Source organism: Agromyces mediolanus (assembly GCF_014648575.1).
Lineage (GTDB): Bacteria > Actinomycetota > Actinomycetes > Actinomycetales > Microbacteriaceae > Agromyces > Agromyces mediolanus.
On the sequence record NZ_BMRJ01000001.1, the window covers coordinates 1074316 to 1128944 of the forward strand.

Annotated in this window: 58 protein-coding genes (1 of these 58 running past the window's edge); 21 read left to right on the plus strand and 37 right to left on the minus strand. The window is 73.6% G+C overall.

Features of this window, described 5'->3' with window-relative positions:
- On the plus strand, window positions 1–2494 hold a 2494-nt coding region (locus IEY71_RS05110), incomplete at its 5' end, for a choice-of-anchor G family protein (RefSeq protein WP_194483593.1).
- 53 nt (window positions 2495–2547) lie between these two features.
- Here IEY71_RS05110 and IEY71_RS05115 read toward each other — a convergent pair.
- The 12 genes from IEY71_RS05115 to IEY71_RS05170 form a co-directional block, all read right to left on the minus strand.
- Window positions 2548–3522, minus strand: coding sequence for a hypothetical protein (locus tag IEY71_RS05115; RefSeq protein ID WP_189084182.1), 975 nt, complete (start codon window positions 3520–3522; stop codon window positions 2548–2550).
- Between the two features lie 25 nt (window positions 3523–3547).
- On the minus strand, window positions 3548–5596 hold the full coding sequence (flhA, locus tag IEY71_RS05120) for a flagellar biosynthesis protein FlhA (RefSeq protein WP_189084183.1): 2049 nt from the start codon (window positions 5594–5596) through the stop codon (window positions 3548–3550).
- Window positions 5593–6690 carry an EscU/YscU/HrcU family type III secretion system export apparatus switch protein gene (locus IEY71_RS05125; protein ID WP_189084184.1) on the minus strand — a complete coding sequence of 366 codons (1098 nt, stop codon included), beginning with the start codon at window positions 6688–6690 and terminating at the stop codon, window positions 5593–5595. The genes flhA and IEY71_RS05125 overlap by 4 nt, the downstream gene beginning before the upstream one ends.
- A 3-nt stretch (window positions 6691–6693) precedes the next feature.
- Window positions 6694–7452, minus strand: a complete 759-nt coding sequence (locus IEY71_RS05130; RefSeq protein WP_189084185.1) for a flagellar biosynthetic protein FliR — start codon at window positions 7450–7452, stop codon at window positions 6694–6696.
- Window positions 7452–7727, minus strand: a complete 276-nt coding sequence (locus IEY71_RS05135) for a flagellar biosynthetic protein FliQ (protein WP_189084186.1) — start codon at window positions 7725–7727, stop codon at window positions 7452–7454. The genes IEY71_RS05130 and IEY71_RS05135 overlap by 1 nt, the downstream gene beginning before the upstream one ends.
- On the minus strand, window positions 7728–8585 hold the full coding sequence (fliP, locus tag IEY71_RS05140; RefSeq protein WP_189084187.1) for a flagellar type III secretion system pore protein FliP: 858 nt from the start codon (window positions 8583–8585) through the stop codon (window positions 7728–7730). It abuts the gene before it with no gap.
- Window positions 8582–9133, minus strand: coding sequence for a FliO/MopB family protein (locus tag IEY71_RS05145; protein WP_189084188.1), 552 nt, complete (start codon window positions 9131–9133; stop codon window positions 8582–8584). Before IEY71_RS05145 ends, fliP begins: the two co-directional genes overlap by 4 nt.
- A complete protein-coding gene (fliN, locus tag IEY71_RS05150; RefSeq protein ID WP_189084189.1) occupies window positions 9133–9801 on the minus strand; it encodes a flagellar motor switch protein FliN in 669 nt (222 codons plus the stop codon). The genes IEY71_RS05145 and fliN overlap by 1 nt, the downstream gene beginning before the upstream one ends.
- Window positions 9801–10697 carry a flagellar motor switch protein FliM gene (locus IEY71_RS05155; RefSeq protein WP_229781532.1) on the minus strand — a complete coding sequence of 299 codons (897 nt, stop codon included), beginning with the start codon at window positions 10695–10697 and terminating at the stop codon, window positions 9801–9803. Before IEY71_RS05155 ends, fliN begins: the two co-directional genes overlap by 1 nt.
- Window positions 10698–11046: 349 nt before the next feature.
- Complete coding sequence (locus IEY71_RS05160; protein ID WP_189084190.1) at window positions 11047–11865, minus strand: OmpA/MotB family protein; 819 nt, start codon at window positions 11863–11865, stop codon at window positions 11047–11049.
- Entirely contained in the window at window positions 11862–12629 is a 768-nt protein-coding gene (locus IEY71_RS05165) for a motility protein A (protein ID WP_189084191.1), read from the minus strand. Before IEY71_RS05165 ends, IEY71_RS05160 begins: the two co-directional genes overlap by 4 nt.
- 2 nt (window positions 12630–12631) lie before the next feature.
- Window positions 12632–12883 carry a flagellar FlbD family protein gene (locus IEY71_RS05170; RefSeq protein WP_189084192.1) on the minus strand — a complete coding sequence of 84 codons (252 nt, stop codon included), beginning with the start codon at window positions 12881–12883 and terminating at the stop codon, window positions 12632–12634.
- A gap of 169 nt (window positions 12884–13052) precedes the next feature.
- Here IEY71_RS05170 and IEY71_RS05175 point away from each other — a divergent pair, with 169 nt between their 5' ends.
- Both IEY71_RS05175 and IEY71_RS05180 read left to right on the plus strand, forming a co-directional pair.
- Window positions 13053–13643, plus strand: coding sequence for a helix-turn-helix domain-containing protein (locus IEY71_RS05175; RefSeq protein ID WP_189084193.1), 591 nt, complete (start codon window positions 13053–13055; stop codon window positions 13641–13643).
- Window positions 13643–14221 carry a hypothetical protein gene (locus tag IEY71_RS05180; protein WP_189084194.1) on the plus strand — a complete coding sequence of 193 codons (579 nt, stop codon included), beginning with the start codon at window positions 13643–13645 and terminating at the stop codon, window positions 14219–14221. Before IEY71_RS05175 ends, IEY71_RS05180 begins: the two co-directional genes overlap by 1 nt.
- Before the next feature lie 48 nt (window positions 14222–14269).
- Here the strand turns inward: IEY71_RS05180 and IEY71_RS05185 are convergent, their stop codons facing one another.
- Entirely contained in the window at window positions 14270–14866 is a 597-nt protein-coding gene (locus tag IEY71_RS05185) for a TetR/AcrR family transcriptional regulator (protein ID WP_189084195.1), read from the minus strand.
- A gap of 211 nt (window positions 14867–15077) precedes the next feature.
- Between IEY71_RS05185 and IEY71_RS05190 the strand changes: the two genes are divergently transcribed.
- The 9 genes from IEY71_RS05190 to IEY71_RS05230 all read left to right on the plus strand — a co-directional run bounded on the left by IEY71_RS05190 (window position 15078) and on the right by IEY71_RS05230 (window position 25313).
- Window positions 15078–16196: a histone deacetylase-like amidohydrolase gene (locus IEY71_RS05190; RefSeq protein ID WP_189084196.1), complete on the plus strand. Its 1119-nt coding sequence runs from the start codon at window positions 15078–15080 to the stop codon at window positions 16194–16196.
- A gap of 74 nt (window positions 16197–16270) precedes the next feature.
- Complete coding sequence (locus IEY71_RS05195; protein ID WP_189084197.1) at window positions 16271–17335, plus strand: polyamine ABC transporter substrate-binding protein; 1065 nt, start codon at window positions 16271–16273, stop codon at window positions 17333–17335.
- Between the two features lie 94 nt (window positions 17336–17429).
- Window positions 17430–18992, plus strand: coding sequence for an amidohydrolase (locus tag IEY71_RS05200; protein WP_189084198.1), 1563 nt, complete (start codon window positions 17430–17432; stop codon window positions 18990–18992).
- On the plus strand, window positions 18989–19843 hold the full coding sequence (locus IEY71_RS05205) for an ABC transporter permease (protein ID WP_189084199.1): 855 nt from the start codon (window positions 18989–18991) through the stop codon (window positions 19841–19843). Before IEY71_RS05200 ends, IEY71_RS05205 begins: the two co-directional genes overlap by 4 nt.
- Window positions 19836–20639, plus strand: coding sequence for an ABC transporter permease (locus IEY71_RS05210; RefSeq protein WP_189084200.1), 804 nt, complete (start codon window positions 19836–19838; stop codon window positions 20637–20639). The genes IEY71_RS05205 and IEY71_RS05210 overlap by 8 nt, the downstream gene beginning before the upstream one ends.
- Complete coding sequence (locus tag IEY71_RS05215) at window positions 20636–21832, plus strand: ABC transporter ATP-binding protein (protein WP_189084201.1); 1197 nt, start codon at window positions 20636–20638, stop codon at window positions 21830–21832. The genes IEY71_RS05210 and IEY71_RS05215 overlap by 4 nt, the downstream gene beginning before the upstream one ends.
- Window positions 21829–23385, plus strand: coding sequence for an amidohydrolase (locus tag IEY71_RS05220; RefSeq protein ID WP_189084202.1), 1557 nt, complete (start codon window positions 21829–21831; stop codon window positions 23383–23385). The genes IEY71_RS05215 and IEY71_RS05220 overlap by 4 nt, the downstream gene beginning before the upstream one ends.
- Before the next feature lie 127 nt (window positions 23386–23512).
- On the plus strand, window positions 23513–24898 hold the full coding sequence (locus tag IEY71_RS05225) for an NAD(P)/FAD-dependent oxidoreductase (protein ID WP_229781533.1): 1386 nt from the start codon (window positions 23513–23515) through the stop codon (window positions 24896–24898).
- Between the two features lie 64 nt (window positions 24899–24962).
- Window positions 24963–25313 carry a cupin domain-containing protein gene (locus IEY71_RS05230; RefSeq protein WP_189084203.1) on the plus strand — a complete coding sequence of 117 codons (351 nt, stop codon included), beginning with the start codon at window positions 24963–24965 and terminating at the stop codon, window positions 25311–25313.
- On the opposite strand, the gene IEY71_RS05235 is transcribed toward IEY71_RS05230, so the two are convergent.
- The 17 genes from IEY71_RS05235 to IEY71_RS05315 form a co-directional block, all read right to left on the minus strand.
- Window positions 25297–26286 (minus strand): bile acid:sodium symporter, encoded by a 990-nt coding sequence (locus IEY71_RS05235; protein WP_189084204.1) that lies wholly within the window; start codon window positions 26284–26286, stop codon window positions 25297–25299. The two genes, IEY71_RS05230 and IEY71_RS05235, sit on opposite strands and share 17 nt — an antisense overlap.
- A gap of 31 nt (window positions 26287–26317) precedes the next feature.
- Entirely contained in the window at window positions 26318–27478 is a 1161-nt protein-coding gene (locus IEY71_RS05240; protein ID WP_189084205.1) for a flagellar hook protein FlgE, read from the minus strand.
- Between the two features lie 82 nt (window positions 27479–27560).
- Window positions 27561–27986 (minus strand): flagellar hook assembly protein FlgD, encoded by a 426-nt coding sequence (locus IEY71_RS05245; RefSeq protein ID WP_189084206.1) that lies wholly within the window; start codon window positions 27984–27986, stop codon window positions 27561–27563.
- A 10-nt stretch (window positions 27987–27996) separates the two neighbouring features.
- A complete protein-coding gene (locus tag IEY71_RS05250) occupies window positions 27997–29358 on the minus strand; it encodes a flagellar hook-length control protein FliK (RefSeq protein WP_189084207.1) in 1362 nt (453 codons plus the stop codon).
- A complete protein-coding gene (locus IEY71_RS18520; RefSeq protein WP_189084208.1) occupies window positions 29355–30236 on the minus strand; it encodes a C40 family peptidase in 882 nt (293 codons plus the stop codon). Before IEY71_RS18520 ends, IEY71_RS05250 begins: the two co-directional genes overlap by 4 nt.
- Window positions 30236–30658 (minus strand): flagellar FliJ family protein, encoded by a 423-nt coding sequence (locus IEY71_RS05260; RefSeq protein ID WP_189084209.1) that lies wholly within the window; start codon window positions 30656–30658, stop codon window positions 30236–30238. The genes IEY71_RS18520 and IEY71_RS05260 overlap by 1 nt, the downstream gene beginning before the upstream one ends.
- A complete protein-coding gene (locus IEY71_RS05265; protein WP_189084210.1) occupies window positions 30655–31971 on the minus strand; it encodes a FliI/YscN family ATPase in 1317 nt (438 codons plus the stop codon). Before IEY71_RS05265 ends, IEY71_RS05260 begins: the two co-directional genes overlap by 4 nt.
- Complete coding sequence (locus IEY71_RS05270) at window positions 31968–32570, minus strand: FliH/SctL family protein (protein ID WP_189084211.1); 603 nt, start codon at window positions 32568–32570, stop codon at window positions 31968–31970. The genes IEY71_RS05265 and IEY71_RS05270 overlap by 4 nt, the downstream gene beginning before the upstream one ends.
- A complete protein-coding gene (gene fliG / locus IEY71_RS05275; protein WP_308426124.1) occupies window positions 32554–33570 on the minus strand; it encodes a flagellar motor switch protein FliG in 1017 nt (338 codons plus the stop codon). The genes IEY71_RS05270 and fliG overlap by 17 nt, the downstream gene beginning before the upstream one ends.
- Complete coding sequence (gene fliF / locus IEY71_RS05280; RefSeq protein WP_189084212.1) at window positions 33567–35135, minus strand: flagellar basal-body MS-ring/collar protein FliF; 1569 nt, start codon at window positions 35133–35135, stop codon at window positions 33567–33569. Before fliF ends, fliG begins: the two co-directional genes overlap by 4 nt.
- The gene (gene fliE / locus IEY71_RS05285) at window positions 35135–35461 is read right to left on the minus strand and encodes a flagellar hook-basal body complex protein FliE (RefSeq protein ID WP_189084213.1); all 327 of its coding nucleotides are present in this window, start codon (window positions 35459–35461) and stop codon (window positions 35135–35137) included. The genes fliF and fliE overlap by 1 nt, the downstream gene beginning before the upstream one ends.
- Window positions 35461–35853, minus strand: coding sequence for a flagellar basal body rod protein FlgC (locus tag IEY71_RS05290; protein WP_189084214.1), 393 nt, complete (start codon window positions 35851–35853; stop codon window positions 35461–35463). The genes fliE and IEY71_RS05290 overlap by 1 nt, the downstream gene beginning before the upstream one ends.
- Before the next feature lie 13 nt (window positions 35854–35866).
- Entirely contained in the window at window positions 35867–36211 is a 345-nt protein-coding gene (locus IEY71_RS05295) for a flagellar basal body rod protein FlgB (RefSeq protein ID WP_189084215.1), read from the minus strand.
- A gap of 248 nt (window positions 36212–36459) precedes the next feature.
- Window positions 36460–36873 carry a hypothetical protein gene (locus tag IEY71_RS05300; RefSeq protein WP_189084216.1) on the minus strand — a complete coding sequence of 138 codons (414 nt, stop codon included), beginning with the start codon at window positions 36871–36873 and terminating at the stop codon, window positions 36460–36462.
- A complete protein-coding gene (gene fliS, locus IEY71_RS05305; RefSeq protein WP_189084217.1) occupies window positions 36863–37264 on the minus strand; it encodes a flagellar export chaperone FliS in 402 nt (133 codons plus the stop codon). The genes IEY71_RS05300 and fliS overlap by 11 nt, the downstream gene beginning before the upstream one ends.
- Window positions 37265–37286: 22 nt before the next feature.
- On the minus strand, window positions 37287–38678 hold the full coding sequence (gene fliD, locus IEY71_RS05310; protein WP_189084218.1) for a flagellar filament capping protein FliD: 1392 nt from the start codon (window positions 38676–38678) through the stop codon (window positions 37287–37289).
- Between the two features lie 113 nt (window positions 38679–38791).
- Entirely contained in the window at window positions 38792–39637 is an 846-nt protein-coding gene (locus IEY71_RS05315; protein ID WP_194483594.1) for a flagellin N-terminal helical domain-containing protein, read from the minus strand.
- 259 nt (window positions 39638–39896) lie between these two features.
- On the opposite strand from IEY71_RS05315, the gene IEY71_RS05320 reads away from it, so the two are divergent.
- Window positions 39897–40214: a DUF4190 domain-containing protein gene (locus IEY71_RS05320; RefSeq protein WP_189084219.1), complete on the plus strand. Its 318-nt coding sequence runs from the start codon at window positions 39897–39899 to the stop codon at window positions 40212–40214.
- 42 nt (window positions 40215–40256) lie between these two features.
- On the opposite strand, the gene IEY71_RS05325 is transcribed toward IEY71_RS05320, so the two are convergent.
- Both IEY71_RS05325 and IEY71_RS05330 read right to left on the minus strand, forming a co-directional pair.
- A complete protein-coding gene (locus tag IEY71_RS05325) occupies window positions 40257–40490 on the minus strand; it encodes a histidine ammonia-lyase (RefSeq protein ID WP_189084220.1) in 234 nt (77 codons plus the stop codon).
- A 113-nt stretch (window positions 40491–40603) separates the two neighbouring features.
- The gene (locus IEY71_RS05330) at window positions 40604–41389 is read right to left on the minus strand and encodes a sigma-70 family RNA polymerase sigma factor (protein WP_189084221.1); all 786 of its coding nucleotides are present in this window, start codon (window positions 41387–41389) and stop codon (window positions 40604–40606) included.
- 291 nt (window positions 41390–41680) lie between these two features.
- On the opposite strand from IEY71_RS05330, the gene IEY71_RS05335 reads away from it, so the two are divergent.
- From IEY71_RS05335 to IEY71_RS05350, 4 genes are all read left to right on the plus strand, one after another.
- Window positions 41681–42751 (plus strand): hypothetical protein, encoded by a 1071-nt coding sequence (locus tag IEY71_RS05335; protein WP_189084222.1) that lies wholly within the window; start codon window positions 41681–41683, stop codon window positions 42749–42751.
- Between the two features lie 9 nt (window positions 42752–42760).
- Window positions 42761–43330 (plus strand): carboxymuconolactone decarboxylase family protein, encoded by a 570-nt coding sequence (locus tag IEY71_RS05340; RefSeq protein WP_189084223.1) that lies wholly within the window; start codon window positions 42761–42763, stop codon window positions 43328–43330.
- Between the two features lie 102 nt (window positions 43331–43432).
- Entirely contained in the window at window positions 43433–43639 is a 207-nt protein-coding gene (locus tag IEY71_RS05345; protein WP_189084224.1) for a hypothetical protein, read from the plus strand.
- Window positions 43640–44226: 587 nt separating this feature from the next.
- On the plus strand, window positions 44227–44694 hold the full coding sequence (locus IEY71_RS05350; protein ID WP_189084225.1) for a hypothetical protein: 468 nt from the start codon (window positions 44227–44229) through the stop codon (window positions 44692–44694).
- Window positions 44695–44721: 27 nt separating this feature from the next.
- On the opposite strand, the gene IEY71_RS05355 is transcribed toward IEY71_RS05350, so the two are convergent.
- Complete coding sequence (locus tag IEY71_RS05355; RefSeq protein WP_189084226.1) at window positions 44722–45228, minus strand: MarR family winged helix-turn-helix transcriptional regulator; 507 nt, start codon at window positions 45226–45228, stop codon at window positions 44722–44724.
- A 191-nt stretch (window positions 45229–45419) separates the two neighbouring features.
- Between IEY71_RS05355 and IEY71_RS05360 the strand changes: the two genes are divergently transcribed.
- Window positions 45420–46751: an MFS transporter gene (locus IEY71_RS05360; protein ID WP_189084227.1), complete on the plus strand. Its 1332-nt coding sequence runs from the start codon at window positions 45420–45422 to the stop codon at window positions 46749–46751.
- 34 nt (window positions 46752–46785) lie between these two features.
- Here IEY71_RS05360 and IEY71_RS05365 read toward each other — a convergent pair whose 3' ends face one another.
- Entirely contained in the window at window positions 46786–47379 is a 594-nt protein-coding gene (locus IEY71_RS05365; protein WP_189084228.1) for a nitroreductase family protein, read from the minus strand.
- A 125-nt stretch (window positions 47380–47504) separates the two neighbouring features.
- Between IEY71_RS05365 and IEY71_RS05370 the strand changes: the two genes are divergently transcribed.
- Window positions 47505–48452 carry a BadF/BadG/BcrA/BcrD ATPase family protein gene (locus tag IEY71_RS05370; RefSeq protein ID WP_189084229.1) on the plus strand — a complete coding sequence of 316 codons (948 nt, stop codon included), beginning with the start codon at window positions 47505–47507 and terminating at the stop codon, window positions 48450–48452.
- Between the two features lie 31 nt (window positions 48453–48483).
- Here IEY71_RS05370 and IEY71_RS05375 read toward each other — a convergent pair whose 3' ends face one another.
- The 3 genes from IEY71_RS05375 to IEY71_RS05385 form a co-directional block, all read right to left on the minus strand.
- Window positions 48484–49560 (minus strand): threonine aldolase family protein, encoded by a 1077-nt coding sequence (locus IEY71_RS05375; protein ID WP_189084230.1) that lies wholly within the window; start codon window positions 49558–49560, stop codon window positions 48484–48486.
- 197 nt (window positions 49561–49757) lie between these two features.
- Window positions 49758–50210 (minus strand): hypothetical protein, encoded by a 453-nt coding sequence (locus tag IEY71_RS05380; protein ID WP_189084231.1) that lies wholly within the window; start codon window positions 50208–50210, stop codon window positions 49758–49760.
- Window positions 50207–51232 (minus strand): D-alanine--D-alanine ligase family protein, encoded by a 1026-nt coding sequence (locus IEY71_RS05385; protein ID WP_189084232.1) that lies wholly within the window; start codon window positions 51230–51232, stop codon window positions 50207–50209. The genes IEY71_RS05380 and IEY71_RS05385 overlap by 4 nt, the downstream gene beginning before the upstream one ends.
- Window positions 51233–51331: 99 nt before the next feature.
- On the opposite strand from IEY71_RS05385, the gene alr reads away from it, so the two are divergent.
- Together alr and IEY71_RS05395 are read left to right on the plus strand one after the other, a co-directional pair.
- Entirely contained in the window at window positions 51332–52477 is a 1146-nt protein-coding gene (alr, locus tag IEY71_RS05390; RefSeq protein WP_189084233.1) for an alanine racemase, read from the plus strand.
- Window positions 52474–54629, plus strand: the 5' portion of a protein-coding gene (locus IEY71_RS05395; protein WP_189084234.1) for a CapA family protein. Its footprint extends 73 nt past the window's final position; 2156 of the gene's 2229 nt are visible here — the first part of the coding sequence; it begins with the start codon at window positions 52474–52476; its stop codon lies off the right edge, out of view. The genes alr and IEY71_RS05395 overlap by 4 nt, the downstream gene beginning before the upstream one ends.

Here is a 54629-nt window from a genome sequence, read left to right on the forward strand (position 1 = left end):
CGCACTCGGTGCGCAGGCCGCACCCGATGATCCGTCTCAGGCGTTGGGGCAGTTCCTGGGGGCGGATCTGCTGCAACTGCAGGCCGCGGACCTGGCCTACGCCTACGCCTCGGATCCGGGCGGTCCGCCCAGTGAGGCCGACCCGTTCGATCTCGCGGTGCTGCAGGCCCTGGGCCTGCAGGTCGATCTCATCGGGAACGGGCTGGTGCAGGTGCCGTTGCTGACCGACGGGACCGGGCCCGGCCTGTTGAACCTCGGCGAGATCGGGGTGATCAACAGCTACGCCGGCACCGCGTCCACGACGGACTCGGTCGCCGCGTCCGGCGCGGTCGCCGATGACGGCACGATCTCGGTGTCCGAGGACGCCGACCCCGCCGACTTCGGCAACGCGACGGTGAATCTCACCGATCTGCTCGACCAGCTCGGCGTCGCCGCCGTGACCGACCAGCTCATCGACGAGGCGTCCCTGGAAGTCGGCGCCCTCGCCACCCGCGCCGCGAAGAACGGCGGCACCGGCATCACGAGCGACTACCGCGTCACCGACCTCGGGCTCGAGCTCTCCAGCCCCGCCGTCGCAGCCCTGGCCACGCAACTGCGCGGCACCCTGGGCACCGCGTCCACCGAACTCACCAGCGACCTCGAAGCCCTCGCCGGGCCCGGCGGGGCCGTGCAGAGCGTCGTCGACGCGATCGCCGACATCCAACTCCTCGGCGTCGCATCCGTGAGCCTCGGCGACGCGACCATCGCCGTGACCCCGCCGAACCTGAGCCAGCTCGTGGACCAGCTCCTCGGCGGACCCAACGCGATCCTCTACAGCGACGACGGCGCCATCAGCGTGAACCTCACCGACGGCACCATCTCGGTCGACCTCGCCGAACTCGTCAACCCCGGCGGGCCGAACCTGAACGGACTCCCCGCCAACACCAGCGTGCTCACCCCTGAAGTCATCGGGATGATCACCGACGGCGTCAACCAAGCCCTCGGCAAACTCGTCGGACACCTCACGGGGGGCCTCGACGCCCTCCTCGAATCGACCCAAATCAGCCTCAACGTCGGGCTCAGCGTCGTCGCCCTGCCCGCTCTCGGCGGCCTGCAACTCGTCAACGCACCCATCATCATCAACGGCACCCTCACCCAGTTCCTCAACGGCACCGCCACCATCGACGCGTCGGGTATCCGGCTCCTCCCCTCCGCCCCGAGCTGCCTCGGTGCATCCGTGGGAGGCATCTGCATGGGCGTCGACATCAACCGCCTGCTCGGCACGGTCCTCTCGACCGTCACCGAGACGCTCGCGCCCGCGATCCTCGCCGGCGTCGCTGCCCCGCTTCAGGCCGTGCTCACGGCGTCGAGCGCCGCAACCACCGCTGCGTTGAACGGCGTCGTTCAGGGCCTGCTGGAGCTGCTGCGCCCGGCGCTCGACGGCCTGCTCGCCAACCTCGCGGTCATCAGAATCAACGAGCAACCCACTGAAGCGCCGCTGAACGAGGCCGGCGGCGACCTCGGGCCGGGCTCGTTCACCGTCCGCGCGCTCAGCGTCACGCTCCTGCCGAATGTCGCGAACACCGATCTCGCGAAGGTGACGCTCGCGTCCTCGACGGTGCTCGCCGCGGACGACGTCGTCGTGCCGGTGGTGGTGCCGGTGCTGGTGGCGTTGTCGCCGTCGGAGGGGCCGGTGGCTGGTGGGACGTCGGTGACGGTGTCCGGGTCGGATCTTGCGGGTGCGACGTCGGTGACGGTCGGTGGGGTGTCGGTGCCGTTCGAGCAGGTGAGCGGGTCGGAGATTCGTTTCGTGACGCCGCCGGGGGCGGCGGGGCCGGTGGATGTGGTGGTGTCGACGCCGGGTGGGTCGAGCAATCCGCTGCCGTTCACGTACGTCAGCGAGACGGATGCTGGCAACGGCAACGGCAACGGCAACGGCAACGGCAACGGCAACGGCAACGGCAACGGCAACGGCAACGGCACCGGGAACGGGAACGGCAACGGCAACGGCAACGGCAACGGCAACGGCACCGGGAACGGGAACGGCACCGGGAACGGGAACGGGAACGGCACCGGGAACGGGAATGGCACCGGGAACGGGAACGGGAACGGGACCGGCACCGGGAACGGGAACGGCACCGGGAACGGGAACGGGACCGGCAACGGGAACGGCAACGGCAACGGCACCGGCACCGGCACCGGGAACGGCAACGGCAACGGGAACGGCACCGGGAACGGCGTCGGCACCGGGAACGGCGTCGGCACCGGGAACGGCGTCGGCACCGAGAGCACCAACGCGACCGGCTCGGGCTCCGGCGGCGCCTCGACGGAGCGCGACGCGCTTACGGGCGGCTCCCGCGGGGCGGGCGCGTCCGATGGTCTCGCCTCGACGGGCATCGATCTGGCCGTGGCCGTCGGTGCGATCGCCGCCGTCCTGGCCGGGCTCGGCGCGATCGTGACGTCTTGGCTCGGCGGTCGTCGGAAGGCCGGCGTCCGACGCGGCCAGCGCGCCTGAGGGAGCAGCGCAGCGGGGGCCGGTGCACTGCACCGGCCCCCGCTCCATCACCATCAGGCGCGCGGCTGCCGCCAGCCGACGCGCGGACCGAAGCGCGAGACGTCGAGCGGATGCCTCGTCCGCTCCGCCCCGACGGCCGCGAGCGCCGAGATCGGCAGCGCGGCATCCACCCGAGCGAGCCAGTACGCCGTGTCGTCGGTGCGCCGGCTGACGTCGACGGCGGCCCACACCTCGTCCGGCCGGAGCTCGGCGATCGCAGTGAGGTCGTCGTCGAGGCCGACCGACACCGCGAGCACGACCGCGGCGTGCTGCTCGACGGCACGCATCCGCGCGGCCAGCGCCGCCCGCCGGTCGGGCACGTCGGCCTCGGAATCCGCCGCCCGGCCGTGCAGCAGCAGGGGTGCGCCGGCCGCCTGGCCGATGAGTCCGCGCGCCGCCGTCTCGGCGTCGTCGCCGAGGCCGAGGACGAGCACGAAGTCGCCCGCGGACGCGCGGTCGGCGACGAGCGGGATGCCGGGCGCCTCGAGCTCCACGAGCGAGGAGCGCACGGCCTCGAGCACGATCGGGCGGTCCTCGGCGTCGGCGAGCTCCGGCTCCGGCGAAGCGCTCGCGACGCCGTCGCCGCCCGGGCCATCCGCCGCCGGCGCTGCCACCGGGGGCGCCGCCGGTGCCGCGAGCGGCGGCACCGCGATCGCCCGCTCGACGTCGGCGAGCAGGGTCGCGAAGGCTCGGCTCGACGTCGAGGCCTGCGGGCCCGCGGCCGGCTCGATCGCTGCGGCCGCGCGGGTGGTGGAGGGGCCGGTGGGGCCTGCGCCGCCATCCGCCCGGTCCGCGTCGGCGAGGAGCGCCGCGATGCCCGCGCGGTCCACGCGCTCCGGGTCGATCCCGCCCGCGGGGGCCGCGTCGTCCGGCACGATCACCGTCGCCTCGATCTCCTCGTGCGCGAGGAAGCGGCCGAGCCCCTTGCGGGTCACCCGGGTCGCCTCGGTGATGCGGGCCTCCGGCCCGTAGGCGAGGAGCACCTGCATGCGCAGCTCCTCGAGACTGGCCGCCTTACGCCGGAAGCTCGGCATCGCTCCGGATCACCCCCACGGTCTCGATGGTGGCGGCGCCCGCGGACGCCTGCTGGTAGGAGAGCACCGGGGTCCCCGGCGACTGCGCCGCGACCAGCCGGTGCACGGCGGGCCGGAGCGCGGGAGCGCACACGAGGACCGCCCGGCCGCCCTCGGCCTCCGCCGAGCGGATCCGGTCGCGCACGCCCGTGAGCACGCGCTCGATCGTCTCGGGCGGCAGCAGGATCTGGCTGCCGTGCTCGCTCGGCCGCAGCCCCTCGAGCATGCGCTGCTCGAGCATCGGGTCGATCATCACCACGCGGAGCACGCCGTCGTCGGCGAACGCGGCCGGCAGCACCGCGCCGAGGGCGTCGCGGGCGGCCTCGACGAGCAGCTCCGGGTCGGTCGTCGTCTTCGCCCGCAGCGAGACGGCCTCGTAGATGCGCGGCAGGTCGGTGATCGGCACCCGCTCGGCGAGGAGGCCCTGCAGCACCCGCTGCACCTCCGCGAGCGACAGCGGGGTCGGCGTGAGCTCCTCGACGGCCGCCGGGTTCTCGGCCCGCACGCCCTCGGTGAGCACGCGCACGTCCTCTCGGCTGAGCAGGCGCGCGGCGTGGTCGCCGACGATGCTCGACAGGTGCGTCACGATGACCGACACGCGGTCGATCACGGTCGCGCCGAGGAGCTCGGCGTTTCGGCGCGACTCCGTCGGCACCCACTTGCCGGCGAGGCCCCACACGGGTTCGATCGTCGGTTCGCCGGGCAGCGACTCCAGGTGGTCGCCGAGCGCCAGGGCGCGGCCGGGCGGCGCCTGCCCGCGGCCCACCTCGACGCCCGCGACGCGGATCGAGTAGGTCGACGGCGGCAGCTCGACGCTGTCGCGCGTGCGCACCGGCGGGATGACGAAGCCCATCTCCATCGCGAGCTTGCGCCGCAGCGCCTTCACCCGGGCCAGGAGGTCGTCGGCCGAGCCGTTGACGAGGTCGACGAGGTCGGTGGCGAGGCCGATCTCGAGGGCGTGCACCCGCGCCTGCGCGAGCAGGTCCTCGGTGGTCTCGGCGCGGGGCGCCGCCGCCTCGATCTCGTCGGCCCGAGCCTGCTGCTCGGCGGTGCGCTCCCTCGTGCGCACCCGCTGGGCGAGCATGGCGAGCACGATGCCGGCGCCGAGGAACGGCAGGATCGGCATCCCGGGGATGAAGCCCATCAGCACCGCGGCGCCCGCCGCGATGCCGAGCGCCGTGCGCGACTGCATGAGCTGCGCCGCCGCGCTGTCGCCCATGTCGGTCTCGCTGTTCGAGCGGGTGACGACCATGCCCGTCGACACCGCCATCAGCAGCGCGGGGATCTGGGTGACGAGGCCGTCGCCGATGGTGAGCAGCGTGTAGGTGTTCAGCGCGTCGCCGATCTCCATGCCGCGCTGCACCATGCCGATCGTGATGCCGCCGATGATGTTGATCAGGATGATCACGATGCCGGCGATCGCGTCGCCCTTGACGAACTTCGAGGCGCCGTCCATCGCGCCGTAGAAGTCGGCCTCCGCCGAGACCTCCTCGCGGCGGCGGCGCGCCTCGGTCTCGGTGATGAGCCCCGCGTTCAGGTCGGCGTCGATCGCCATCTGCTTGCCGGGCATCGCGTCGAGGGTGAAGCGCGCGCCGACCTCGGCGACGCGCTCGGCGCCCTTCGTCACGACGACGAACTGGATGACGACGAGGATGAGGAACACGACCGCGCCGATGATGATCGAGCCGCCGACCGCCACGTGCCCGAAGGCCGCGATGACCTGCCCCGCGTAGCCCTCGCCGAGCACGAGGCGGGTCGAGGCGACGTTGAGGCCCAGCCGGAACAGGGTCGCCACGAGCAGCAGCGAGGGGAACACCGAGAAGTCCAGCGGCTTCTTCACGAACATGGTCGTCAGCAGGATGACGAGCGCGAAGAGGATGTTCACGACGATGAGGGCGTCGAGCATCCAGGCGGGCACGGGCACGATCAGCAGCAGCAGGATGCCGACGACGCCGAGCGGCACCGCGATCATGGAGAGCCTGCGGTTCATCCGACACCTCCGGCGGGGGTCATGGTGGTCATGGCGTGCACGCCGGCGACGCTGCCGCGGCGGCGGAGGGCCTGCACGAAGGTGAGCACGACGGCGACGGCCTGGTAGAGCTCGACGGGGATCTCCTCGCCGAGCCGGCACGCGGCGTGCAGGGCGCGGGCCAGCGGCACGTCGCGCACCATCGGCACGCCGGCGCGCTCGGCCTCCTCGCGGATGCGGGCGGCGATGTGCCCCTTGCCCTTCGCGACGAGGCGGGGCGCGCTGCGCCCGGGCTCGTAGCGCAGGGCGACGGCGACGTGCGTGGGGTTCACGACGACGACGCTCGCGTCGGCCACCGCGGAGATCATCCGGTTGCGGCTCATCGCGAGCTGACGGGAGCGGCGCTGCGACTTCACGAGCGGGTCGCCGTCGGTGTGCTTCGCCTCGTCGCGCACCTCCTTCTTCGTCATCATCGTGTGCTTGCGGTTGCGGCGGCGCACGACGAGCACGTCGAGGGCGGCGAGCACGAGGCCCACCGCGACGGCGGTGACGACGAGCGCGGCGACGCCGTCCGACGCGGCCTGCAGCACGGTGGTGAGCGGCAACCCGCCCGCGCCGGCGAGGATCGGCATCAGCGACTGCACGACCGACCACAGCACGACGCCGAGCACCGCGGTCTTCGCGAGCGCCTTCGCGCCCTGCCAGAGCGCCTGGAATCCGAAGACCCGGCCGATGCCCTTCACCGGGTCGAACTGCTCGAAGCGCCAGAACTTGCGCCGGAAGTGCACGCCGCCCTGCAGCACCGCCGCGGCGAGCACCACGATCGAGACGACGACGAACGCGAGGCCGAGGGTCGGCAGCATCGAGGCGAAGCCGGCCTCGAGGGCCTGCGTCGCCGCGGCGCCCGAGGGGGCGGCCGCGACCTCCGCCACGAGGTGGAACTGCGCCACCGCGGCATCCGTCCCGACCGCGATCGTCGCGGGCAGCACGACGGCGATCGCACCGATGCCGATCCAGGCCGTGAGGTCCTGCGAACGCTGCAGCTTGCCCTCGCGGCGCACCTCGCGCATCCGCTTGTCCGTCGCCTGTTCGCTGCGCTCACCGACGTCGCTCATCGCTCACCACCCCTTCCGCATCGCGCCGATCGCGGTCTCCGTGAGCGCGTCGACGACGCCCGGGAGGGCGACGAAGACGGTGCCGGCGAGGGCGAGGGTCAGCAGGATCTTCAGCGGGAAGCCCATCGCGAAGGCGTTCAGGGCGGGCGCGACGCGGGTCAGCAGGCCGAGGCCCGCGTCGGCGAGGAACAGCACGACGAGCAGCGGCCCCGCGATCTGCGCCGCGGAGACGAGGATGCCGCTCGCCGCGTCGACCGCGGACTCCGCCGAGCGGGCCACGTCGATGCCGACGCCGAGCGGGATCGCGTCGAACGACTGGAACATCCCCATCAGCACGACGAGGTACGCGCCCGAGGCGGCCATCAGCGCGATCGCCGCGAGGTTGAAGAAGCGGGCGAACTGGGCGCCCTGCACCATCGACTGCGGGTCGAAGCCCTGCGCGAGCTGGAAGCCGCCGAAGAGGTCGAGCAGCCCGCCGGCCGACTGGATCGCGCTGAACACGGCGTAGACGAGGAAGCCGAGCAGCGCCCCCGTGCCGACCTCGGCGATGAGGGCGCCGAGGAATCCGGCGCCGTCGGGCGGCGTGTAGCCCGGCACCACGGCGGGCGACACGGCGAGTCCGAGCGCGAGCGCGAGCCCCGCCTTCACCCGCATCGGCACCGCCCGGTTCGAGAACGGCGGGGCGATCACGAGGAAGGCGGCCATCCGCACGCTCGCGAGCATCACGGCCTCGAGCCAGGCGGGGTCGAAGGCGAAGTCCATCAGCCGGCCCCCACGAGGCTCGGGATGCGCTCGAACAGCCCGAGCGTGAAGGCGACGATCTCGCTGATCATCCAGTGCCCGCAGACGACGAGCGCGATGCCGACGGCCACCGCTTTCGGCACGAACGAGAGCGTCACCTCCTGGATCTGCGTGATCGACTGCAGCAGCGAGATCGCGAAGCCCACGACGAGCGCAGTGAGCAGCGCCGGCGCACCGAGCTTCGCGGCGACGAGGAGGCCCTGGAGGCCGATGTCGAGGACGGCGGCGGTGTCCACTCAGCCTCCCCGGTAACTGGAGACGAGGGTCGTGGCGAGCAGGCCCCAGCCGTCCACGAGGATGAACAGCAGGATCTTGAACGGCAGCGAGATCATCACCGGCGGCAGCATCATCATGCCCATCGACATCAGCACCGCGGAGACGACGAGGTCGATGACGAGGAACGGCACGAACACGACGAAGCCGATGATGAACGCCGAGCGCAGCTCCGAGATGACGAACGCGGGGATCAGCGTCCACAGGTCGACCGCCGAGGGGTCGGCGGGGTTCGGGAGCCCTGCGGCCCTGGTCATCAGGGCGAGATCCTCCTCGCGGGTGAACGACAGCATCCAGTCGCGCAGCGGCGCGACGCCCGCCTCGAACGCCTGGCTCGCGTCGAGCTGGCCGGCGAGATAGGGCTGGATGCCGAGCTCGTTCACCTGCGCGAGCACGGGCTGCATCACGAAGAAGGAGAGGAACAGGGCGAGGCCCGCGAGCACCTGGTTCGGCGGGATCGCGGGCAGCGACAGCGCGTTCCTGGCCATCGCGAGCACCACGAAGATCTTCGTGAACGAGGTCGTCATGATCAGCAGCGCCGGGGCGACGGCGAGCAGTGTGATGCCGATGAGGGTGACGATCGCCGAGGAGGGCGTGCCGTCCGGGCCGTTGATGGACACGCCGAAGCCGCCCTGCCCGGGATCCACGGGGGCGACGGGGTCGCTCGGCGGAGTGGGGGCGTTGGGGTCGATCTCCACGGCGAAGCCGGCTGCGGAGGAGAGCACGACCCAGAGGAGCGCGATCAGGATGGAAGCGGCCGCGATGGCGGCGATCCGCAGAGGCTTCCCCGACCGGCTGCTGCCGGCCGAGGGGCGCGTCATATGCCGAGGCCCTCCTTCACCCCGGCGAGCGAGCGCTTCCATGTCTCGGCCGAGAGGATCGACCCGCGGCGCGATCCGTGCGATGCGGGTGCGGTGGAGGCCGCTGCGAGGGCGGCACGGCGGGTGACGGGCGCGTCGGCGTCGGCCGACGGCTCGTCGAAGATGGCGAGGGCGTCGAGCCCGTCGAGGACGTCGTCCTCACGGCGTGCCGCCGACGGCTGCGCGGATGCCTCGACGGGCACCGGCTCGGCGGGGGCGACGGCGGCGGCGAGCACCGCGTCGAACTCGGCGTCGGGCACCGGCGCCGGCCGGTCGCTCAGCACGGACACCCCGTGCTCGGTGACGCCCAGCACCAGACGGCGGCCGTCGGCATCTACGATCGCGACCGAGGCCTTCGGCGACAGCGACTGGCGCGCGACGACCTGGACGAGCCCCGCCTTCTTCGACCCCGAACGCCGCCGGCTGAGCTGGCGGTGCGCCACCCAGATGACGGCGAGGACGACGCCGAGGGCGACGACCACGCGGAGGACGAGGAAAACGGCATCCACTAGCGGGCGCCCTCCTGGGCGTCGAGGATGCGGGTGACGCGCACGCCGTAGTCCTGATCCACGACGACGACCTCGCCGTGGGCGATGATGCGGCCGTTCAGCAGGATGTCGGCGGGGGCTCCGGCGGAGCGGTCGAGCTCCACCACGGCGCCGGGCTCGAGGCCCAGCACGTCGCGCACCGTCATCCGCGTCCGGCCGATCTCGACCGTGAGCGCCATCTCGACGCCGTTGATGCGGTTCAGCCGCTCCTCGGGGTCGCCCCCGAGCGGGCCGCCCTGGCGGGCCGAGCGGCGCGGCCGCACGGCGAACCAGCCGACGATCGACTCGCCGTCGAGCAGCTCGAAGACCTCCGCGTCCGGGTCGTCGAAGAGCCCGGCGCCCTCGCGGACCTCGCCGAGCACGCCCGTGCCGTAGACGCGGGCCGCGGCGGCGAGCGCCGGGTGCACGAGGTTCTGCACGGCGAGCCCGTCGTGGGCGATCGTACCGACGCCAAGGAAGCCGACCGCGACATCGACCGAGACCTGCCCGACCGAGCTCGCCTCGAAGGATTCCGCCGGCGCCACCCGGCCGGCCGGGCCGCCGACCGTGTAGCCGTTCTCGCTCGGCAGGGCGCGGGCGAGCTCGGCGGCGGCGTCGGCGGCGAGCGCGGCGGAGGCGGTCGTGGTCATCAGGGGATCTCCAGGGTCTCGGTGATGGTGCAGGCGAGCCGGTTGCCGGTGCGGCCGATCGCGGCACGGCCGACGGCGCGACCGTCGACGGTGACGAGGAACGGCTCGCTCGCGGCGTGCGCGAGCGGGATCACGTCGCCGACGGCGAGCTCGAGGATGTCGTGCGGGGTGACCGGAACGGGGGCGAGGCCGACGCCGAGCGGCACCGGGGTCAGTTCGATCTGCGCCGCGACGAGGCTGCGGGCGCGGTCGGTCGCGACCACGGGGTTCGATTCGCCGAGGCCGCGCAGCACCGCGTCGGCCGGCAGCGCGAGGGTCGCCGTCGTCTCGCGCTCGGCGCACTCCACGATGAAGCTCGCGACGATCATGAGCGCGGACGTCGGCGCGGCCTGCGCGAACTGCGCCGTGTGGTGCAGCGAGTCGAACTCCGGACGGGCGGGGAGGATACGGCCGAGCGAGTACTGCAGGTCGTCGAGGAGGTCGTCGAGGAGCGCGCGCAGCAGCTGCTGCTCGATCTCGGTGAAGGTGCGCTCGGGCTCGATGCGCTCGCCGGAGCCGCCGAGCATGTGCGTCATCCAGCCGAGGGCGGCCGAGGCGGGGAACTGGATGACGGCCTTCGCCTCGTCGCCCGCGAGGCGGCAGAGCACCATCGTGGTCGCGGGCGGCAGCGAGGCGGCGTAGTCGTCGTAGGTGTGCATGCCGACCTGCAGGAACGTCGCCTGCGAGCGGGCGCGCACGTTCGCGGTGAGCTGCGTGCCCCACTGCCGGGCGAAGCTCTCGAAGGCGAGCTCGAGCACGCGGGAGTGCTCGCGGGCGAGCGTCGTCGGGCGACGGAAGTCGTAGGGCTCGGCGGCGCGCGTCGGCGTCTCGGCCTGCTCCTCGGTTCTCGTCAGCACGAATCCGACTATCGGTCGCGGTGCCCGGCGCGGTTAGCATCGCCCGCCGAGCTGGTTCGCTGAGCCCGTCGAACCGTTGGTTCGCTGAGCCTGTCGAAGCGCTGGTTCGCTGAGCTTGTCGAAGCGCTGGTTCGCTGAGCTCGTCGAAGCGCCCCTCGACAAGCTCGGGGAACCACCTGGCCCGCTGAGCTTGTCGAAGCGTGCCGGCCCCCTCGACAAGCTCGGGGAACCAGGCTGGTTCGCTGAGCCTGTCGAAGCGCCCCTCGACAAGCTCGGGGAGCCAGGGCGCCCCCTCGACAAGCTCGGGGAGCCAGGGCGCCCCCTCGACGAGCTCGGGGAGCCAGCCGAGCTACTGCCCCGCCGTCGTCGCGGCTTCGAGCTGGTCGTAGAGGGCGGGGAGCAGCGCCCGCACGTCTTCGGGCTGGTCGGAGACGACGACGAGGTCGACGCGGCGGTTCAGCGCCATCCCCTCCTCGTCGGAGCGCGCCGTGATGGGGCGGGCCGAGCCGTAGCCGATCGCGACCGCGCGCTCGGGCGAGAGCGAGCCCTGCTCGACGAAGTAGCGCACGACGCGGGCCGCGCGTCCACTGGCGAGTTCCCAGTCGGTCGGGAACGGCCCCGGCGAGCCGTGCGGGTCGGCGTGCCCCTCGACGCGGATCTCGTTCGGGATGGACGACAGCACGCCGCCCACGATCGTCAGCACCCGCTGCGCGAGCTCGCTGAGGTCCACGCTGTTGCCGGTGAAGTACGTCTCCGCTCCGACGAGCCGGATGATGAGGCCGTGCTCGTCGATGTCGAAGGCCACGGCCTCGCGCAGACCGGCCTGCTTCAGCGCGGCATCGATGCGGTCGCGGATCTCGACGAGGTTCTGCAGCTCCTGCTTCGCGAGGTCGAGCGGGGTCGGCTCCTGCTCCGTCTCCTCGCTGCGCAGCTCGGCGGGCACGACGTAGCCGTCCGAGATGTCCACCTTGTCGCTGGCCTCCTGGCCGAATCCGGTGGCGAGCGAATTGCTGAGCGCCTGGAACTTCTCGGCGTCGACGGTCGACATCGCGAAGAGCACGATGAACATGCACATCAGCACGGTGACCATGTCCATGTACGAGGCCATCCAGCGCTCGTCGTTGTGGACCTCGCCGTTCGCCGCGCGGCGCTTCCGCCGGGCGCTCATGCCGCCTCTTGCTGCTGCCCCAGGCCCGGGGCGATGGCCCGCAGGCGCTCGCCGAGGAGTCGCGGTTGACTGCCGGACTGGATGGCGAGCGCGCCCTCCATGACGAGGGTCATGTGCTCGGCCTCGAGCGTGGTGAGGCGGGCGATCCGGTCGCCGATCGGCAGCCAGATGAAGTTCGCCGACAGCAGGCCCCAGAGGGTGGCGACGAAGGCGGTCGCGATGGAGGGGCCGAGGGTGTCGGGGGAGTCGAGCTTCTCGAGCACGTGCGTCAGCGAGACGACCGTGCCGATGATGCCGATGGTCGGCGCGTAGCCGCCGAGCGCCTTGTAGAACTTCGCGGACTGCATGCCGTCGCGCTCCTTGGAGGCGATCTCCTCCTCGAGCAGCGAGCGCAGCTCGTCGCCGTCGGTGCCGTCGGCGATGTTCTGCAGGGCGTTGCGGAGGAACGGGTCGTCGGTCTCCGAGGCATCCTGCTCCAGCGAGAGGAGGCCCTCGCGCCGCGCCTTCTCGGCGATCTCGACGAGGCGGTCGATCGTGCCCTGCGGCTTCGCGGTCTTGCCGCGGAAGGCGCGGGGGAGCGCCTTGACCGCGCGGAACGCGTCGCCGAGCGTCGCGCCGGCGATGCCGACGGCGATGGTCGCGCCGAAGACGAGGGCCATCGGGGCGGGGAGGAGGAGCGCCTCGACGTGCGCGCCCTCGAGCGTGATCATCGCGTAGAGCGAGCCGAACGCGAGGACGAGGCCGATGAGCAGGGAGGGGTCCACGGTCAGTCCGCCTTCGGTGCCAGGGTCAGGCGGGTCACGGGGGCCGGGGTGCCGCGGTCGAGCTCCTGCGCGCGGGCGAGCACGCGGGCGCGGAACTCGACGATCCGCTCGATGACCTCTTCGACGGACTCCGTCACGACGTAGTTCGTGCCGTCGACCATCAGGAGCGTCGTGTCGGGGGTCGCGTGGATGCGCTCGACGAGGTCGGCGTTCAGCGCGAAGCTGCTGCCGTTCAGTCGTGTCACGACGATCATGGGGTCCCCCGAAGCTGCAGGGGCGACCGGGGCGGCCGCCGCTCTCCACTCTCGGCCGCGCGGTGTCCCGCCGTTAGGGGGCGCGGCGCGCACACGGTGGAGAACTCCGGCGCGAATATATCGAAAGCGATATTCTGGGTTCAGAAGGGCAGAGGGAACGGAGGGCCGCATGGAGATTTCAGCGAAGCGCGCAGCGCAGCTGCTGCGGGCCGCGAGGCTCAGTCAGAGCATTCCCCAGGCAGAACTCGCCCGACGTGCCGGCACCGCGCAGCCCGACCTGTCGCTCATCGAGCGGGGCCGGCGCACTCCGACGGTCGACACGCTCGAGCGGATCCTCCGAAGCGCCGGCCATCAGCTCATCGCGGCTCCCGTGCTGGGGCTCAGCGGAGTCGAAGCGGCGGCTGAGATTGCGTCGTCGATCGAGGGTGCTGACGGCGAGCGGGCGTTCCGGGTCTTCCTGAGCTACTCCGACGCGCTCAAAGCCGCCGATGCAACCGGCAGGGTCGTGCTCACCGCGGCAGAACCGGCCGCGATCGGCGACCCCAAGTGGGACGCCGCGGTCGCGGGGCTCAGTGCGTATTGGCTGGAACGGGGGCGACTCCCGATCCCTGGATGGCTCGCACGGGGAGATCGGAGGCTGCCGGAGGCGACCCCGCTCGACCTCGGACCGTACGTCGGTGCACCTGACCCTGATCGCGTACCGACGGCATTCCTCGAACGAAACGTGCTGCTCGACGAGTCGACCCTGGCGAGCGTCTGATGGCCGCACTGCTGGGGCTCGCCGAACTCGAAAGCGGACTTCGCGAGCTCGCCGCTCGGGTGCGAGCCGCGGGCATCGGCGGGGTGCGCATGTTCATCGTCGGTGGTGCGGCGCTCCGTCTCGGTTACTTCGATCGGCCCGCGACCTTCGACATCGATGCGCGGATCGAGCCGAAGGCCGTGCTTGCGCCGTTCATCGCCGATATCGCCGTGGAACGAGGCTGGCCGCTGGATTGGCTGAATGACGACGCGGCGAAGTTCATCCCCGGCTACGGCAAGACGGTCGAGTGGGTGCGATTGCATGACGACGCCACCATCTCCATCTGGCTCGCGCCCGCCGACGCATTGCTCGCGATGAAGCTCAAAGCGATGGAGGGGCGGCGGGGTCGTGATGAGCGCGATGTCGCCTACCTGCTCGCGATCAACGGCATCCGCCGCTCGGAGGACGCCGAGGAGTTGCTCGAGGAGTTCTTCCCAGGCGACGCGCTGAACGAGGCGGCCGCAGGGCGACTTGAGCGCATCTTCGCCGCAGGGCTCCCAGAAATCGAACCGGTGCGCGGGTCGGCGCTCGACTTGTAGGCGACCCCGCCGCCTCCGCTCGCGCTCTGAGGCACGCAGCGACCGCGGTCAGCCGGCGAGTGCGTCGAGCCGCGGACCGAGCAGGGCCCGCAGCAGCACCTCGAGGGAGGCGTTGACGCGCTCGTCGGTCCAGGCCTCAGGGTCCTCGACCGTCTTCACGTGGAAGCCGCGGCAGTAGAGGTAGAGGATGTCGGCGATGTACTCGGGGTGCTCGAGGTCGGTCGCCTCGGCGCTCGCCACGAACTCCTGGTAGGTGGCGTCGGTGACCTCGCGCACGACGTCGTACGCGCGCCGGGTGTCGCCGCGCACATCGCCGATGACCTCCACCCAGAGGCTGCGGAGCACGTTGTCCTCGGGTGTGGTCGAGCACATCCAGCGGGCGACCGCGACGAGGCGCTCGATGCCGGTGGCGTCGCGCAGCAGGGAGGCGCGCTCGGTGCGCCAGTGCGACTGGGCGTGCTCGAGGGCGTTCACCATCAGGTGCGCCCTGGAGGGGACGAAGTTCGTGATGAACGCCGTCGACCGGCCCAGGCGCTCCGCGACGGCCCGCAGGGTCACTGCGCGCGTGCCCCGCTCGTTCGCGACGGCCACTGTGGCGTCGGCGATCTCGGCGAGGCGCTCGCTCTCGTCCACCTCGATCGGCATCTCGGCATCCCCCTCCGCGCGCCCGCATGGCGGGCTGATTGGACCCTAGTGCACCACCGTCCGGATGCGACCTTGACGGGTCTGTGCTCCAAGGCTACCCTTCATAAAACGTTGTTGTAAAACACGACGATATCTCGCCGTGTCGATCGACCATCGCCGCACCGCCGCGGCCCACGCGCCGCGCGGTGCCGCCCAGACCGAGAGGGAACGGATGCCCCGATCCAGCCATCGCCGCGTGGGCCTCGTCGCCGACGAAGCGGGCTTCTGGCACGAGTCGAGAGCCGACTTCGGCCCCTCCGTCGAGCCCGGCGTGCAGCTCGAGACGCCCGAGGCCCGCCGCCGCCTGCTGCACCTCATCGAGCGGCTCGGCCTGCGCCGCCGGATGACCCCGCTCGAGCCGCTCGCGCTCGCCGAGGCCGATCTCGCCCGGGTGCACACGGCCGACTACCTCGCCGCGTTCCGGGCGCAGTCCGCCGGAACGGGCGGCGAGCTCGGCGACTTCGCGGGCTTCGGGCACGGTTCCTACGAGGTCGCCGTGCGCAGCGCCGGCGGGGTGGCCGCCGCCGTGCGCGCGGTGCTCGACGGCGAACTCGACCGCGCCTACGCGCTCGTGCGCCCGCCCGGGCACCACGCCGAGCCCGACCGGGCCCGCGGCTACTGTCTGCTCGCGAACATCCCGATCGCACTCGAGCTCGCCCGGGCCCGGCAGGGCCTCGGCCGCGTCGCGATCGTCGACTGGGACGTGCACCACGGCAACGGCGCGCAGCGGATCTACTGGGACGACCCGGACGTGCTCGCGATCAGCCTGCACCAGGACCGGCTCTACCCCGTCGAGTCCGGCGCCGTCGAGGAGCGCGGCGGCGACGCCGCCCTCGGCGCGACCCTGAACATTCCGCTCCCGGCCGGCAGCGGCGAGGGCGCGTACCTCGCCGCCTTCGACCGGGTCGTCGCCCCGGCGCTGCGCGCCTTCCAGCCCGAGCTCCTCGTCGTCGCCTGCGGCTACGACGCCGCCTTCCTCGACCCGAGCAGCCAGATGGCGCTCACGAGCGCGACGTTCGGCGACCTCACCCGCCGCATGATCGAGCTCGCCGAAGCGCTCTGCGGCGGGCGGCTCGTCATCGCCCAGGAGGGCGGCTACTCGCCGCTCTACACCCCGATCTGCGGCGCGGCGGTGGTCGCCGCCCTGCTCGAGGCCGAGGCGGAGACCGAGCTGCACGACCCATACGGGCGGCACCTGCACACGCCCGAGCAGAACCTCCTCCCGCACCAGCTGGAGGCCATCGAACGTGCCGGCGCAGCCGCCGGCACCGCACCACCGACGCACCACTAGCACCACCAGCACCACGCGCACCACCAGCACGACCCACACCACCGCAGCACTCATCACCACGAGGAGTCAGCACCATGAGAAGCACCATCCCCCGGACGGCCCTGCTCGCGGGCGCCGTCGGCGTCGCCCTGCTCGCCGGGTGCAGTTCCACCCCCGCCGACGGCGGCAGCAGCGACGGAGGCGGCGATCAGCGCCTCACCTTCGTGACCTACGGCAGCGCCTTCCAAGAGGCGCAGGAGAAGTCGATGGTCGACCCGTTCATCGCGGAGACCGGCATCGACGTCACCGTCGAGAGCCCCGTCGACCCCGCCAAGCTCAAGGTCATGGTCGAGGCCGGCAACCCCACCTGGGACGTCTACCTCGCCGGCCAGCAAGACGTGCCCGCGTACTGCGGCACCCTCTTCGAGGAGCTCGACCTCTCGAACATCGACGAGGCGGACTTCGCGCCCGGCACCGTCGAGAAGTGCGGCGTGCCCGTCGACACCTACTCGTACATGGTCGCGTACAACGAGGAGAAGTACGGCGACAACCCGCCCACCTCGATCGCCGACTTCTTCGACCTCGAGAAGTTCCCCGGCACCCGCTCGATGGGCAGCGACCCGGCCGAGGGCAACCTCGAGCTCGCGCTGCTGGCCGACGGCGTCGCGCCCGACGAGCTGTACCCGCTCGACTACGACCGGGCGTTCACGGTGCTCGACAAGGTCAAGGCGGACACCGTGTTCTGGAGCTCCGGCGCCGAGCAGGTCGCGATCATGGAGGAGCAGCGCGCCGACATGATCCTCGTCTGGTCGGGCCGCGGCTACGAGGCCGTGCAGAACGGCGCGCCCTACGCGCCCATGTGGGAGGACAACTCCTACCACTGGGCCTCGCTCGCGATCGTGAAGGGCTCGCCCAACCGCGAGGCCGCCCAGCAGTTCATCGACTTCGCCGTCTCGCAGGGCCCGCAGACGGTCTGGGCGGAGTCGATCGCGTACGGCCCGGCGAACCTCACCGCCACGCCGAAGCTCGACGCCGCGGCATCCGCCTGGGACTCGTCCCTGCAGGAGCACCGCGACCTCTCCTGGCAGATCGACAACGCCTGGTGGGGGGAGAACCAGGACGAGGTCGTCCAGCGCTGGACCGACTGGTCGGCCGGATGATCCGGGGTGCCGCCGGCCGAGCGCCGGCGGCACCGCCCATCCGCCCGCGCCGAGCCGCGCCCCCACCCCGCATCCGAGCCATCGACGGAGCCACATGAACGACCTCGCCCTCGTGGGCGGCACCATCGCCACCCTGCACCCCGGCACGCCGGACGCCGAAGCGCTGCTCATCGAGCACGGCGCCGTGCGTCTCGTCGGCACCACCGAGGAGGTGCTCGCCGCCGCCCGGCCCGGCACCCCCGTCGTCGAACTCGCCGGCCGGACCGTGCTGCCCGGCCTCATCGACTCGCACACCCACGTCGAGTTCTGCGCGCTGAGCCGCGACTGGATCGACGTGCGGCAGGCGCCCCGCGCCGAGACGCTCGCGCGGCTGGCCGCGGCCGTCGCCGCGGGCGTCGACGGCTGGCTCGTCGCCCAGGGCACCTACGGGCAGGACCTGCCGAGCCGCGACGAGCTCGACGAGGTCTCCCGCGAGGTGCCGATCCTCGTGCGCGAGAGCATGCACCGGCTGACCGCGAACACGGCGGCCCTGGAACGGGCCGGCCTCGTCCGCGGCTACACCTCGCCCGTCGGCACGCTCGTCGTGATCGGCGAGGACGGCGCCCCGAGCGGCGTCGTCGAGGAGGGCTACCACCTCTTCCCCGTGCCGGCCCCGCCGCCCGAGCGGCTGCGGGCGATGCTCCGCGACGAGCTGCGCGAGTCCTTCGCCAGGCACGGCGTGACCACCATCTACGAGCTGCCCGCGACGGCCGACGGCATCCGCGCCTACCAGGGCCTCCGCGCCGCCGGCGAGCTGCCCGCACGGCTCAGCCTCACGCTGACCGTCGCGCCCGGGCTGCACGCGATCCTCCGCTCGCCGGAGCAGCTCGCCGAAACCGGGCTCGCCGCCGGCTTCGGCGACGAGCGGCTCTGGCTCGGCGGCCTCAAGGTCTTCCTCGACGGCGACGACACCTCCGCCTTCGACTCCGCGCACCTCGGCAAGAGCCCGGGGCACTGGAGCACCAACACCCGCCAGTACGCCGAGATCGTGCACGTGCTGACGGTGGCGCACCGCGCCGGGCTGCAGGTGTGGATCCACGCGATCGGCGACCTCGCCCAGTACCTCGCCCTCGACGCGATCGAGGAGGCCGCGCGCGTCGCCGGCCCCGGCGACCGCCGCACGCGGCTCGAACACGCCGCGAACCTCTGGATCGACGACGCGATCGTGCGCCGGATGCGCGAGCTCGACGTGATCGCGGTGCCGACGGCGGGCTTCATCCACGCCGACGCCGGCACGGGCGTCTACGCCTACCGAACGCTCGTCGAGGCGGGGATGCGCCCACCCGGCAACTCCGACACGGGCGGCACCCAGCCCTTCGCGACGAACCCCTGGTTCGGCGTCGCGCGCATGCTCGACCGGCGCACCGGCTCGGGCGTGATCGTCGCCCCCGAGGAGGCGGTCGACGTGCACACCGCGGTGCGCAGCTACACCGAGTTCGCTGCGGAGGCCGGGTTCAACGAGCGCAGGATCGGCGCCCTGGGAATCGGCATGCACGGCGACTGCGCCGTCTACGCCGAGGACCCGCGCACCCTGTCGCCCGAGCGGCTCGCCGGCCTCGAGGCCGAGCTGACTGTCGTCGGCGGCGAGATCGTGTGGCGGCGGGAGGACTCGGCATGAGCTCCGCGCGCTCGCGCGGCTGGGCCGTGCTGCTGCTGCTCCCGGCGCTCGTCGTGGTGCTCGTCTTCTTCGTGTACCCCGTGTTCGCGCTCTCGGCCCGGAGCTTCCTGGAGCCCACGCCGGGCTTCAGTCAGTACGTCGATCTCGTCACGAACGAGACGACCGTGACGATCCTCGTGCGCACCCTCGTCGTGGCCCTGCTCGTGACCGTCGTCACGCTCCTGCTCGCGTACCCGTACGCCTACTTGATGAGCCTCTTCGGTCCCGGGATGCGCACCTTCCTGCTCTTCCTCGTGCTGCTGCCGTTCTGGTCGAGCCTCATGGCGCGCACCTTCGCCTGGATCGTGCTGCTGCAGCCGAGCGGGCCCGTCGCGGGTTTCCTCGGCTTCCTCGGCCTCGACGGGGTGAAGCTGCTCGGCTCGCAGCTGGGCGTCACGATCGCCATGACGCAGGTGCTGCTGCCGTTCATGGTGCTGCCGCTGTTCAACACCATGACCGGCATCGACCGGCGGCTGCTGAGCGCGGCGCACTCGATGGGCGCCTCGCGCTTCCGCGCCTTCCGCACCGTGTACCTGCCGCTGTCCGTGCCGGGCGTCGCCGCGGGCTCGGTGCTCGTCTTCATCCTGAGCCTCGGCTTCTGGGTGACGCCGCGGCTGATCGGCTCGCCGCAGCAGTCCCTCGTCGGCCAGCTGATCGAGACGAAGGTCGGCAAGCTGCTCGACTTCCCGGGCGCCGGGGCCATCTCGGTCGTGCTGCTCGTCATCACGGTCGTGCTGCTGCTCGCCGTCGGCGGCGGGGTGCGCGCGCTCGTGCCGGGCGCGAAGACGGACGGAGGCCGCGACGATGGATGAGACCACCCGCGCCGGCTGGGGACTCCGCCTCTGGGCGATCCTCGTCGCCGTGCTGCTCGTCGCACCGCTGCTCGTCGTCGTGCCGATCTCCTTCGCGGAGAAGCGGAGCTTCAAGTTCCCGCCCGACGGGCTCTCCGTCGACTGGTACGTGAACCTGTTCACCGACCAGCGCTGGACCTCCGCGATCGGCACCTCGATCCTCGTCGGCGTGCTCGTCACCCTGATCTGCACCGTGCTCGGCACGGCGGCGGCCCTCGGCATCCACCGCCTCGGCGGCCGCGTCGCCGCCCTCGTGACGGGTGTGCTCGTCGCGCCGATGATCGTGCCGGGCATCGTCTCGGCGGTCGCGATCTACTCGGTGTACCTGCGCTGGCAGCTCACGGGCAATCTGCTCGGCTTCCTGCTGGCGCACACGGTGCTCGCGATCCCCTTCGTCATCGTGACGGTGACGTCGAGCCTCAGCACCACCGATCCGATGCTCGAGCGCGCCGCGGCGAGCCTCGGCGCGGGCCCGTGGCGCACCTTCGTCAGGGTCACGCTGCCGGCGATCGCGCCGGGCGTGGGCGCAGGCGCGCTGTTCGCCTTCGTGACCTCCTTCGACGAGGTCGTCGCGGCGAGCTTCCTGCAGTCGCCCGCCATCCGCACCCTGCCGATCGAGATGTTCGTCAGCGTCACGAACGAGGTCGACCCCACGATCGCGGCCGTCTCCACCGTCATCCTCGCCCTCACCACGGCGATCGTCCTCCTGCCGGCCTTCACCCGCCGGCGCCCCAGCCAGAAAGCGAGCAGCTCATGACCGACCGCAGCGCCACGGCCGCGCAGCCGGCCCCCACCACGCGCACCGGCGGGGTGCGCCTCGACCGGGTCACGAAGCGGTTCCGCTCGGGCACGATCGGCGTCGACGACGTCTCGCTCACCGTCGAGCCCGGCGAGTTCGTCACCTTCCTCGGCCCGAGCGGCTCAGGCAAGACGACGACGCTGAACACGATCGCGGGCTTCGCGAAGCCCAGCTCGGGCCGGATCGAGATCGCCGGCGCCGACGTCACCGCGCTGCCGCCGAGCAAGCGCAACCTCGGCGTCGTGTTCCAGAACTACGCGCTGTTCCCGCACATGACGGTGCGCGAGAACATCGCCTTCGGCCTGCACGGCCGGGGGCTCTCGAAGGCCGAGATCGGCGCGCGCATCGAGGAATCGCTCGCGATGGTGCGCCTCGACGGCCTGGGCGACCGCACGCCGAAGCAGATCTCGGGAGGCCAGCAGCAGCGCGTCGCCCTCGCCCGGGCGCTCGTCTACCGGCCGCCGGTGCTGCTCATGGACGAGCCGCTCGGCGCGCTCGACAAGGCCCTCCGCGACCGGATGCAGGTCGAGATCAGCCGCATCCACCGGGAGGTGGGTACGACGTTCCTCTTCGTCACCCACGACCAGGGCGAGGCGCTCGGACTCTCCGACCGGATCGTGCTGTTCGACCGGGGCCGCGTGGTGCAGGTCGGCACGCCGGCGGAGCTCTACGAGCGGCCCGCCTCCCTCTTCGCCGCCGAGTTCCTGGGCGAGTCGAACGTGTTCCGCGGCGAGCTCGCGGGCCCCGGCGCGCTGCGCTTCGGCGAGCAGACGCTGCGCTGCATGGGCGACGGCCCGGCGAGCGGCTCGGCCGCGGTCGTCGTGCGCCCCGAGCGTCTGCGCCTCGTCGGGACGGCGGATGCCTCGGGCCGCGCGGATGCCTCCGGCGGCGCCGCACGCGGCGCCATCGATCCCGCTGCACGCGGCGCGGCGGGCGCGGAGAACCGCGTCGAGGCCCGGGTCGTGAACATCGCGTACTTCGGTGCGTTCCGCCGGGTGACCCTGCGCTACGCGGACGGCTCGAGCGGCCTGCTGCACGACGGCGTCGACGCGCCGGCCCCGATCGCGCTCGGCGATCCGGTCGTGGTCGGCTGGGACGCCGAGCACGCCGTCGTCGTGCCGGTCCCCGCCCCCGCGGAGCACGCGGCGTGAGCGGCGACGCGCTCGACGAGGCATCCGTCGTCCCAGGCCCCGCCGTCGCGTACCGCGGCGCCCGCGTGCTCGTCGACGAGGAGGACGCGCCCCGTCCCGCCGAGCTGCTCGTGCGCGACGGCCGCATCGTGCGCGTCGCCGAGCCCGGCGGGATCCGCGACGCCGACGAGACGGTCGAGCTCGACGGCCTCGTCGTGCTGCCCGGCTTCGTCGACGGGCACTGCCACCTCGAGCTCACCGTGCAGGCCCTCGAGCACCACGTCCCGCTGCACGGGCACCGCAGCCTCGCCGAGATGTTCGACACGCTCGCCGCCGCGCGCCGGGCGCAGCCCGAGGGCTGGATCGTCGGCCGCGGCCCCTTCGGGCTGCAGCGCGACGTCACCGAGGGGCGGCTGCCGCACCGGGTCGAGCTCGACCGGGTGAGCCCGGCGCAGCCCATCGTCGTGCTCGCCGGCCTGCACGTCGCCTGCCTGAACACGGCGGCGATGCGCGAGCTCGGCCTCGCCGACCCGGACGCGCTGCCCGACTGGATCACCGTGCACCGCGACGCCGACGGCCCCACAGGCGTCTTCACCGAGGTGTGGGACCGGCTGCCCACGTGCACCGTCGAGGAGGCGGTGGCGGCGCTCCGCGCCCACGCCGTGCCGGTGTTCGCCCGCCAGGGCACCACGAGCCTCAGCACGATCTCGACCTCGGCCGACGACGTGCGCGCGCTGCACCGGCTGGCGCAGTCCGGCGAGCTGCCGTTCCGGGTGCGCTGGTTCACGCACGTGCCGCGCACCGCGAGCCTCGACGAGGTGCTCGCCTGGGGCCCCGAGTCCGGCTTCGGCGACGAGCGGCTGCGCTTCGGCGGCGTGAAGATCTTCGTCGACGGCGAGGGCGGCGACGGGCTCGGCCACGCGCGCGACGACGTCAAGTGGTCGCCGGAGGAGCTCGCGCGCTTCGTCGACCGGGCGGATGCCGCGGGGGTGCAGCTCATGATGCACGCCGTCACGCCCCGGGCCATCCGCCTCGCCTGCGACGCCGTGATCGCGGCCCGCCGCGAGCGGCCCGCGCGGGTGCGGCACCGGATCGAGCACGGCGGCGACTACGTCGACCTCGCCGAGCTGCCGCGGATCGCGGCCGCCGGGGTCGGGCTCGTCGCGACGCCGCACTTCGCGACCTCGTCCGACGCGGACCGGGACGGCTTCCAGCCGCTCGCGAGCCTCGTCGCCGCCGGCCACCGCGTGATCGGGGCGACGGACTCGACGGGCACCGTGCCCGACGCGGTCGGACCGCTCGCGAACATCGCCGGCGCGGCCGGACGCACCGGTGCCGACGGCGGGCCCTCGCCCGAGCGGATCCCGGTGCGCGACGCGGTGCGGATGTTCACGAGCTGGGCGGCCGAGGGCGTCGGCGAGGAGCGCGAGAAGGGGCGGATCGCGCCCGGCCTGCGCGCCGACCTCGTCGTGCTCGACGCCGACCCCTGCACGGTCGCGCCCGGCGGCATCGGCGGCATCGGCGTCGAGCGCACGATCGTCGGCGGCCGCACGGTCGCGGAGCGCGCCAGGTGAGCGCCCGAGCGGCCGCGCACGACACATCGTCCGGACGGCGTCCGGAAAGCCAGCAGTTGGAGGGTGGCGCCCCGACCGGGGCGTCCCGCATGATCGAACGGACGGCCGTCGTCGGACGGAACGTCGCATGGAGGGAACGATGACGGGCAACGGCGGAGTGTCGTGGTGGTGGCAGCAGCTGGGGCTCCCGGCGCCGCGCAAGGGACTCGACGGCGACCTCGACGTCGACGTCGCGATCGTCGGCGGCGGGTACACCGGACTCTGGACGGCGTACTACCTGAAGACCCTCCAGCCCGACCTCCGGGTCGTCGTGCTCGAAGCGCGCTTCGCGGGCTTCGGCGCCTCCGGCCGGAACGGCGGATGGCTCACCAACTCCGTGACCGGCGGTCGCGAGCGCTACGCGAAGTCACACGGCCGCCAGGCCGCCATCGCCCAGCAGCGCGCCCTGAACGAGACGGTCGACGAGGTCGCCCGCGTCACCGAGGCTGAAGGCATCGACGCCGACCTCGTGAAGGGCGGCGAGCTCAACGTGGCGTACGCGCCCGCACAGCTGGCTCGCCTGCGGGCGTTCGCCGCGGCGGAGGCCGAGTGGCCCGGCGCCGACGTCGAGCTGCTCTCGGCCGAGGCATCCGCCGCTCGCGTGAACGTCGCCGGCACGCTCGGCGGCGTGTGGCACCCGCACTGCGCCCGCGTGCACCCGGCGAAGCTCGCCCGCGGCCTCGCCGCCGCGGTCGAGGCGCTCGGCGTGCCGATCCTCGAGCAGACGCTCGTCACCGAGATCCGGCCGGGCGAGGCCGTCACCGAGCGCGGCGTCGTGCGCGCGGGGCACGTGCTGCGCGCCACCGAGGGCTTCACGGCGAACCTGAAGGGCGAGCACCGGCGCTGGCTGCCGATGAACTCCTCGATGATCGTGACGGACCCCATCCCCGCCGCGGTGTGGGACGAGCTCGGCTGGGCCGGCCGCGACACCCTCGGCGACTTCGCGCACGTCTACATGTACGCGCAGCGCACCGCCGACGACCGCATCGCGTTCGGCGGCCGCGGCGTGCCGTACCGCTACGGCTCGCGCGTCGACACCGACGGGGCGACGCAGGCGCAGACGATCGAGTCGCTCACGGCGCTGCTGCGCCGCTTCTTCCCCGCCGCGGCCGAGGTGCCGATCGCGCACGGCTGGGCCGGCGTGCTCGGCGTGCCGCGCGACTGGGCCGCCACGGTGGGACTGGATGCCTCGACCGGGCTCGGCTGGGCCGGCGGCTACGTCGGCACGGGCGTCACCGCGACGAACCTCGCCGGGCGCACCCTCGCCGACCTCGTGCTGCAGCGCGACACCGAGCTCGTGCGGCTGCCCTGGGTGGGGCACCGCGCGCGCAACTGGGAGTTCGAGCCGCTCCGCTGGCTCGCGGTGCAGGGCATCTACGGGCTCTACCGCAACGCCGACCGGGCCGAGTTCGCCGGGCGCCGCACGACGGCACCGACCGCCCGGCTCGCCGACCTCATCGCCGGCCGGCACTGAGGCGTCCGTCCATTGCCCCGGGCGCGCTCGATCGCCCGGTGGCGCGTCCCTGAGAGGAACCAGCATGACCGTCGAGTTCGTCATCCAGTCCCAGCCGCTCGCCGCCGAGCTCGGCGAGCCGGCCCCGAAGCCGACCGCCACGACGCCCGGCGTCGTCGAGGCGACGAGCCCGCTCTGGAGCGCGGGCGGCACCGAGGTCGGCTTCTGGGAGTGCTCGCCCGGCAGCTTCACCGCGCGCCGCGACGGCTACACCGAGATCTGCCAGATCCTCTCGGGCTCCGTCACCGTCGAGACGACGGGCGGGCAGCGGGCCACCATCGGCGCGGGCGACACGCTCGTGATGCCGAGCGGCTGGGAGGGCGTCTGGCACGTGCACGAGACCCTGCGGAAGACCTACATCACGATCGACGACTGAGCGGGGCGCCGCTACGCGCGGGCACGAGCCTCGGCACGAGCCGCACCAGCACGAGCAGGCACACGAGTTCGACGAGCGTCTGCGTGACGACCGCGAGCGGCGCGATCGCGAGGCTCGTCGGCAGGGCGAGGGCGAGCGGGAGCACGACGAGCGAGTTCCTGGTGACCCCGCTGAAGACGACGGCGCGGGTGCGCGGGACGTCGAGGCGGGCCATCCGCCCCGCCAGGATGCCGACGCCCACCATGACCGCGGCGAAGCCGAGGAAGAGCGGCACGAGCCGCGCGAGCGCGACGGCCTCGGCGCCGACGGCCGCGATCTGCGAGCCGACGACGACGGCGAGCGTCAGCATCAGCAGCGGGGTCATCGCCCCCGCTGCGCCTCGCTCGAGCGCGCGGGCGACGCGGTGCCGCCGGGCGAGCGCCTGCACGAGGGCGGCGGCGAGCAGCGGCGCGACGATGATCACGAGGAACGCCTCGAGGAACGGCCGGGGGTCGAGGAGGGCGAGGGCGTCCGCGCCGGCGAACAGCCAGAGGTATGCGGGCAGCAGCACGAGCTGCAGCACCAGCAGCAGCGGGGTCGCGGCGAGGAGCCGGTCGCGCGCCCCGCCGGCCAGGCCGGTGAACACGATCACGTAGTCGACGCACGGCGTGAGCAGCACGAGCAGCACCCCGAGGAGCAGCCCCCGGTCGTCGGCGACGAGGCGCGAGAGGCCGAAGACGAGGAGCGGCACCGCGACGAAGTTCACGAGCAGCACCGTGCCGAGGAAGCGGGCGTCGCGGAGCGCGCGCCCGACCCCGTCGACCGGCACGCCCAGGAACGTCGCGAACAGCAGCAGCGCCAGCACTGGATTCGTCGCCGCGGAGAGCGCCGGCGCGACGGCCGGCGCCGCGAGCCCGGTCGCCGCGCCCAGGACGATGGCGGCGATGGCGAGCGCGAGCTGGTGCCGGTCCCACCACTCGATCGCCCGCTGCACCGCTCCAGCCTAGGGAAGGAGCGCCCTCCGGCTAGCGCTTCAGGTTCGTCAGCTCCTGCAGCACCTCGTCGCTCGTGGTGATGATCCGGGCGTTCGCCTGGAAGCCGCGCTGCGCGATGATCAGGTTCGTGAACTCCTGCGAGAGATCGACGTTCGACATCTCCAGGTAGCCGCTCGCGAGCTTGCCGTAGCCGGGGTCGCCGGCGGCGCCGAGCTCGACGGCGCCCGAGTTCGCGGTCGCCCGGTACGAGGAGTCGCCCGCCTTCTCGAGGCCGCCCGGGTTGACGAAGGTCGCGAGGGCGATGCGTCCGACGGCCTGCGTCGCACCGTTCGAGAAGGTGCCCGTGATCGTGCCGTCCGGGCCGATCGAGTAGGCGTCGAGCGTGCCGGCGGGGCGGCCGTCCTGCCCGGCGACCTTCAGCGTGCTGAGGTCGGCGAAGCCGGTGACCCCGGCGAGGTCGATCGTCGCGCCGGCGACGGTGACCGAGGTGATGCCCGTCGGCTGGCCGTCGACGAAGGTCATCGCGCCGAGGTTGGTGCCGCCCGAGGCGACGTCCCAGCCGGTCGCGCTGCGCGTGAACGAGAGGGTGACGCTCGTAGCGTTTCCGGAGGCGTCGTAGACGTCGATGTCGCGGACGATCTCGGTGCCGGCCGCGGCGTCCAGCGGCAGGTTGCCGGTGAACCGCACCGAGGTGGTCGGCACGGCCGGGGCGACGACGCCGCGGGGGAGGGTGATGTTCTGCAGCCCGGCGCCCTGGTTCACGACGCCGTTCTGCGCCATCCAGCCCTGCACGAAGCCGCCGTTCGGCGAAACCAGGCGGCCCTGCGCGTCGAAGTCGAACGAGCCGGCCCGGGTGTACAGCGTCTCGCCACCGGCGTTGACGACGAAGAAGCCGTCGCCCGAGATCATCAGGTCGCTCGCGCGGCCGGTCGCCTGCGCGGAGCCCTGCGTGAAGTTCGTGCTGATGCCGGCGATCTGCACGCCGAGGCCGATCTGGGCGGGGTTCGTGCCGCCGATTGCGGCGCCGGGCGCGCCGCCGCCCTGGATGAGCTGCGACAGCGTGTCCTGGAACTGCGTCGCCGAGCCCTTGAACCCGGTGGTGTTGACATTGGCGATGTTGTTGCCGGTGACGTCGAGCATGGTCTGGTGGGCGCGGAGTCCGGAGATCCCGGAGAACATCGAGCGGAGCACGGTTGCGTCCTTTCGGTCGTGCGCTGGAGCGCGGGGTCGGTCGTGGTGGTCGGTGCGGTCGCGAGCGGATGCCGCGACGGGGTCAGGTGCGGACGGCGGAGAGCTTGTCGAGCGCGACGGAGACCCCGCCGACGTCGACGGTCGGGATCGGGCCGGCGAAGGACACGGAGCCGGCGACGCCCTTCACGGTCTTGCCGTCGGCGTCGAGGTACTCCACCTCCTTGCCGATCAGGGCGGCCGCGGCGGTGCGCATCTGCAGCGAGAAGGACTCCTCCTGCCGCTTCGACAGCGCCGTCAGCTGCTCCATCGTGGCGAGCTGCGTGGTCTGCCCGATCATGGCGTTGGTGTCCATGGGCGAGCTCGGGTCCTGGTTTGCGAGCTGGGTGACGAGCAGCTTCAGGAACAGCTCGCCGTCCATCTCCTGCTTCGGCCGGCGGGTCGCCACCTGGCCGGTGTACATGCTCGCACCGGCGCTGCCGGCGGTCGCGTTCACGGAGTCGACGGTCATCCGGTGCCTCCTAGGCGATCACGTCGAGGCCGGTGCCGAGCGGCATCGGTCCGGTGGGGACGGGGGTCAGGGCGAGGGTGCGCGCGGGCGCGGCGGCGGCGCGCGGCTCCTCGGCGGGGGCGGCGGTGCGGGCGTCGTCGCCGGCCTGCCGTCCGCCGTCGCGGTCCTGCGGGGCGAGGTCGAGCGAGCCGGAGAGGCCGGCGGCCGCACCGTCGCGGCGGAGGTCGCCGAGCGCCTGGCGCAGCGCCTCGCGGCCCGCGTCGTTCGGGGCGTGCAGCTCGACGCGCACGTGCCCGTCGGCGCCGACGACGGCCCGCACGGTGACCGGGCCGAACTCCTCGGGGGCGACGCGCACCGAGACGAGATGCTCGCCGGGTCCGCGGCGGGCGAGGGAGACGAGGTGGCCGCCGAGCTGCTCGGCGAGCGGCGGGGCGGTCGCGGCGGATGCCCCGGTGGGGGCCGCGGCGGGTGCGGCAGGCGCCGCGGGTGCGGTGACCGCGACCGGTGCGGGCGGCGCGGATGCCGCGAGCGAGGTGATCCCCTCGCCCGTCGGCGTCGTGGCCGGCGTCGCGGGGGCGGTCGCGGATGCCGAGGGTGCGGCCGCGCCGGGCACGGTCGAGCCGGGCGGCGGAGGGGATGCCTCGGCCCCGGCGCGAGCGCGCTCCGTGCCGTCGGCGGTGGCCTGGCCCTGACGCGCCGCTGCGGCGGGGTCGGCGGGCGCCGCACCGCTCGCGTTCGCCGACGTCGGCGCGGTGCTCGACGGGGAGCCGTCCGGCGCCTCGCCGTTCGCGCCGCCGCCGAGCCCGGGGCCCGGCTGGCCGCCGAGCCCGTCGCCGGCGACGCCGTCGGCGGGCCCGGCGCCGGCGACGCCCAAGGCGCTGACCGGCGTGCCGGCCGAGGTGCTGCTCGCCGCCTCGCCGTTCGCGGCCGTCCTCGCAGCAGACGCGGGCGCCGAAGCAGCGGCCGAGGCGATCACGGCATCGGCCGCAGCGTCGCCGTCGCCCGCGCCGCTCACGACGAGCGCGCCGTCCTGGACTGCGCCGGGCTCGGCCTGCGGCAGCCCGAGCCCGGGCTCCGCGGCGGGAGCCGGAACGGGAGCCGTCGGCGCGAAGGCCGCGGGGAGTGCGGCGGCGAGGGATGCATCGAGGGTCGCCTCGCTCGCCGGTTGCTGCGCGGTGCCGGTGCCGCCGTCGGGCGCCGGGCCGGTTCCCGGGCCCGAAGCGGTGCCCGAGGCGTCCGGCTGCTGCGCGGTGCCCGCGACGCCCGCGAGCGCGGCCGCGAAGCCGCCGTCGTGGGCCCCTGCGCTGCTCGCGGGGCCGCCCGTCCGCGCGGCGGGGGCGGGCGCGGGGAGCGCGGGGGCGATCGCGGTCATGCGGCGCTCCGGAGGATGGCCTGCAGCTGGGCCGCGGCGACGAGGTCGCCGAGCCCGCCGGCGCCCTGCGCAGCCGTGCCGAGGCCGGAGCCGAGCGAGCCGAGGCCGGCGCCCGCTCCGAGGCCGGAGCCGAGCCCGGAGCCGAGCCCGCCCGTGCCCCCGAGCCCGAGCAGGGCGCTGAGCATCCCGGCCGTCCCGAGCCCGGTGAGCCCACCGCTCGACGAGGCCAGCAGCGCCTGCAGCTGCGCCGCGAGCTCCGCGCCGCCGAGCGCGCCGGCTCCCGCCGGGGCCGCCGCCGGAGCGGCCGCGGCGGGCTGCCCGGCATCCGGCACGACCCGGCGGATCGTCAGCACGTCCGACTCGTCGAGGTAGTTCTTCTGGTACGAGACCGTGCGGCCCTCGTACGGCGCGTGCACGATCATGCCGTCGCCCGCGTAGATCACGACGTGGTCGGCATTGTTCGTGATGATGAGGTCGCCCGGCTGCGCCTGCGCCATCGACGGCACCTCGACGCCGAGATCGGTCTGCAGCGAGACGCGGCGCTCCGCGTCGATGCCGAACTTCGCGAGCACCTGCTGCACGAGGCCCGAGCAGTCGACGCCGGAACGGTCGTTCCCGCCGAGTACGTACGGCACGCCGACCCAGGTCTTCGCCTCGGCGACGAGGTCCTCGCCGGTGACGCCCTGGGCGAGCGATCCGCTCCGCTCGAGCGACGCGCCGGAGGCGGCGTTCGCGGCGGCGGTCCCGTTCGCGCCGAGCGCGGCGAGCAGCGCCTGGGCGAAGGCGGTGCCGTCGCTCGCGGCGGTCTGGCGGCCCTGCAGCGCGGCGACGGTCTGGCTGATCTCCTGCATTCGGGCGACGGCGTCGACGGCGGCCATCACTCCTCCCCTCCGCGGGCACGACGCCCGTTCGCGATTTCGTCCAGTCGGTTCTGTTCGACGCGCAGCTCGGTCTCGAGCTCGGCCTCGACGTGCGCGGCCTCCATGCGTTCGAGGGTGCGCACGCGGCGGCGCGCCTCGTCGTGCGTGAGCTTCGCCTCGTCGACCTCGGCCGCGAGCAGGGTGCTCGCGGCGAGGAGCTCGGCGAGCATCGCCTCGCTCGAGGCCCGCGCCGCGGCGATCGCGCGCAGGGTCTCGAGCTGCGTGCCCGGCTCGCCGTACGCGGAGAGCTCGCGCTGCGCCCTGGCGCGCAGGGCCTCGCTGTCGCGCAGCTTCGCGGTGCGCGAGGCGAGCACGCTCGCGGTGCGCTCCTCCTGCACCCGGCGCACCCGCAGCAGGCCGTCCAAGCGGAATCCCTTCATGCCGCGGCACCTCCGATCGCAGCGACGAGCGCCGCGAGGGCGGCGGTGGTCTGCTCCAGCGGCGTCGACTCGCCCAGCCGTTGCCCGAGGAACGCGTCGATCGCGTGCTCGTTCGCGAGCGCCGCGTCGACGAGCGGGTTGGCGCCGGGCTGGTACGCGCCGACGTCGATGAGGTCCTGCGCCTGGGTGCGGGCGGCGAGGGCGCGCCGCAGGGCGGCGGCGTCGGCGAGTTCCGCGGGCGGGGTGATCCGGCCGGCGACACGGGAGACGGAACCGAGCACGTCGACCGCGGGGTAGCGCCCGGCCACCGCGATGCGGCGATCGAGCACGACGTGCCCGTCGAGCAGCGACCTGGCCTGGTCGGCGATGGGCTCGTTGTGGTCGTCGCCGTCGACGAGCACCGTGTAGAGCCCGGTGACCGAGCCGCTCGTGCCGGCGCCGGCGCGCTCGAGGAGCCGCGCGAGCAGCGCGAACGTCGAGGGCGGATAGCCGCGCGTCGCGGGCGGTTCGCCGGCCGAGAGGCCGACCTCGCGCTGCGCCATGGCGACGCGGGTGAGGGAGTCCATCATGAGCACGACGTGCGCGCCGCGCTCGCGCTCGTGCTCCGCGATCCGGGTGGCGAGCTGCGCGGCGCGCAGGCGCATCGGCGCGGGCTCGTCGGCCGTCGCCACGACGACCACCGAGCGCGCGAGGCCGGCGGGGCCGAGGTCGTCCTCGAGGAACTCGCGCACCTCGCGGCCGCGCTCGCCAATGAGCGCGATGACCGAGACCTCGGCCTCGGAGCCGCGGGCGATCATCGACAGCAGGGTCGACTTGCCGACGCCCGAACCGGCGAAGAGGCCGAGCCGCTGGCCGCGGCCGAGCGGCACGAGGGCGTCGAGCACGCGCACCCCGGTCTGCAGCCGCCGGTCGATGCGGGCGCGGTCGAGCGGCGGGGGCGAGGGATGCCGGAGCGGCACCTGCGCCTCGGCGCGGATCGGGCCGCGGCCGTCGATGGGCCGGCCGAGCCCGTCGATCACCCGGCCGAGGAGGCCGCGGCCGACGGGGGCGGTCGCCGTGCCCGCGACGCGGTGCACGGGCAGCCCGACGGCGGGGGCGTCGAGCGGGGTGAGCAGCATGCACGATGCCGCGCCGGGGCGCACGGCGACGACCTCCGCGGAGGCGCCGCCGAGCTCGACGACCTCGCCCACCGCGAGCGGCAGACCCTCGACCTCGAGCGCGAGACCGACGGCGCTGCGCACCCGGCCGAGGCGGGCGGGTCGGGCCGCGCCCAGGGCGGAGCGGAAGGCAGGGGCGTCGAGGAGCGTCGTCATCGCGACTCCCGGATGGCACGGCGGGCCCGGTCGAGGGCCGCGGCGATGCGGGCGTCGACGAGCCCGTCGGGCAGCTCGGCGACGGCGTCCGCCTCGCCGAGGGCGGCGTCGGCGACGAGCTCGAGGTGCTCGGGGGCCGCGGCGGCGACGCGGGCGAGGGCGGCGGGATGCATCCGCACCCGCGTGACGAGCGCCGCGTCGTCGTGGTCGAGCGCCCGGGCGAGGGCCGCCCGGGCCGCCCCGTCGGGGTCGGCGGCGAGCTCGGCGCCGAGCACCGTCTCGGCGAGGGCGAGCGCACCCTCCGCGAGCTGCCGCTCGGCCGCGGCGAGCACCGGCAGCGCCGCCGCTTCGAGCGCCGTGCGGGCGAGCACGAGCGCCTCGATCGCGGCCCGGTGCTCGGCGTCGCGGCGCGCCTCGCGCTCGGCGGCCTGCGCGGCGATCGCCGTCAGCAGCTCCTCGCGCTCGGCCTCGGTGCGTCGGCGGGCGGCCGCGAGCCCCTGCGCGTAGCCGCGCTCCTCGGCCGCGGCATCCGCCTCGCCCTGGCGCCCGATGCGCGGGAAGTCGATCGTGCCGAACGCGGCCTCACGAGACGAACTCATCGGCGTCCCCTCGCTGCACGGTGATCCGGCCCTCCTCGGCGAGCTCGCGGATGGTGCGCACGAGCTCGGAGCGCGCCTCCTCGACCTGCGAGACGCGCACCTGGCCGAGCAGCTCGACCTCGGAGTTCAGCAGCTCGCGGTTGCGCTCCGAGAGGTTGGCGCGGATCTTCTCCTCGACGGCGGCGGGCGCCCCGCGGAGGGCGAGGGCGAGCACGCCCATGTCAATGCCGCGCACGATGAGCTGCACATCGCGGTCCTCGAAGCGCACCAGGTCGGTGAAGGTCAGCAGTCGGCTGCGCACCTCGGCGGCGAGCTCGGGGTTGCGCTGCTCGAGCGCCTCCAGCACGGCCTTCTCGGTCGCGACCGGGGCGCGGTTGATGATGTCGACGAGCGGCTGCACGCCGCCGGTCACCTCGGCGGCGCTGCGCGGCGAGATCATCGAGGCGGCGCGCGACTTCAGCACCTGGGAGACGATGGCCACGGCGGCGGGCGTCGCGCTCGACAGCCCGGCGATGCACTCGGCGACGTCGGCCCGGCGCACGTCGGGCAGCGCCGCGAGGATGTTCGAGGCCTGCGGGGTGCGCAGGTGGGTGAGCACGAGGGCGACGGTCTCGGCCATCTCGGCCTCGAGCAGCGAGATGACCTGGGCGGGCTCGGCGGCGTCGAGGAACTCGAAGGAGCGCCCGGCGAGCGAGGAGGCGACGCGGTTCATCACGCCGGTGGCGCGCTCGCTGCCGAAGGAGGACTCGAGCAGCCCCTCGGCGACGTCGAGGCCGCCGCGGGCCGCGAGCCGGCCGCGCATGGCGAGCTCGTGGAACTCGGCGATCGCGTGGTCCGCGGCGTCGAGGTCGACGCGCTGCAGCCGGATGATCTCGGCGGCGATCTCCTCGGCCTCGGTCTCGCTGAACTCCTTCAGCAGCGCGGCCGCCTGGTCGCGCTCGAGGTTCATCAGCACGAGGGCGACCTTCTGGGCGCCCGTCATCGTCGCGGCGTCGTTCACCCGGCGCTCCGATCATCGAGCATGGCGCGCAGCAGCTTCGCGGTGCGCTCGGGGTCCTGCTGGGCCATCCGGGCGATATCGCTGCGGCGGCTCTCGGCCGGGTCGGGGCCGATCGGCTCGGTCGGCGCGTCGAGGGCGATGGGCTCCGGCGCGGACTCGAGCACCTGCGTGTAGTGCGGCACGGCCTCCTCGAGCTCGAGCGGCTCGCGGCGCGGGCGCAGGCGGCGGGCGATGACGATCGCACCGACGATCCCGACGACGAGGGTCACGAGGGCGATGGCGCCCCAGCGGATGAGCTCGGCCATGCGGTCCTGCTCGGCCTGCGCCTCGGCCGAGCGCAGCGCCTCGGTGGCCCGCTCGGAGTCGGCGGTGCTGAAGTCGACGAGCTCGACGTTCACGGCGTCGCCGCGCTGGCGGTCGATGCCCGCGGCGGCGGCGACGAGGTCCTGGATCGCGTTCGAGGAGAGCCCCTTCGCCGCGGTGCGGTCGATCGCGACGGACACGGTCTGCCTGGCGACGGCGCCGGCCGGGATGCTGCGGGTCTCGGTGACCTTGTCGACGGCGTTGTTCTGCACCCGCTGCTCCGAGGTGTACGTGCCGTCGCCGCCGGTGCCGCCCGGGACCGCGATGTTGTCGGGGCCGAGCACGCCCGCCTGGGCGCCGCCCGTGCCGGTGTAGGTCTCGGTGTTCACCGACTCGTTGAGCGCCGGGGTGTCCTCGGCTCCCTCGAAACGCTCGGTCGTCACCTCGGCGGACTCGTCGCTGATCGTCGCGGCGACGGCCACGCTGGAGTTGCCCGAGCCGACGATCCGGTCGAGCATCTGCTGCACGGCCGTCGTGGTGCGGGTCTCGTAGTCGGCCGCGCGGCTCTCGGCCCCGCCGGATGCGCCGACGCCGACCGCGGACAGCACGTTGCCGTTCGCGTCGACGACCGCGACGTCCTCGGCCTTCATCCCCTCGACCGCGGCGCTCGTGAGGTGCGTGATCGCGTTGACCTGCGTCGTCGAGAGCGTCGTGCCGGCGTCGGTCTCGATGAAGACGGATGCCGTCGGGTCGACCTTCTCGGAGACGAACACGGTCTCCTCGGGCAGCGCGAGCTGCACTGAGGCGGAGCGCACGTCCTTCATCGCCTTGATCGTCGACGCGAGCTCGCCCTCGATGGCGCGCTTGTACGTCACCGACTGCTGGAACGAGGAGGTCGTCATGCCGAGGTCGTCGAGCAGCGCGTAGCCGCCGCCGTCGGAGTTCGCCGGGAGGCCGGCCGAGGCCGCCTTGATGCGCTCCTCGTAGACGACCTGCTCGGGCACGAGCACCGTGGTGCCGCCGTCGGCGAGCTCGTAGGGCACGTTGCCGGAGCGCAGCTGCTCGACGACGGCGCTCGCGTCGGAGCCGGACAGCCCGCTGAACAACGGCGTGTACGACGGCTTCGTGAGCCAGGCGGCAAGCCCGACGACGCCGAGCACGAGCAGGCCGACCGCGAGCACGGCGAGCACCCGCTGCGCGGTGCTGAAGCCGCCGACGAACGCACCGATCCGCGCGAGCCCGGCCTTGACGGGGGCGGGCATCAGGCCTGCATCCGCATGATCTCGTTGAACGCCTCGACACCCTTGTTGCGCACGGCGGCGACGAGCTCGAGCGTGACGGCCGCGCGCGAGGACGCGAGCGTGGCCTGGTGGATGTCGGTGAGGTCGCCCGTGACGGCCTTCAGCGCGAGCGTCTTCGACTCGGCCTGCAGCGCCTGCGCGCCGTCGACGGCGCCGAGCACGCCCGCGAAGGCTGCGCCGCCGGTGCCGGCGACCCCGCTCGTGCGGCTCGCGTCCGCCTCGAGGTAGCCGCTCTGCGCCACCGCCTGCACACCGGCCTGCACGCCGTTCACTCCGGGGATGGGCATCAGCTGCGTCCGATCTGCAGGGCCGACATGTAGGTCTCGCGGGCGCGGTCGACGACGGCCGCGTTCGCCTGGTAGCCGCGCTGCGCCATGATCAGCGAGCCCATCTGGCTGGACAGGTCGATGTCCGGGTACCGCACGTAGCCCTCCGCGTCGGCGAGCGGGTGCGCCGGCTCGTAGACCATGCGGCCCTCGGCGTCGCCGTACGCGGCGCCCTGCACGTACACGCCGGAGGTGCCCTCGCCGGCCTGGGCGATGACGTAGCGCGCCTGGAAGGCGTCGCCGTTCGTCGGCGTGGCCGTGTTGATGTTGGCGAGGTTGTCCGAGACCGCGTCGAGCCACTTGCGGTGCACGGTCAGAGCGGAGCCGGCGATGCCGATCGCGTCGAAGGTCATGGGGTCCTCCGGGTCATCCGTTGGTGCGCATCGCGGTGCGCAGTGAGGTGAACTGGCCGTTCGCGGCCTGCGCCGCGAACTGGTACCGCAGCACGGTGTCGATGTTCGACAGCGTCTCGGTGTCGAGGTTGACGTTGTTGCCGTTGAGCTTGGTCGGCTCGAGCGAGTTCTGGGTGGTCGCGCGCACGCGGCCGTCGCCGGCCTCGATGGAGGCGGCGAGGGCGTCCTCGAACTGGACGCGCTTGGCCGTGTAGAACGGCGTGTTCACGTTCGCGATGTTGTTTGCGATGGCCCGCTGGCGCTCGGCGAGGCCGTCGAGCGCGCTCGCGAGGGCGAGCGAGGAGACGGATTCGAGCACGATCCTCCCAGGGTGCGTGGTGGGGGCCGATCCCTGGCCTCGTCTCGAGCGATCCGTGCTCGAAGGTCACTCTCGGTCGCGGGTGCCGCCGCCGTTAGCTGCGGTGCCGCTCGGGTGCGCGGGGTGTGCACCGGGTGGGAGGAGATTCGCACCGCGGGAGGATGATTCGGCCGCTGGCATCCTCCCGACGGGACGATCTCCTCCCGGAGGGCAGGGAGGCCGGACCGGAGGAGAGAGGACGGGGCCGCTCAGGCGGTGGCGTCGAGGTAGGCGGGGCGCGGGGCGGAGGATGCCGCGGCCCCCGCCGCACCGAGCCGGGCGAGCTCGGCGGCGGTGTCGTCGCGGTCTCGGCGCAGCTCGGCGGCGCGCGCGTCGATCCGCTCGCGCAGGGCGGCGGCCCGGGCGGCGAGCTCGGCGGGCAGACGGTCGAGTCCCGCGGGCTCGGGGAGCGTGGCGGGGCCGTCCGCCGCGAGCGCCAGCTCCAGCTCGTCGAGCCATCGGGCCCAGCCCGTGGGCGGCTCCGAGGCGGCCGCCCCCAATGCGGCCGTCTCCGAGGCATCCGCTCCCGCGCCGAGCTGCGCGGCCGGATCGAGCTGCTCGGCCGGATCGTGCTGCTCGGCCGGATCGTGCTGCTCGGCCGGGCCGGTCGGCTCAGCCGACACGGGCGACCCCGCCGACCGGCGCGGCGACCGGCATCGCGGCGGCCTCGTGCCACGCCTGGCGCAGCGGCTCGAGCCGGGCCTGGCACTCGCGGGTGAGCTCCACGTCGCGGGAGATGTTCGCCCGCACGAGCGACTGGTACACGTAGTCGTAGATCGCCATGAGCCGGCTCGCACCGTCCCAGACGCGCACGTCGAGGGTGCGCTGCAGCTCGCTCACGATGTCCTGGGCGTGCAGCAGCTGCGCGCTCGCCTCGCCCCACTGCTCCGCGAGCTGGGCCTGCTCGGCGCGGTCCAGGTCGAGCAGCAGCCGGTCGTAGAGCATGGTGAGCAGCTGCGCCGGGCTCGCCGAGAGGATGGCGGTGCGCTGGTAGTCGTTCAGCCGATCGGTCATGCCGACTCCTTCCGGGCGGGGATCACTTGTTCGAGTTCGACCACGTCGGCAGGTTCGCGAGCTGCGAGGCGAGGTAGTCGGACTGCTTGTTCATGCTGCTGAGGGCGACCTCGAGCGCCGAGTAGGTGCGCTTCAGGGTCGCCTCGCGCTGTTCGAGCCGCCGCGTCCAGGACTCGATCTGCTTGTCCATGTCGGCGATCGTCGTCTGGCGCCCCTGGATCTGCTTGGTGAGCAGGCCGTCGAAGCGGTCGGCGTACCGGTCGGTGACCTCCTCGATGCGGGTCGCGACGGTGGCGAAGGCCGAGCGCACCGCGGCCGGGTTCGTCTCGAGCGCCTTCTGGAACTTCTCGGCGTCGAACTCGAGCTCGCCGTCCTTCGAGACGCTGATGCCGAAGGGGGCGATCGAGTTGCCGGCGACCGGGCCCTGGATGGCCGAGACGAGCGCCTGGCGGAGCGTGCGGATGTTCGAGTCGCTCGTGAAGCTGCCGACGACCGTGATCGGGTTGCCCGAGGCATCCGTCGACTTCGTGCTCGCGGACTTCGCGTCGATGAAGGCGAGCACGTCCTTGATCTTGTCGAGGAACGCCTGCGCGGCCGTGGCCGACTCCTTCGTGTTCGGCGCGATGTCGATCGTGACCGGGGCGGAGGTGACCTTCGAGATCGTGACGTCGACGCCCGGGAGCAGGTCGGTGAAGGTGTTCGAGGCGCTGGTCAGCTGCTGCTCGGCCGCGGTGCCGGCGAAGAGGGTGACCTGGGCGTCGGCGCCCTGGCGCAGCAGGGCCGCGCCGGGCTGATCGGTGAGCTCGGTGGCGGTGCCGGCGTCGACGTCGGCCTCGCTGCCGATGAAGACGCGGAAGGACGCCGCGGCGCCGGTCTCGGTCGAGGCGAGCTGGAGTCGCGAGAGGGCCGCGCCGCCGGCGTCGGTGCCGGCCTGGATGCGGGTGGCGCGGATGCCGAGCTCCGCGTTGTTCACGGCGCGGGCGACGTCCTCGATCGAGCTGCTGCTCGCGACGAGCTGCGTGCGGGTGCCGTCGGGGCGCACGATCGTGAGCACGGGCGGCACGCCGGGCAGGCTCGGCATCGCGGCCGAGACCATGACGTGCGCGCTCGCGACGCGGGTCACGGTGAGGTCGATGCCGCCGGCGGAGGCGCCGGGGCGGGTCGCGACCGAGACGGAGGGGTCGGTCGCGGAGGTCGTGAACTTCGACAGCGCCTCGGGCTTCGCCGCGCCCTGAGCGAGCTCCATGAGGGAGGCGAGGCGCGCGTTCAGCGAGAGCAGGTCGGTGACGACGGAGGAGGCCTTCGCCTTGCTCTGCACGAGGAGCGCGCGCGGCGCGGCCTCGGCGGCCATGAGCTTCGCGATGAGCTCGGTCGTGTTGAGGCCGCTCACGAGGCCGTCGAGGGAGATCCCCATGCGTTGCTCCTTGCGGTCGGTCGTGGTGCGGTGGAACGGGACGAACCCGGCGGTGACGGGGCGGAGTGCAGCGCCTCGGTCACCGCCGGGTTCGGTCAGGTGATCCCTGCGGCTTAGCCGAGGAGCTTCAGCACGCCCTGGTTGGCCTGGTTGGCCTGGGCGAGCATCGCGGTACCGGCCTGCGAGAGGATGCTGGCGCGGGTGTAGCTGACCATCTCGGCCGCCATGTCCGTGTCGCGGATGCGCGACTCGGCCGCCGAGAGGTTCTCGGCCGAGACGTTCAGCGTACGGATGGTCGACTCGAAGCGGTTCTGCTGCGCACCGAGGTCGGCGCGAGCGGTCGAGATCGCCGTGATGGCGGTGTCGATCGAGGTCAGCGTGGTGTTCGCGGTCGCGTTGCTGGTGACGACGAAGCCCGCACCGGCGGCGGTGCCGTCGGCCGAGGCCAGCGTGCCGACCGAGGTGCCCACGTTCGCGAGGTTGATCGCGATCGTGTCGTTCGCGGTGTCGCCCGCGCCCACCTGGAAGTTCAGCGAGCCGCCCTTGAGCAGGTCGATGCCGTTGAAGTTCACGCCCTCCGAGACGCGGTAGAGCTCGAGGCTCAGCGCGTCGGCTTCCTTCTGGATGGCGGCGCGCGACTCGGTGTTGTTCGAGTCGGAGGCGCCCTGCACCGCGAGGTCGCGCATGCGGTGGAGGATGTTGTGAACCTCGGTCAGCGCACCTTCCGCCGTCTGGATGACGGAGATGCCGTCCTGCGCGTTGCGCGCCGCGACCTTGGTGCCGGAGATCTGCGAGCGCAGGCCCTCCGAGATCGCGAGGCCCGCGGCGTCGTCGGCAGCACGGTTGATGCGCAGACCGCTCGAGAGCTTCTCGAGCGACTTCGACAGCTCGTTCTGCGTGTTGGTCAGGTTGCGGTGCGCGTTGAACGCCGCAACGTTGGTGTTGATCTGCATACCCATGGTGTGATCTCTTCCTTGATCGGTCGCGGTCCATCCGTGGACCGTCGAGAGCCACTCTCGGTCGCGGCATCCGGGTCCGTTAGCTGCGGTTCGGGCCTCGTCGCCTCCGGGGGTCACGAGGACGGCGGGGAGTCAGCGCCGCGTGGGCGCCTCGGGATCGATCCGCTACGCTCGGGATACCATCGCGTCAAGCGTGGCGACCTGGATTCCTGGCCCGCGCACCCGCACGTCGACCGTATTCGAACCGAGCAGGATCCCAATGACGAACCAGCCGCCCTCCCCGCCTCAGCTCCCGCCGCAGTTCGTGCTGGCCGCCGCTCCGCCGCCCCCGCCCCGGGGGCTCAGCATCACCTCGATGGTGCTGGCGCTCGTGTCGATCGTCTTCGGCTTCACGTTCCTGCTCCCGCTGCTGTCGCTCATCCTGGGATTCATCGGCCTGAAGAAGGAACCGGCCGGCCGCGGCATGGCGATCACGGGCGTCGTGATCAGCGGGCTCATCCTGCTCGTCTGGGCCGCCGTCTTCGCCGTGGTCATCGTGATCGGCATCGTGGCCGCCGCGAGCGCCGGGACGTCGTAGACGTTCGAGGAGCGGCCGGCGGGCGGAGATGCCGCGGCGGCCTCAGTCCGACGAGGTGCCGGGAATCAGCGGGTTCCCTGGGCCGTGAAGCCGGCCCGTCGCGGGGTCGATCCAGTTGCCGGAGCCGGTCGCCCGGTGCCAGCGCTTGTGGAACGAGAGGTCGGTGCCCTCGGCTTCGACGACGGCTGCGCCGCACAGATCGCAGATGCGCAGGAGGACGACGTCGCCGCCCGCGGTCGTGACGGAGATCTCCCCGTCCGGGAATACGACGCCCATCGGCTCCTCCTCGCGCTGCGCCCGACCATCGCGGTCAGGGTCCGAGTCTGCCATCAGTGCACGACGGGGCGCGATCGGGAGGGTCACCTGAGCCGGGCCAGGGGGTGCCCGGCTCAGGCGAGTGTGGTGCTGCGGCGCCCGCCGAAGGCGCCGCCGAGGTCGTCGAGGTACTTCTTCGCCCGCGAGGTGCTCGGGGCCGGCACCTGCAGGGGCAGTTCGGTCTCGTCCGCGAGGTACCCCGCGGCGCCGAGGCGCAGGAGGCGCAGACCCTCGCTGCGCTGCTGCGAGACGGCCGAGTGCGTGACGCCGAGTTCCTCGGCGAGCTCGGTGACCGCACGGTCGTGGAAGTAGATCTCCTCGATCACGTAGCGCAGCCGCTCGGGCAGCGCGGCGACCGCGGCGTGCGCGAACTCGATCCGCTCGCGCACGACGAGCTCCGCCTCCGGGAGCATGACCTCGGATGCCTCGTCGCCGACGAAGGCCTCGTCGTAGGGGCCGACCCGGCGGGACGCGAGGCCCTCGTACTCGGAGGCCGTCGCGCGGTCGACGCCGAGCGCCGAGGCGAGCTCGCCCGTCGAGGGGCGGCGGCCGAGGGCGGCGGTCAGCTGCTCCTGCACGGCGACCGTCTCCTTGATGGTCTGCCTCGTGCTGCGCTTCGCCCAGTCGGTGGCGCGCATCTCGTCGCGGATGCCACCGAGGATGCGCTCGCGCGCATAGGCGCCGAACGGCACGCCCCGTTCGGCGTCGTACGCGTCGACCGCCTTGACGAGGGCGACGGCGCCCGCCTGCGCGAGATCGTCGCGGGAGAGGTGGGTGGCGCTCGCGATCACCTTCGACACCAGGAAGCCCACGAGCGGCAGGTGCTCGACGATCATCCGATCGCGTTCGTCGGTCTTCACCGGGGGTCCCTCACTCTCAGTGCCGGGCCGTCGCGCTCCCGCGACGGTCACCCGGCGCTCAGTACATGCGCGGCGGCGCTCCCGCGGCCCCCGGACGCGGGGCCGGTGAATTCCGGCGCGGGATCTCTGAATCGCTTCGGCGGATGCCGCGTCGGGATCCGGTGGGGATCGCGCCGCGCAGCGGGGGAGACGGCCGGATTCGCGGGGCCGGTGGATCGGCGGCGACCACTGCGTCGGATCCGGGGGATCCGCGGGGGCCTCCGGCGATTCGGCGCCGCGCACGATGGGCGCGTGGAACACCTCGACCGCCCAGCCGGGAACGCGCAGCCCGTCCAGGCCCCGCGCGACTGGACGGTCGATCTCGCGAGCGACGACCCGCACGAGGTGCGCCGGGCCGCTGCGGAGCTCCTCGACGAGACCGTCCGGGCGGTGCGCGGGCTGCGTTCCCGCATGGGCCTCGGCGACGCCGACGTGCAGGACGCCATCGGCGAGACCCTGCTGGAGCTCGCGAAACGGCTCGAGGCGGGCCATCCCGTCCCCGGCGCGATCGTGCAGCGCGTGGCGACCACCGTGTGCTCCCGCTTCGTGAACGGGCCGGTCCGCCACGAGACGGCGAAGGCGCTGCGCATCCTGAAGGAACGCGTCGCGGCGGAGGAGGCGGTGCTCGGCCGCTCGCTGTCGAGCCGCGCGGTCGCCGCGCTCGCCGAGGAGGTGCGCCTCGGGCCGGACTTCAATCCGCGGCACCGCCCGGTGGAGCGCTTCCACCTCGTCGAGGGCTTCTCGAAGCCGCTCTCGATCGACCGCTACGACGCCGACGTCGTCGACGTGCTGCTCTCGCGGGCGGTCGACGCGCGCGCCACGAGCGACGGAACCGCGGATGCCGCGGCCGCGGGCCTCTCGGGGGCCGCCGCGGGCGGGGCCTGCGACCGGCTGCTCGACCGGCTCGAACGCGGCCGGGTGACCCGCCGCGAGGCGAGACTCGAGCTGTGGGGCGCCGTGGCCGCGGACGAGGAGCTGCCGCGCCCGACGCAGGGCCGTCTCGACCGTCGGCTCGCCGCCGATCTGCAGGCCTACGTCGAGGCGCTGCCGGAGGGGGTCGTCACGGCCTGTCGCGAGCAGCTCGACGGGCGGGAGACGCGAGCCGTGTTCGCGCTGTTCGCTCCCTTCGCCGATCTCGACGAGCCGCAGAAGGACGCGATCGCCGAAGCCCTCGCCCGCCGGGGCGGCTTCGCCACCCGGATCTGGGCGAGCGCGGTCGCGCAGGCGCAGCTGCCGGCGCGGGAGTGGTCGGCCGGCGCCGGGCTCTCACGGGTCGCGGCCATCCGTCCGCCGATCCGCGCGGTCGCGGGTGCGCGGGCCTAGCCTGCGGCCATGATCATCACCCCACCCGCGGCCGAGTCCGCGACGGGCACGGTCGCCGAGCTCTACGACGACGACCTGCGAGCCGACGGCCTCGTCTACGCGCACACCGCGGCGATGGCGACCAACCCCGAGGCGTACCGGGCGTTCGAGGCGCTGGTCCGGGCGGTCGTGCCGTCGATCGGCATCCGCCTGTACGAGGCGGCGACGCTCGGCGCGGCGCGCGCCATCGGCTCCGAGCATTGCCTGCTCGCGCACGGGCGGAAGGCGCTCCGTGCGGAGGTCGTCGACGAGGCCGGGCTCGCCGCCTTCGCCGCGGGCGACGACTCGGGATTCCGGGACGACGAGCGGCTCGTCATCCGCTACGCCGAGCGCCTCTCGCGCGATCCCGCGGCCATGACGGATGCGGACACGCAGGAGTTGCGCGACGCGGGCTTCAGCGACCGGCAGATCGTCGACCTGACCCTCGCCGCCGCGGCCCGGAACTACTTCAGCCGGGCGCTGCTCGCCCTCGCGGTGCCGGTCGACGAGGTGCCCGGGCTCGCTCCGGAGCTCGCCGAGGCGCTGCGCGCCGCGACGTGAGCGCCCTCCCCCTCTCTCCGCCCGCGGGCCTGACCGCGGGGCACGCTGGGAACGTCGTGTGCATCTCCGCCGGAGCGTGAAGTGCGTCGGTACGCTTCGGGCATGAGCGCCGCGAAGCAAGCCCCGGTTCCGAGCTGGTCGATCGTCGTGTCGTGGTCGTTCGCGGTCGGGCTCGCGATCCTCGGGATCGTGCTGGCCGTCGTTTCGAACAGCTTCTGGCCGTTGATCGCGTTCGCCGGTCTGGCCATTCCGATGACGCCCGTCGGCTCGTGGAGGTCGTCTCGTCGGGCGCACGCCGATCCGCGTTGAGCGTCACCCCGTCCGCCAAGATCTCGACCGCGGGGGCGGGGGCGGGGCCGGGATGCGGCCCCGAAGGGAGGCGGGGCGGCATCCCGGGTCTGCTGACCCCGGAACCCGAACCGGAGCGTCAGGAGACGAACATCCGCTGACCCGATCGCCCGACCGCTACCCGAGGCTGCCGGCGGCTCGACGGATATCCCACGAGCGGAGTGTAACCCTGGGGATACCACGCGGCAAGAGGGAGCCCGCGGAGTCCGCCGAAGGGGGTCGGCGGGCTCCGCGGCCCTCGACTCCGGGGCAACCCCTTGTCCGGAGCGAGGTGGGTGACCCCGCAGGCGAGCGTAGGCTGCAGTGGTTCCCCGGCGGGAATCGTTCGTGCGGATCATCCAACTCCGGCCCGTTCGATGGCCGCAGGGATACCAAAAGCTCCAATCCGTGACCATCGCTCGGCTCCTCGGCGGCCGGATCGCCAATCGGGCGCGCAGGCTTCACCGACGACGGTGCGGTGTGATTCAGTGGTCCTATGCGTGCACTGCTCCCCCGATCGTGTCCTCTCGCCCGCGACCATTCGACGCACCCGTGCCCGGTGCGCGTCGGTGCCTGAGCGGATCGCCTGGTACGACGCGGATCGCGTGCCCGACGACGCCGTCGCGCGACTGCACGCGCACTTCCGGGAGCGGCGCCCGGTCGGCGTGGTCGGCCAGGGTGAGACGCAGCGCGCGTTCTACGCCCGGCTGACCGTCACCTCCGCCGGGGTCCTCGAGGCCGAGGGCGTCGAAGCGTGGGGCGTGCTCGAGAGCGCCGAGCACGGTGCCGTGCTCGTGCCCGCCGAGCTCGCCGCCGCCTCAGCGCTGCCGGCGCTGCCGCCCGCCCTGCAGCGGCTCGCCGCTCGCGTCGGCCCCGCGAATCGGCGCCTGCGGCAGGCGAAGGACGCGACCGATGCCCGGCCGGCCGTGCAGCGGTTCCGGGAGCGGTTCATCGCGGCCGCCGTCGCCCACGCCGAGCTGCACCGCAGGCTCGAGGAGTGGCAGCCGCGGGCCGAGCGGGAGCGCGACGCCGACTGAGCCGGGACCCCGCGGGCTCGGTTCGGGCTAGGCCTCGATGTCGTCGAGGCGGTCGATGACCACCTCCAGGAGGCGGGCGAGCTCGCCGCGCTCCTCGTCGCTGAGGTCCTGCAGCACATCGGACTCGACGACGTCGGAACTGCGGATGGCGAGGCTGAACAGCTGCCAGCCCTCTTCGGTGAGGTTCACGAAGATGCGGGTGCGGTTCGTGTCGTCGGGGGTGCGTTCGACGAGTCCGCGTTCGGCGAGCTTGTCGAGCCGGTGGGTCATCGACGACGGCGCGACGTTCGTGAGGTCGGCGAGCTGGCTCGGGGTGAGCGGTTCGCCGGCCTTCGCGAGGGAGGTGACGACCGCCCACTCCCCGGCCGTCACGTCGAGGTCCGCGAGCTGTCGGACGTACCACTGGTCGAGCTTCTTCGTGAGGCTCTGCACGGCCGTGATGACGCGCTGCACGGACTCCTCGCCGCCGGCGGCGACGTAGGTCGCGACGGCCCGGCGGTGCAGCTCCGGGGCGCTCGGGATGCGTCTGGCCATCTGGGAATTCTCGCACGGCTCGTTCGGTTGCTAATATTTCGACATCGAATAGTTCGTATTCGAAGCGCGCGGATGCCTCGGCCGGTGCGGCGCCGGGGGAGCCCGTCGCGAGCACCATCCGGACCTCGGCCCGCGACGGCACCCCGTCGCGAGCCCATCGAAGCTGAGACTCTGAAAGGGGGCGCGACCCCGTGCGCGCGAAACTGCTGATCTTCGCCTCCGCCATCGGCATGCTCGGCTGGGGGGCCGTGCTGCCCTACCAGTACGCCTACGCCGCGGACACCCGCGGCTGGGGCGCGCTCGTGGCCGCCGGGGCATCCTCCCTCTTCTCCATCGGCGCGCTCGTCGCCGCGCCCATCGCCGGGCGCCTGGCCGACCGCTTCAACCCGGTGCTCGTCGCCGTCGTCGCGCAGCTCATCGGCGCCGCCGGCGTCGGCGCGCTCGCCTTCGTCGACAGCCCCGGCCTCTTCCTCGCGGGCATGCTCGTCTTCGGGCTCGGCCTCGCCGGGGCCGTGCCCGCGAAGCAGGTGCTCGCGCTGCAGTGGTCGACGAGCGACGACCGGCGCAAGGTGTTCGCCTACAAGTTCACGGGCGAGTCGCTCGGCATGGCGGCGGGGGCGTTCCTCGCCGGCCAGATCGTCGACCTCGGCCGCCCCGACGGGCTCGACGTCGGCTTCGCGATGGCGGCCGCGGGCTTCGTGCTCTCCTCGGCGATCATCGCGCTCGCGGGCCGCGGCGCCGTCGTGCCGAGCGAGTTCGCCGTCGCGGCGGTCGCCGACGGACGCCCGGTGACGGGCAGCGTCGGGGCGATCGAGGCCGCCACGGGCGCGATCGCGGCCGTCGACGTGCGTGCGGCCAAGCGCGACCGGAGCGTGGTCCGCGCCATCCTGCGCACCCCCGCGCTGCGGTGGACCGCGATCGTCACCGTCACGCTCGCGCTCGGCTTCTACGCCCAGTTCGAGTCCGGCCTTCCCGCGTACGGGCTCACCGTGCTCGGCGTCGACGCCTCGGCGATCGGCATCGCCGCCGCCGTCAACTGCATCGTGATCGTCGCGCTGCAGGTGCTCGTCGTGAAGCTCACCGCCAAGCGCAGCGCGCCCTCGCTGCTCATGGTCGTCGGCATGATCTGGGTCGTGTCGTGGCTCGCGCTCTCGGCCGCGCAGTTCGCGCCGGGCATCGCGACCGCGCTGTTCGTCACGACCTACGGCGTCTTCGCGATCGGCGAGACGATCTACAGCCCCGTGCTGAACCCGCTCACCGCGCAGCTCGCGCCGAAGGGCATGGTCGGGCAGACGCTCGGCACGATCGGCGCCCTGCAGACCGCGTTCTCGGCGGCCGGTCCGCTCGTGGCGGGCGTGCTGCTCGGCGCCGGGCTCGCCGACGTGTTCCTCGGCATGCACCTCGCCGTGAGCGTCATCGCGGTGTTCGCGGCGTGGCGGGTGAAGCGGGCGATGGAGGCGATGCCGGTGCCGGCGGCGTCCGAACGGGTCGACCCGCCGACCGCGCCGGTGCCGTTGCACTGAGCCGGGCGCGGGCCGATTCCCGCGTCGCGGGCGGCTACTCGCCGACGGTGACGAAGTCGGCGAGCGGCTTGCGCTGGCGCGGGGCGACCTCGCGCTCGCGGAGCACGTCCGAGAGCCGGTCGACGTCGCCGAGCGCGCCGATCGTGGTGATCGAGACGACCTCGTGGCGCTCGTCGAGGCCGAACGCCTCGTGGATGGCCTGCGCGTCGAAGCCGCCCATCTGGTGCGTGTGCAGCCCCTCGTGCTGCGCCTGCACGGTGAGGTGCGCGACGGCCTGGCCGAGGTCGTAGCGGGCCCACGGGCGCGGGCGGCCCTCGGCATCCACCGTCTCGGCGATGTTCACGATGAGCACGGCGGCCGAGTCGGCCCACTCCTTGTTGAAGCCGGCCATCGCGCCGTGCAGCGATGCGAAGGCGGCGGTGCCGCGGCGGGCGACGATGAAGCGCCACGGCTGCGAGTTGTTCGCCGAGGGGGCCCAGCGCGCCGCCTCGAGGATCGTGCGGAGCTGCTCGGACTCGACGACGGCCTCGGGGTCGAAGGCGCGCGGGCTCCAGCGCTCGGCGAGCGGGTCGATGAGGGGGGCCTCGGTGGCGGCCTTGCGGCTGGTGAGATCGGTGACGAGGGTCATGGTGCGGCTTTCGTGGAGGTGGAGTGCTGCCGGGACGCCGTTGACCCGTCTATTCGAACGTATCGAGTTTCGAGCCTATTCCGTGCGCGTCGTCCGGGCTGCCCGGGAGCGGGCACAATACCCGTATGGATTCCGCAGCCGACGCGCCCGCGCGCGTGCCCGCCAGCGTGCTCGCGATCGACGCCGGGCAGACCGGGGTGAAGGTGCGGCACCGCTCCTCCGCCGGCGTCGTCGAGTGGGCCGAACCGGGCGTCCGCACCGACCAGCCGCTGCCGCCGCAGCTCGCCGACGCGATCCGCGGCGCCGCCGCGCGCGGGCTCGCGGCCGAGGCGGTCGGTATCGGCACGACCGGACTGACGTCGCCCGACTTCGACGCGGAGCCGCTCATCGAGGCGGCCGCGCCGCTCGGGACGCGGGAGCTGATCCTCGCCCACGACTCGATCACCGCCTACCTGGGCGCCCTCGACGAGGCGCCGGGCGTCGTCGTGGCGGCCGGCACCGGCGTCGTCACGCTCGCGGTCGGGGCGACGACCGTCGCGCGCATCGACGGCTGGGGCAACATCATGGGGGATGCCGGCAGCGGGTACTGGATCGGCCGCGCCGCGCTCGAGGCCGTCATGCGCGCGCACGACGGGCGCGGCGAGGCGACGGCGTTGACCGCGGCCGTGCGCGAGGAGTTCCCCGAGCTCGAGGACGCGTACATCGTGCTGCAGGGCGACGGGGAGCGGATCCGCCGGGTCGCCCGCTACGCCCGCGCCGTCGCCGAGCTCGCGGAGACCGACCCGGTCGCCGCCGGCATCCTCGACGCCGCCGCGCGCGAACTCGCGCACGCCGCCGTCACCGGGCTCCGCCGGGTCGGCGAGGACCTCGCTGCCGCGCCGACCGTGCGCGCCGTCGGCGGCGTGTTCGGCTCGACCCGCCTGGCCGGTGCGTTCGAGCGCGCGGTGCGGCACGAGATCCCGGCGGTCGAGGTCGAGATCGGCTCGACCGACCCGCTCGACGGCGCCGCGCGGCTCGTCTCCATGTCGGCCGGCAATCCGCTGCGGGGGCACGTGGCCGCCGCCTCGCGCTGAGCGCGCTGACGGCGGCGCGTGGCGCGCGCGGTCAGCGCGCGGCGAGCTCCTCGCGGATGCCCGCGACGAAGGCGTCGATGTCGGCCTCGGTGGTGTCGAAGGAGCACATCCAGCGCACCTCGCCGCGCGAGGCATCCCAGTCGTAGAAGCGGAAGCCGCGCTCGCGGAGCCGGTCGGCGACGCCCTCGGGGAGCACGGCGAAGACGCCGTTCGACTGCGTCTCCTGCGAGAAGCCGAGGCCCGGCAGCTCGCCCGCCGCGATGCCGGCGTCGAGCGCGTCGCGCAGGCGGCGGGCCATCGCGTTCGAGTGCCGCGCGTTCTCGAGCCACAGCTCGCCCTCGTACAGGGCGATGAGCTGGGCGGAGACGAAGCGCATCTTCGAGGCGAGCTGCATGTTCAGCTTGCGCAGGTACTTCAGGCCCTCGGATGCCTCGGGGTTCAGCACGACGACGGCCTCCGCGCCGAGCGCGCCGTTCTTCGTGCCGCCGACGCTCAGCACGTCGACGCCCGCGTCACGGGTGAAGGCGCGCAGCGGGACGCCGAGCGAGGCGCCGGCGTTCGCGATGCGGGCGCCGTCGAGGTGCAGCTTCATGCCGAGCGAGTGCGCGTGATCGGCGATCGCCCGCACCTCCTCGACCGTGTAGGCGGTGCCGAGCTCCGTGGTCTGCGTGATCGACACGACGAGCGGCTGGGCGCGGTGCTCGTCGCCCCAGCCCCAGGCCTCCTGATCGATGAGCTCGGGCGTGAGCTTGCCGTCCTCGGCGGGCACGGTGAGCAGCTTCATGCCGCCGACGCGCTCGGGCGCACCGCCCTCGTCGGAGTTGATGTGCGCGGTCTTCGCGCTGACGACGGCGCCCCAGCGCGGCAGCATCGACTGCAGCCCGGTGACGTTCGCGCCGGTGCCGTTGAACACGGGGAACGCCTCGATCCCCTCGCCGAAGTGCCCGGCGAAGACCTCCTGCAGGCGCTCGGTGTAGGCGTCCTCGCCGTAGGCGACCTGGTGGCCGTCGTTCGCGGCCTGGATGGCGGCGAGCACGGCGGGGTGCACACCCGAGTAGTTGTCGCTGGCGAAACCGCGGAACGTCGTGTCGTGGAGCTGCGAAGTCACCGAACCATCCTGCCACCCGCTCCCTGGCAGCGTCTCGCCGGGTGGCGCACGGAATGCGCGCCGCGCGCCCCGACGACGCACGGATGCCGCGTCCCCGGCCCGCTGAGCTCGTCGAAGCGAGCTCGTCGAAGCGCGCCCCTGGTCCGCTGAGCTCGTCGAAGCGAGCCCGGCGAAGCGCGCCCGTGACGCCCGGTGGCTCAGGCCTCGACGGTCACCTCCGTGACGGCGCCGTCGCGGTCGAGGTGCACGGCGGGCCAGTAGCCCTCGGGGAAGTGCTCGCCGCAGCCGTCGTTCAGGTGCACCGTGACGGTGCCGTCGGGGTGCGCCTCGATCGTCTGCAGCTCGAGGTCGCTCGCGGCGTCGTCGAGCTCGGCGGCGGTCGGCTCGCCCTCGCTGAACCCCGTGACCACCGCGTCGCTCAGCACCCGGCGGAGCGTCGGCAGCGCCTGCACGGTCTCCGCGATCCGCGGCAGCATCGCGCGCACCTCCTCGGGTGATCCGCTCGCCGCGGTGAGCTCCACGGACTCGCCGTCGACCTCGATGAGCGCCGAGTACCAGTCGTGGTCGAGGACCTCGCCGTCGAGCAGCTCGGTACGGGCGCGCCGGAAGGCGCCGAGCTCGGGGTGGGTGATCTCGGGTGCGTCGCTCATGCCCCCACGGTAGCGGGCGCGCGCGTCGGGACGGGCGCCCCGACGACCGCGGCGATGAGCTCCTCGTAGGAGACGCCGGCGGCGGCGAACATGCGCGGCACCTGCGAGTGCGCGGTCATGCCCGGGATCGTGTTGATCTCGTTCAGCACGAGGCGTCCGTCCGGCGTGACGAAGAAGTCGAGGCGCGCGATCGCGTCGCAGCCGAGCGTCTCGAAGAGCGCGCGGGCGGTGTCCTGCAGCCGCCGAGCGGTGGCGTCGTCGATCGCCGCGGGCACCGTGAACCGCGCCGTGCCGTCGTACTTCGTGGCGGAGTCGAAGACGCCCTCGCCGTGGATCTCGAGCGGCGGCGGCACGAGCAGTTCGCCGGCCGCCGTGCGGACGACGGCGACGTCGATCTCGCGGCCCACGACGGGCTGCTCGACGAGCACCCGTTCGTCGAACAGCCGCGCTTCCGAGATCGCCGCCGCGAACTCGGCCGCCGTGCGCGCGAGCCGCACGCCATGGCTGGAGCCCGCGGTCGCCGGCTTCACGATGACGGGGCGGACGAACGGGATGCCGGCGTCGAGCTCGGCCGCGCCGTGGCAGCGACCCGGGGCGACGTCGACACCGTTCGCGGCGGCGACGAGCTTGGTGAGCTCCTTGTCCATGGTCACGGCGCTCGCCGTCAGGGGGGAGCCGATCACTCGGATCCCGGCGAGCGTCGCGAGCGCGGCGAGCGCGCCGTCCTCGCCGGGGGCGCCGTGGATCATCGGGTAGACGGCGTCGCAGTCGGCGAGCAGTTCGAGTGCCGCGGCGAGGCCCGTCGCCGGGCTCGGGCCGAGCGGGCGCCCGCGGCTGCTCCAGCAGCCGTCCCGTTCGATGCGGAGCCGGACCGCCTCGACGCCGATCCGGGCGAGCGCGGCCTCGACGGCGGCGGCGCTCGCGACGCTCACGTCGTGCTCGGCGCTGGTGCCGCCGGACACGACGGCGATGCGCCGGACGGCCCCTGCGGCGGGCTCCCTCGGGGGGTGCGGTCGTGACATGGCTGCCTCCTCGTCGTCGAGTCCAGCGGTCCGGATGTTGCGTGGGCGTATCGGAATCCGCAGACGGCCGCGCAACACGCCCGCCGCTGGACTGGCCGCATGGCCCCACCCGCATCCGAACTCCTCGTGCACCACGACGCGATCCGCGCGAACGCCGCGCACTTCGCGGCGTCGACCGACGGCCGCCTGATGGCCGTCATCAAGGCCGACGCCTTCGGCCACGGGCACGAGCGCGTCGCCCGGGTCGTGCTCGACGCCGGCGCGAGCTGGCTCGGCGTCGCCTCCTCGGAGGAGGCGCTCGCGCTGAGGGCGGGCGGCATCGACGCGCCGATCCTCAGCTGGCTGAACGCCCCCGACGCCGACTTCTCCGCGGCCGTCGCCGCCGACGTCGACCTGGCGGTGCCGAGCGCCGCCGTGCTCGGCGCGGTGAGCCGGGCGGCGGCGCAGCTCGGGCGGCGGGCGCGGGTGCACCTGCACATCGACCTCGGGATGGCCCGGGAGGGCTGCCCGCGGGAGGGCTGGTCCGCGCTCTGCGAACTCGCGCGGGAGCTGCAGCTGCAGGGCTCCGTTCGCGTCGTCGGGATCATGGGGCACCTCTCGTGCGCGGAGATCCCCGGCCACCCGCAGAGCCGGCTCGAGCGTCAGCGCTTCGTCAACGCGGTGCTGGCCGCGCGGCGGCGTCGGCTCTCGCCGAACGTCGTGCACCTCGCGGCCACCGCGGCGACGCTCACGGGTGACGGGGCGGGCTTCGGCCTGCACCGCATCGGCGCCGGACTCTTCGGCATCGATCCGTCCGGCAGCTCGACCGCGCTCCGGCCGGCGCTGTCGCTCGTCGCGCGCGTGGTCGCCTCCCGCGAGGTCGAGGCCGGCACCGGGGTCGGCTACGGGCTCGACCACGTCGCGGCGGCGCGGACGAACCTGGCGCTGCTGCCCCTCGGCTACGCGGACGGCGTGCCGCGTGCCGCGTCGGGGCGGGCGGAGGTCCTCGTGCGGGGCCGGCGCCGCCCGCTCGTCGGCCGGTTCTCGATGGACATGGTCGTGGTGGACACGGGCGGCGAGCGGATCCGGCCGGGGGAGCCGGTCACCGTGTTCGGTCCCGGCGACGCGGGCGAGCCGACGGTCGCCGAGTGGGCCGGCTGGGCGGGCACCATCGAACACGAACTCGTGACGCGGGTCGGCGCCCGGGTGGCGCGGGTGCACCGGGCGGATGCCCCGGCCGGCAGCAGCCTCGGGCGCACCGCATGAGCCGGGTCGAGCGAACCGGGCGGCCGGCGCCGACCGCGCGCAGCGGCCCGGCAGCGCCCCGCGAGACCTGGGGCGACGTCGTCAAGGGCGTGCTCATCGTGCTCGTCGTGTTCTGGCACGTCGTGATGAAGAGCTACCTCGAGGTCGACTGGCAGCTCGGCGTGCCGATCCCCGGTGCGTGGGGGCTGCTCGCCGACCTGATCTGGCCGTTCCTCATGCCGCTCTTCCTGCTCGTCTCCGGGACCTTCGCGGCGGCGGCGTTCACGCGGCCCTGGGCGGTCGTGCTGCGCACCCGGGTCGTGCGCTTCCTGTACCTCTACCTGCTCTGGTCGCTCATCCACACCGCGGCGCTCTGGGCGTTCCCCGACTTCCCGACGCTCGTGCCGCGGGGCGTCGCCGAGTTCGTGGAGGCCGTCACGATCAGCCCGCCGAACACCTGGTACCTCTTCGCGCTCGCGCTCTACTTCCTCGTGGCGAAGGGGCTCGCCCGGGTGTCGCCGTGGCTCGTCGTCGGGGCGGCCGCCGTGCTCTCGGTCGTCGTCGCGGCCGGCTACGTCGAGATCGTGAGCAACCGCGGCTCACTGCTCTACAACCTCACCTTCTTCCTGCTCGGGCTCCATCTCGCTCCGCACGTGCGCCGACTCGCGGGCCGGGTGCGGCCGGTGCCGCTCGCGCTCCTCGGGACGGGCTACCTCGCGGTGTTCGCGGCCATGCGGCTGACGGGCAGCGAGACGGTGCCCGGGGTCTGGCCCCTCGTCAGCCTCGTGGGGGTCGCGTTCGGCCTGGCCGCGGCGCCCGCCTTCGCCCGGATCCCGCTGCTCGGACCCGGCGCCGCGTGGCTCGGGCGGCGGAGCCTCCCGGTCTACCTCCTGCACATGCCCCTGCTCGCCGTCGCCGACATCGTGCTCGCCGAGTGGCTCTCGCTCGCCTCGCGCCCCGTGCAGCTCGCGGCCGCCGTCGCGCTGCCGATCGCGGTGACCGCGGTGATCGTCGCGGCCTGCGTCGGGCTCGAGCGCGTGCTGGTCCGCGGCGGCGCCGGCTGGCTCTTCGAACTGCCCGGGCGGCGCGCGGATGCCTCGGCGAGGGGGGCCGCCGAGGCATCCGCTCCCCGCCCCGCGCCTCGACCGTCCCGCGGGCCCGCCTGGCGCGCGGTCGTCGTCGTCGCGCTCGTCGTCGCGAGCGGCGTCGTCGCCGTCCGGGCGACCGCGATCCCCGGCTGCGACGCGGATCCGCCGGTGCAGGCCGCGGCCGAGCCGGGGCGCGTGAGCATCGGCGCGGTCGGCGACGTGCTCATGCACGACGTCGGCCACGTGGTGCCCGCCGACGGCGGTGCGGCGCACTTCGACGCCGTGCGGCCGTGGTTCACGCAGGACCTCGTCACCGGCAACCTGGAGCAGGTGATCGCGGACGACCCCGGCTACGACAAGTGCGGCGGCGCTGCGGACTGCCTCGCCTTCCGCAGCGCCCCCGACACGGCCCGGACCCTCGACGGCTTCGATCTCATGAACCTCGCGAACAACCACACGGGCGACTTCGGCCCCGTCGGGTACGCCGACACCCGCGCGAACCTCGCGGCGAACGGCATTCGCTCGGTCGGCGATCGGAACGAGATCGCCTGCACCCGCATCGGCGACACGACGGTCGCGGTGATCGGCTTCGCCCCCTACCGGGACACGAACCGGGTCACCGACCTCCGGCACGCTCGGCGCCTCGTCGCCGCCGCGGCCGCGAGCGCCGATCTGGTCATCGTGCACGCGCACATGGGGGCGGAGGGGCCGGCGGCGAACGTCGTGACCCCCGGGCCCGAGGAGGCGTACGGCGAGCAGCGCGGCGACGTGGTCGCCTTCTCGCACGCGGTCGTCGACGCCGGCGCGGACCTCGTGATCGGGCACGGCCCGCACTCTCTGCGCGGGATGGAGTTCTACCGGGGGCGGCTCATCGCGTACAGCCTCGGCAACTTCGGCGGCGGCGGCGTGTTCGGCGCCGAGCAGGCGACGAGGTACGGCGCGTACCTCGACGTGACGCTCGAGGCCGACGGCCGCTTCGCCGGCGGGCGGGTGCGCTCGATCGACTTCGAGCAGGAGGGCGGCGTGCCGCGGCCGGATCCGGAGGGGACGGCGGCGCGGCTCGTGGCCGAGTTCGGGGCGCGCGA

What these genes read in the sequence shown, in the direction of transcription:
- IEY71_RS05115 (WP_189084182.1), bottom strand. Translation starts at nt 3,522, where the DNA reads ATGCAGGTGCTCCTCGCCTACGGGCCGGAGGCCCGCATCACCGAGGCG.
- flhA (WP_189084183.1), bottom strand. Translation starts at nt 5,596, where the DNA reads ATGAACCGCAGGCTCTCCATGATCGCGGTGCCGCTCGGCGTCGTCGGC.
- IEY71_RS05125 (WP_189084184.1), bottom strand. Translation starts at nt 6,690, where the DNA reads ATGAGCGACGTCGGTGAGCGCAGCGAACAGGCGACGGACAAGCGGATG.
- IEY71_RS05130 (WP_189084185.1), bottom strand. Translation starts at nt 7,452, where the DNA reads ATGGACTTCGCCTTCGACCCCGCCTGGCTCGAGGCCGTGATGCTCGCG.
- fliP (WP_189084187.1), bottom strand. Translation starts at nt 8,585, where the DNA reads ATGACGCGCCCCTCGGCCGGCAGCAGCCGGTCGGGGAAGCCTCTGCGG.
- fliN (WP_189084189.1), bottom strand. Translation starts at nt 9,801, where the DNA reads ATGACCACGACCGCCTCCGCCGCGCTCGCCGCCGACGCCGCCGCCGAG.
- IEY71_RS05160 (WP_189084190.1), bottom strand. Translation starts at nt 11,865, where the DNA reads ATGAGCGCCCGGCGGAAGCGCCGCGCGGCGAACGGCGAGGTCCACAAC.
- IEY71_RS05170 (WP_189084192.1), bottom strand. Translation starts at nt 12,883, where the DNA reads ATGATCGTCGTGACACGACTGAACGGCAGCAGCTTCGCGCTGAACGCC.
- IEY71_RS05175 (WP_189084193.1), top strand. Translation starts at nt 13,053, where the DNA reads ATGGAGATTTCAGCGAAGCGCGCAGCGCAGCTGCTGCGGGCCGCGAGG.
- IEY71_RS05180 (WP_189084194.1), top strand. Translation starts at nt 13,643, where the DNA reads ATGGCCGCACTGCTGGGGCTCGCCGAACTCGAAAGCGGACTTCGCGAG.
- IEY71_RS05185 (WP_189084195.1), bottom strand. Translation starts at nt 14,866, where the DNA reads ATGCCGATCGAGGTGGACGAGAGCGAGCGCCTCGCCGAGATCGCCGAC.
- IEY71_RS05190 (WP_189084196.1), top strand. Translation starts at nt 15,078, where the DNA reads ATGCCCCGATCCAGCCATCGCCGCGTGGGCCTCGTCGCCGACGAAGCG.
- IEY71_RS05195 (WP_189084197.1), top strand. Translation starts at nt 16,271, where the DNA reads ATGAGAAGCACCATCCCCCGGACGGCCCTGCTCGCGGGCGCCGTCGGC.
- IEY71_RS05200 (WP_189084198.1), top strand. Translation starts at nt 17,430, where the DNA reads ATGAACGACCTCGCCCTCGTGGGCGGCACCATCGCCACCCTGCACCCC.
- IEY71_RS05205 (WP_189084199.1), top strand. Translation starts at nt 18,989, where the DNA reads ATGAGCTCCGCGCGCTCGCGCGGCTGGGCCGTGCTGCTGCTGCTCCCG.
- IEY71_RS05210 (WP_189084200.1), top strand. Translation starts at nt 19,836, where the DNA reads ATGGATGAGACCACCCGCGCCGGCTGGGGACTCCGCCTCTGGGCGATC.
- IEY71_RS05215 (WP_189084201.1), top strand. Translation starts at nt 20,636, where the DNA reads ATGACCGACCGCAGCGCCACGGCCGCGCAGCCGGCCCCCACCACGCGC.
- IEY71_RS05225 (WP_229781533.1), top strand. Translation starts at nt 23,513, where the DNA reads ATGGAGGGAACGATGACGGGCAACGGCGGAGTGTCGTGGTGGTGGCAG.
- IEY71_RS05230 (WP_189084203.1), top strand. Translation starts at nt 24,963, where the DNA reads ATGACCGTCGAGTTCGTCATCCAGTCCCAGCCGCTCGCCGCCGAGCTC.
- IEY71_RS05245 (WP_189084206.1), bottom strand. Translation starts at nt 27,986, where the DNA reads ATGACCGTCGACTCCGTGAACGCGACCGCCGGCAGCGCCGGTGCGAGC.
- IEY71_RS05250 (WP_189084207.1), bottom strand. Translation starts at nt 29,358, where the DNA reads ATGACCGCGATCGCCCCCGCGCTCCCCGCGCCCGCCCCCGCCGCGCGG.
- IEY71_RS18520 (WP_189084208.1), bottom strand. Translation starts at nt 30,236, where the DNA reads ATGGCCGCCGTCGACGCCGTCGCCCGAATGCAGGAGATCAGCCAGACC.
- IEY71_RS05260 (WP_189084209.1), bottom strand. Translation starts at nt 30,658, where the DNA reads ATGAAGGGATTCCGCTTGGACGGCCTGCTGCGGGTGCGCCGGGTGCAG.
- IEY71_RS05265 (WP_189084210.1), bottom strand. Translation starts at nt 31,971, where the DNA reads ATGACGACGCTCCTCGACGCCCCTGCCTTCCGCTCCGCCCTGGGCGCG.
- IEY71_RS05270 (WP_189084211.1), bottom strand. Translation starts at nt 32,570, where the DNA reads ATGAGTTCGTCTCGTGAGGCCGCGTTCGGCACGATCGACTTCCCGCGC.
- fliF (WP_189084212.1), bottom strand. Translation starts at nt 35,135, where the DNA reads ATGCCCGCCCCCGTCAAGGCCGGGCTCGCGCGGATCGGTGCGTTCGTC.
- fliE (WP_189084213.1), bottom strand. Translation starts at nt 35,461, where the DNA reads ATGCCCATCCCCGGAGTGAACGGCGTGCAGGCCGGTGTGCAGGCGGTG.
- IEY71_RS05290 (WP_189084214.1), bottom strand. Translation starts at nt 35,853, where the DNA reads ATGACCTTCGACGCGATCGGCATCGCCGGCTCCGCTCTGACCGTGCAC.
- fliS (WP_189084217.1), bottom strand. Translation starts at nt 37,264, where the DNA reads ATGACCGATCGGCTGAACGACTACCAGCGCACCGCCATCCTCTCGGCG.
- fliD (WP_189084218.1), bottom strand. Translation starts at nt 38,678, where the DNA reads ATGGGGATCTCCCTCGACGGCCTCGTGAGCGGCCTCAACACGACCGAG.
- IEY71_RS05315 (WP_194483594.1), bottom strand. Translation starts at nt 39,637, where the DNA reads ATGGGTATGCAGATCAACACCAACGTTGCGGCGTTCAACGCGCACCGC.
- IEY71_RS05320 (WP_189084219.1), top strand. Translation starts at nt 39,897, where the DNA reads ATGACGAACCAGCCGCCCTCCCCGCCTCAGCTCCCGCCGCAGTTCGTG.
- IEY71_RS05325 (WP_189084220.1), bottom strand. Translation starts at nt 40,490, where the DNA reads ATGGGCGTCGTATTCCCGGACGGGGAGATCTCCGTCACGACCGCGGGC.
- IEY71_RS05340 (WP_189084223.1), top strand. Translation starts at nt 42,761, where the DNA reads ATGATCATCACCCCACCCGCGGCCGAGTCCGCGACGGGCACGGTCGCC.
- IEY71_RS05345 (WP_189084224.1), top strand. Translation starts at nt 43,433, where the DNA reads ATGAGCGCCGCGAAGCAAGCCCCGGTTCCGAGCTGGTCGATCGTCGTG.
- IEY71_RS05355 (WP_189084226.1), bottom strand. Translation starts at nt 45,228, where the DNA reads ATGGCCAGACGCATCCCGAGCGCCCCGGAGCTGCACCGCCGGGCCGTC.
- IEY71_RS05365 (WP_189084228.1), bottom strand. Translation starts at nt 47,379, where the DNA reads ATGACCCTCGTCACCGATCTCACCAGCCGCAAGGCCGCCACCGAGGCC.
- IEY71_RS05370 (WP_189084229.1), top strand. Translation starts at nt 47,505, where the DNA reads ATGGATTCCGCAGCCGACGCGCCCGCGCGCGTGCCCGCCAGCGTGCTC.
- IEY71_RS05380 (WP_189084231.1), bottom strand. Translation starts at nt 50,210, where the DNA reads ATGAGCGACGCACCCGAGATCACCCACCCCGAGCTCGGCGCCTTCCGG.
- IEY71_RS05385 (WP_189084232.1), bottom strand. Translation starts at nt 51,232, where the DNA reads ATGTCACGACCGCACCCCCCGAGGGAGCCCGCCGCAGGGGCCGTCCGG.
- alr (WP_189084233.1), top strand. Translation starts at nt 51,332, where the DNA reads ATGGCCCCACCCGCATCCGAACTCCTCGTGCACCACGACGCGATCCGC.